Below are 56045 nucleotides of genomic sequence, written 5' to 3' on the forward strand. Positions count from 1 at the left end.
GCCGATCAGCGTCAGCACGATGATCACGTTGTCAGCGACACCACCGCGGTAGCGGGCCGAGAGGTAGCCCGCCGGGATGCCGATGAGCACCGCGATGATCATCGCGGAGATGCCCAGCTCGATGGTGGCGGGCAGGAAGGTGCCGATCTCCGACATCACCGGCTGGGTGGACACCAGCGAGGCGCCGAAGTCACCGGTGACCGCGCGGCCGAGGAACTTGAAGTACTGGATGACGACCGGCTGGTCGAGCCCCAGCACGTGGTTGAGGTTGGCGATCTTCTCCGGCGTTGCCTTGTCGCCGAGGAGGGCGGCCGCGGGCCCTCCGGGCAGCGACCTGAGCCAGGCGAAGACCAGGATGGACAGGATGAGCAGCGTCGGGATCGCTTGTAGCAGCCGACGCACGAGAAAACGGAGCACTTGCAGTCCTTAAGGGGGCAGCCCGCTGAGTACGGAACATGGGGTGGGCGCGGTAGCACCCACCCCATGCCTCGCATTGGTTCTCAGTTAACGGTGACGGTGTTGAACCGCTCGTCGGTCAGCGGGCTGGCGACCAGGCCCTTGACCTTCGGGCCGACCACGATGGCGGGCGGGCCGTAGGAGATCGGGATGGCGGGCAGATAGTCCATGATCTGCTTGTTGACTTCCTGGTACGCCTTCGCGTGCGCGTCACCGGCGGGCGAAGCGTCCGCGGCGGCCAGCGCCTGGAACAGCTGCGGGTTGTCGAACCCGAACTCCGGCTTCTTGCGGCCGAAGAAGGTGCCGACGAAGTTCCCGGCGTCGTTGTAGTCGCCGGTCCAGCCGAGCAGGTGCAGGTCGTGCTTGCCGAACTTCTGGACGTCGTCCTTGTAGCCGCCGTTCCACGGCTTGGCGACCGGCTCGATCTTGATGCCGATGGCCTTCAGGTCCTCGGAGATCGAGGTGAAGACGTCCGCCGGGTTCGGCATGTACGGCCGGGTGACCTCGGTCGGGTAGTAGAACTTCAGCGTCAGGTCGGTCGCGCCGGCTTCCTGCAGGAGCTGCCGGGCCTTCGCCTGGTCGAACGGGTACTTGGTGACGTCGTCGGTGTAGCCGGAGATCGTCTTGGGCACGAACTCGGTGGCCGTCTCGGCGCCCTCGGGCAGCTTGCTCTTGACGAACTGCTCGCGGTTGATGCCGTAGGCCAGCGCCTGGCGGACCTTGAGGTTCTTCAGCTTCTCCGCGGCCGGGCCGGACTGGTTGATGCCCAGGTAGAGGACGTTGAACGGCGGGCGCACCAGCACCTGCTCGCCCTCGTTGCGCAGCAGGCCGTAGTCCGCGGGCGCCGGGTAGTCGTAACCCTGGATGTCGCCGGCCTTGAGCGCCTGCTTGCGGGCGTTCTCGTCCGGGATGACCTTGAAGATCAGCTTGTCGAGCTTGGCCGTCTGGGTCGGGCTGGTCTCGTTCTTGGACAGGGTGATCTCACCCTTGCCCTGGTCCCAGCTGTCGAACTTGAACGGGCCGGTGCCGACCGGGTGCTTGTTCGCGTACTCGCTGTAGGTGAACGAGTCGCCGGACTGGGTGACCTCGTCCGCCTTGTACTGCTTGAGCGCGGTCGGGCTCTGCATCGAGAACGACGGCAGGGTGAAGGCCGCCGGGAACGCGCCCTTCGCCTTGTTCAGGTTCACGACCGCGGTGGCCGGGTCCTTGGCTTCGCAGCTCTTGTAGACCGGGTCGCCGTAGTCGGTGCTCTCGTTCTTGGCGAAGCCGCTGAACACGTCGGCGTAGTAGATCATCTGGCTCTGGGCGGCGGCGCCCTTCATGTTGTACCAGCGGTCGAAGTTGAAGCAGACCGCGGCCGCGTCGAAGGCGGTGCCGTCCGAGAACTTCACACCCTGCTTGAGGGAGAAGGTCCAGGTCTTGCCGTCGTTGCTGGGCTCCCACTTCTCGGCCAGCGAGGGCTCGAGGTCGGCGGTGCCCGGCTTGTTCTGGATCAGCGTGTCGAAGATCTGCCGCGTGATCCGGAAGGTCTCGCCCTCGTCGTTGAAGATGGGGTCGAACAACTTCGGGTTACCGGCCGCGCCGAAGATCATGGTGCCCCCGGAACCACCCCCTGCGCCCTCGTCACGCTTGGACTCCGCACAGGCGGACAGCGAAACCGCGAGCGCGCCGCTCAGCCCGATCAGGGCCACGCGGCGTGTTCGGGTCAGCCGCAATTGCTGCATCTGGCACCCCTTGGGAGATGTTTCGGGTTCAAAGTCACCGTCCGGTCGGTCAGGAACTCGGGCGGACGGTCGGTGTGCTCGCCGACACTAGCGGGAACTCGGCCCGCACTTAAGCACGGGAGGTTACGATCGCGCTACGTGGACACCGATTTGACCGCAATGTGTCCGTAAATCACGACAGAATGTGACCATTTGTCGTTGACGGCTGCGCCCGGTGCCTGATCCATGACTCAGATGGCGGTACCGACATTGATCCGGTCGTGTATCCGGCTACGGAGTGCTTGATCGATCCCGAGCGCTTCGCGCACGCTGCGTGACCACTCCGTCCCCTACGAAAGTCGGGTCCCGGCCGCCCCGGGGGTGCCGTCGACGGCGAACCAGCCGCGCTCGAACCGTTGCCACCGCGCCAATTCGGCCTCTGCGGCGACGCCGTCGCGCGCCACGGACCTGGCCAGCCGCTCGGCCTCCGTGCCGCCCGCGAGCCAGCAGAGGCCGGAAAGAAGGGGTCTTGCCGAAGTGCGGCCGCTGGAGACGCCCTCCAGCACCAGGACGTCCGGTACGTCCACCCGGACGAGCTCACCCGGCCGGGGCGTCCCGGTGGACCAGTCCATTCGCCGGTACGCCCCGGGAACGCCGTCAGCCAGCGGGCGCAGGACGCCGTCGACCAGCCGGGGCCACCACGAAACCGGGTCTTCCCAGGTCGCGAAGGCATCGGTGCTCACAAGGGCCGTGCGGCACCCGCGGGCGGTCAGCGCAGCGACGACCTCGGCGGCCAGGGTGGACTTCCCGGCGCCCGACGGGCCGTCGATGGCCAGCACGCGCACCCGGCCCAGCCGCGCGGGGGCGGCGAGCAGGGCCTCGATCAGCGCGTCACTTGCTGACGCGCTCGACCTCCGGGAGCCCTTTGACGTCGTCGGGAGCCGCCGTCTTCGCCTCCAGCTCGGCGATCCGGCTCGCCAGCTCCCGCCGGGTGTCTTCCAGCTCGCAGCGCAGCAGCGCGATCTCCTCGACCGACGTGCGCACCTCTTCCTCGAGGTGCCCGGTCTCGGTGGACAGGTGCAGCGACACGAGCGCCAGCACGACGCCGGCGAGGAGGAAGACGAAGTTCGACGGCGTTTCCACGCCGGTCAGGCTGGCCAGGAACTGCGCGGCCGCCGGGATCGCGGCGAGCACCACGACGCCGATGGCGACGATCAGCCACACGCCCGCGTACTTCTCCCGCAGCTTGCGCCGCCGCATCATCTCGATGACGACGAACAGCACCAAGCACGCGATGACGATGCTGAGGATGCGCCAACCCTGCATCTTCCCAAGCTCCTTACGCCGAGTCCGAGGAGTCGACCGCGGGGCGGCGGCGGACCAGCGCGAGCAGCAGCGCGAGCCCGGCGCGGCCCAGGTAGACGGCCGACTTGACGGGCGAGTGGCTGGGCGTGCCGCCCGCGCGCTCGCGCATGATGACCGGGATCTCCTTGATGGTCAGCTCGGCCCGGATGGCCATGACCAGCGATTCGACCGTGTCGCCGAGGTACTCGGCCGGGTAGTAGCCGGCGAACAGCCGGATCGCGCGCGGCCCCATCGCCTTGAAGCCCGACGTGACGTCGGTGAGCCGGGTCTTCGCCAGCCGGGAGAAGACGATCGACAGCGCGACCATGGCGTACTTGCGCGGCCCGCTGGCCTTGTAGGCGCCCTTGCCGGCGAACCGCGAGCCGATCACGATGTCGGCGTCGTCGAGGCCGCGCAGCAGCGCGTCGAGCTCGTCCGGGTCGTGCTGGCCGTCCGCGTCCACCTGCACGACGACGTCGTAACCGCGGGCGGCGGCGTAGCGGAAGCCGGTGCGCATCGCGCCGCCGACCCCGAGGTTCACCGCGAGCCGGGCCACCTCGGCGCCCGCCGCCCGGGCCAGCTTGGCGGTGTCGTCCACCGAGCCGTCGTCGACGACCAGCAGATCACCGCCCGGGAGAGCGCGCTTCACCTGTTCGATGACCGACGCGACGCTCGCCGACTCGTTGAGGGCGGGCATCACGATGAGCACACGGCGGCTGGTCACCGTGGTCGCCGGGGTCGTTGACACGCGATCACTTTAGCCTTTCACTGCCCGTCACCGGGCGCGGACCCTGGTGCCGCACCGGCCGCGACGACGTCCTGCTGCCCGGCGATCTCGTAAACGGAGGCACCGGCGTTGCGGTAGACCAGCTTGAACCCGGGCGTGGTGTCCAAGTGCTGCAGGCCGGCGTCGTTGGGCTGGTCGGGGACGGCGTTGCCCTGGCCGACGAAGGCGTAGCGGACCTTCAGCGCACGCAGGATCTGCCGGGCTTTCGGGTCGTCCTCCAGCCGGTTGGCGAACGCGCTGACGTACCCGACGTCGCTGGTGCGCGGGGCGCCGTAGTAGTTCCACTGGGTCGGGTGCACGCCCTGCAGCGCGTACATCCAGACCGACCCGTCGAGGCGGTCGTTCAGGACGCGCTCGCCGGGCACCGTGTGCTGCGCCAGCCAGGCGAACGCCGTCTCCTCGTCCGCGCTCACCGCGGGGAAGCCGCGGTAGGCGATGTTCACGTGGACGGAGTTGAGGTGCACGTACCCGCGGCTGAACCCGCCGATCACCGCCGCGAGCAGCACCACGCCGGCCAGCACGGGTGCGGCCGGGTGCAGCTTCGGCAGCCGGGGCCGGACCTTTGCCGCGAACCACGCCGTGGCGGTGTGGACGAACTCGCCGAAGCCGATCGCGCCGATCATCGGCAGCAGCGCGGCGAGCCGGTAGTTGTCGTTGTAGAACGGCCCGCTCAGCAGGTGGACCAGGCCGTTCTCCATGGACACCGTCGCCGCGTACAGGCCGCCGAGCACGACATACGCGCCGACCAGCCAGACCAGCCGCCGTCGCCGGGCCAGCAGGAAGACGCCGGCGATGGCGGGCACGCCGACCCACCACTGCGGGAAGTTCGCCATCGGCGAGAACGTGACCGCCTGCCCGACCGCGCCGGTCACGGTCGCCGCGTTCGGCCAGACCGCGGCCGTGACACCGCCGGCGTTGTAGAGCGAGGGCAGCACCTGCGGCAGGCCGAGCCCGATGGCGAGCAGCGCGGCCGCCACCAGGGACGGCCAGGCCCGCCGCCAGTCCAGGGCCTCGAACTTGAAGAGCACCGCGGCCAGGATCAGGACGCAGTAGACGGCGAGGACGAACACGACGCTCGTGTGCAGTGCCGCCAGGCCGGCGACGCCGACCCCGACGGCGAGCGGGCCGGTGGCCCCGCCCGGCTCGAGCAGCAGGCGGACCACCGCGAGCATGGCCGGGACCAGGGCGACGCCGGCCGCGTACGGCCAGACCGGGCCGTGCCAGAACAGGTCGTAGGGGAACGACGTGAAGCAGGCCGACGCCGCCGCGGCCGCGCCGGCGGTGACCGCGGGCAGCCGCCACGCCCGGCACAGCGCGGCCACGCCCAGCGGCACCGCGAAGGTGACGGCGATGGACGCGAAGTTCAGCAGCGGCATCACGGTCAGCCCGCCCTTGCCGAAGAGCAGGGCGAGCAGCGCGTGGTAGGTGTCCGGGTAGAAGTAGTGCGTCTCGTCCGGCAGGTTCGCGATGGTGCCGACGGTCGACGGGCGCGCGTCACCGCGCTCGGCGATCCAGCGGACGAGGTTCGCGTGGAACGCGGCGTCCCAGTCCTGGTTGACCGTGCCCGGCGTGGGGATGCCGCGCAGCACCGTGAGCGCGCCGACCGCCATCCCGGCGGCGACACCGAGAGCCGCGAAGGCGTGCGCCCGCCAGGACCACCGCGGGCGCTCGGCCGGCTCGGCGTCCGCGTGGCGGCGCCGGGTGAACCGGGCCACCGCCCAGGTGACCGCGAAGCCGACGGCGGACACCAGGAGCGTCCACAGTGTCACCGACAGCGCGGTCCACCGGATGCCCGTGGCACCCAGCAGCGGGATGGCGAGGGCCACGACGCCGAAGGTGAGGACCGGCCCCGCCGCGGCGAGCGTCCAGCCGCGCAGGCCGATCGCGGCGCCGAAAACAGCCCCCGGAAGCCAGAATGCGGCCAGAACGAGCAGAAAACCCATTCGCACACCCCATTTTCCGCCGTGACTGGTCCCGCAATCGCGGTGAACGCCGTTCTCCGACGGCGGCGGCCACGCTACCGTGCACGTCAGCTCGCTGGTCACCCGCATCCTGGGCGGACCGCGGCCACCCATAGACTCCGGGCGTTGGCGGCTTTGTTGATCGGAGAAAGCATGCTGTCCGAAGCTGTCCGGCTGGCTGCGGGAATCCTGGTGGTGTTGCTCCCGGGATTTTCGATCCTCCTGGTCACCGGCGTACGGGAACGGCTGTGGCTCGCGGGCCTGTCGGCGCCCTTGACGACCGGTTTCGTGCTGCTGGTGTCCCTGTTCACCGGGGTCACCGGCCTCCGCTTCGGGCTGCTGACCGCGACGGTCGCACTGGTCGTCGTCCTGGTCGTGCTCGGCGGGGTGCGGTGGCTGGTCCGCCGCCGTCGCGCGGCCACCGAGCCGGTCGAGCCCGCCGATGACCCGCGGCTGCGCACGCTGACCGGCCGCGCCGGGACGGTCGCCCAGGTGCTGGGTGCGCTCATCGCCGTCGGCGGGGTCGGCCTCGGCGTCCGCATGTGGCACAAGGGCCTCGGGTCGTGGCAGACGCCGACCCAGGAGCACGACACCGTCACGCACGCCGTGCTGACCGCCTTCACGCACTTCACCGGCAAGGCCGCGCCGTGGCAGATCCTGCCGATCGACGTCGTCCACGACACGAACGTGCAGTTCTACCCGCCGGGCTTCACCGACCTCGCCGCGCTGGTCACCGACATCTTCGGGGACACGATGCTGTCCCTGAACCTGGTGACGGTCGCGTTCACAGTGGTCGTGCTCCCGCTGTCGGTGGCCGCGCTCACCGCGGCGGTGCTGCGGCACGGCAGGCTGGGCCGCGGCTGGGTCGAGCTCGCCGCCGGCGTCGCCGCGCTGGTCTCCGTGCAGCTGTACCGCCCCGGCATCTCCTTCGCCCACGACGGCGGCGTCCTGCCGAACGCGGCCGCGATGACGATGATGCCCGGCCTGGTCGCGGTGATGCTGGTGATCGGCAGGCGAAACTGGGGCCGCGCGGTGCTGGTCGGCGTCGCCGCCGCCGGTGCGTTCAACCTGCACCCGAGCGCGCTGACCTCGGTCGCGCTGACGACGGTCGCGGCGATGATCGGCCTGCTGTTCACCAAGGCGGGCCGGCTCGCGTTCGTCCGCGCGCTGCTGCCGCTGGTGCTGGCGGGCGTCGTCGCGGTCGTCCTGATCGTCCCCGACGTGCTGGCCCTGCTGCGGCTCGGCAACGGCTCGGTGGTCGACGCGCCTGCCAACATCCGCGGCACCCAGCTGGGCGCGTCGTTCGAGCTGGTCGCCCGGCTGCCGTACGGCGGTTACTTCGACCCGAGCGGCACGATGGGCCAGCTGGTCCTCGGCCTGCTGGGCCTGGCCGGCGTGGTGGCGGTGGTGCTTTCACGCCGGGCGTGGACGCTGCTGACGGCCTGGCTGTTCTGGGCGGCGGTCATGGTGAGCTTCCACTACTCGCCCAACTCGGGCTTCGGCGCGATGATCGGCCGCTACTACTACCGCGTCGCCAACCGCCTCGACACCCACGTCTACCTGCTGATCCCGGTTTTGGCCGGCGTGCTGTTCGTGGCGATCGGCCTGTTCGTGGTCTCGGTGCGCAATCCGATTCCGGCGCGGTTCCGCCCGGCGGTGGCGTACGGGCTGATCGTGGTGCTGCTGGGTGGCCTGACGGTGACGGCGTTCCGCGGCTACATGAACACGGGGGCGCTGTCACTGAGCCAGCGCTACGCGGCCCCGCAGTTCGTCCGCTACGACGCCTCGGACGACGCGGCGGCGAAGTGGCTGCACGAGCACGCGGCCCCGGGCGAGACGATCCTCAACAACGCGAACGACGGCTCGACGTTGCTGTACGTGGACTACGACCTGCCGATCCTCAACATCGTCCCGGACGGGCACAGCCCGATCCAGGACAACATCACGCTGCTGGCGATGTTCAACTACTACCCGCAGGACGCGGAGGTCCAGAGCATCCTGCGGGCGAAGAACGTGCGCTGGGTGTACGTGGACACGTCGGCGCCGACGGTGGGTACGGACGGCCACCACTGGACGGGCAAGCTGACGTACAGCCTGGCGCCGGGGCTGAGCCGGCTGGCGGGGCTGCCGGGGCTGACGAAGGAGTTCAGCTCCGGAACGGTGAGTGTTTACCGGCTTGACCTGCCGCAGACCCCGCCGCGGGGCTGAAGCTCCCGGGGCCGGCGGCGGGGTTCGCGGAGCCCAGCTGAAGCTCCGCCGCCGCAGGTCAGGCAGCTTCCGGCCGGCTTTCACACCCGTGTCGCGGCCGCCGCGCGGCTGAGCTCCGGCCGCAGCTGGCCCCAGGCGGCCGCCGTGCGCAAGGCGCCTTTCCACAACAAGGCCGGGGTGTGGACAAGGCGGCTCAGGCAGCTTCTCGCCGGAGGTTTCAGTCGGGTGCGGCCGATAGGCTGAAGCGGGGATGGTCCCCCAGGGAGGGCGGGCCCTGCGGCGGCGTCCTGCGGCGGATCCTGCGGGAGAGCCGGAGCGACTTACGCAGCTGCCACACCGGCCCGAACGGCACGCGGGCGCCCAAACCGGCACCCCACCCAGACCTCCCCCGCCACCCCGATCCGAAGCCCGAACACGGCCGGTGGTGCCGGGTCAAGGCACGCTTTCCCGCCTTGACGCGGTACCACCGGCCGTAGTCACAATCGCGGCTTCGGGGTGGTGGGCACCGAGCAACGCGACCTCGGGTGGGTAAACCGTGGTCCGAGCTGATCAGGCCGAAGAAACCTCAGCCGGCGTCGGCCTCGACCGGCTCCGGCGCCCGCCGCAGCACGAAGGCCAGTACCACCGCCAGCCCCAGCGTCGGGGCCACCGCCAAGGCCACCACCGCGCGGAACACCGTGTCGCCCGGCAGGAACAGCAGCACCAGCGACGCCGTTCCGGTCACCACCGCCCACGTCGCCAGCACCAGCTTCGCCTGCGTCCGCGCGATCAGCACCGCTGTCAGCAGCTGCATCGGCACCAGCAGCACCGATGACCACACCAGCCCCGCCACCGACCAGCCGTCGATGTCGTACTTCGGGCCGCTCACGAACCGGACCGCCCACGGGCCCAGCCACAGCCCCACCAGCGCACCCAGCGCCGCGAGGACCAGCGAGGCCGCCGCTCCGAGGGCCAGCACCCGGCGCAACCGGTGGCGGCCCTCCGGTGTCACCGACAAGCGGACCACGAACGGGACCGCCAGTGACTGGACCGGGCCGATCAGCGTCAGCGGCAGGCGGGCGATGACCAGGGCCGCGAACAGCGAACCCACCCGGTCGCCGTCGCCGCCCGGGGCCAGGAGGCCGACCAGGGCCGGGTAGCCCGTGATGACCGCCGCCGTCAGGGCCGCTCCGACCAGGAGCATGCTCATCCTGCGGGTTGTCACGCCCCAGCCGTCGCCCTCGACGTGGAAGTCGAGCAGCTGCCGGGCCGGGCGGGCGAACAGCAGCCAGGCGAACGAGCCCGCCGCCACCGCGATCGCCAGCGAGACGACGTTGTAGGCCACCGAGACGAACAGGACACCCAGTAGCAGCGCCCGCACCGCCGGTTCGGCCACCACGAGCAGGGAAAACGCCTTCACCCGGTGCTGCCCGATGAGCAGCCCGCGCGTGCCGAACTGGCAGGCGAACGCGACGCCGCCGGCCAGCACGATCAGCGCCAGCGACCAGTCGCCGCGGAAGAGCTTTTCGTTGACCGGCGGGATCAGCAGCGCGAGCGAGAACGCGGCCGCGACGAGCACGCCGACCGCGACCGCCCGCAGCGCCGGGCGCCCCGCCTTGCCGCCGGCCAGCGCGGCGACCGCCGACTGGCGCGAGAGCTCCTGCTCCAGCGGGGACAGCGTGCTGCCGAGGCCCATCACCAGGCCCCAGAACGTGACGAAAACCGCGTACTCCTGCGGCGGCAGCAGCCGCTGGCAGGCGACCGTGAGCAGGTAGCCGAGGCCGATGGACACGATCAGCGAGCCGCCGAGGCTGCCCGCGGTCGTGCGTCCGCTGCGCGCGGCGGCCGGCGTGTCCACCTCGGTGCTCATCGGCGGCGGAGCTGCGCGCGCACGGCCATCGCCAGTCCACGCAGGACACCGGCGCCGAAGCCGCCGGCGAACACCGGCAGCAGCTTCGTCACCGCGCGCGCCTCGGGGCCGGTCGCGCCGCACTTCTTGACGACCTCGCCCGCCGCCACCGCGCCGAGGACACCGGCGGCCAGCGTCGTCTTCGGCTTCTTCGCCGCGAACACCAGGCCGACGACCCCGGCCGCGAGCGCGCCGAACAGAGCGTTGCGGGCCGGACCGGGCGAGGCGATGTAGGAGTCCACGTAGGTCGTACCGCGGAAGTACGCCTGCTGCGTGAACTTCTTGAACGAGTCGCGCCCGTTGTAGGTCGCCGACAGCTCCGGGGCCAGCCAGATCCGCTCGCGCTCGGCGATCCAGCGCAGCATGCGCGTGTCGTCGCTGGCGAAGCGGAGGTCGTCGAACAGCGACGCGAACGCCGTCACCGAGCCTTCGAGCAGGCCGCGGCGGGCGCAGAAGAACGTCGTGCCCTTCGGGTAGACGTCGAACTCCTCGATGCCGTACGACATCAGCCGCGGGTTCGCGCAGTACTTGCGCCAGGGCACCTTGACCAGGCCGGCCATGAAGCCGGCGTACGGGTTGTGCTCGGACGCGACGTTGATGTGGCCGTTCCAGACCGCGCGCTCGGGGTGCTCCACGAGCTGGTCGCGCAGGAACGTCAGGGTGTGCTCGTCGACGATGACGCGGCTGTCGAGCAGCGCGACCCACTCGCCGGAGGACTTCGCGATGCCGGCCCGCCGCGCCTCGAACCGGCCGGAGTTGGCCTGGCTCAGCACGGTGATGCCGTGGCGTTCACGCAGGTCGTCGAGCCGGGACGGCGTGGCGTCGGTGCTGCCGTCGTCGACCACGACGACCTCGATCGGCCAGCTCGCGGCCGACGCCGAAGCGAGCAGCGCGCCGACACTGCGTTCGATCCAGTCCTGCTCGTTGTAGACCGGGATCACGACGCTGAGCGAGGGGAGGAGCGGGTTCGCACTCACCGTGCCGAGGCTACCCGGCGGCCCGCGCGCCGGGTCGGCCAGTATCCTTACGCCACCGCACCCGATTCGGAAATGGGCTCCTCTGGTGATTTCCTTCATTCTCGGCACCACCGCGGAACTGATCAAGATCGCGCCCGTCTACCACGGGATCCGCGAGCGCGGGATGCGGCCGAAGATCTGGTTCACCGCCCAGCACGTCGACGAGGTCGCGGACGTCCTGGCGGACCTGAACATGCCGGAGCCCGACGTCTGGCTGGTGCCGGAGGACAAGGCCCACAACCTCGAGTCGCCCGCCCAGGTGCCCGGCTGGGCCGCGCAGGTGCTGCGGACGGCGTGGAGCCGCCGCCACGAGCTGCGCGCCGCGCTGACCGAGGACGGCCGTCCCCCGCTGGTGCTGGTGCACGGCGACACGTTCACCACGCCGTACGGCTCGCTGATCGGCAAGCGGATCCTCAAGTCCCGCGTCGGGCACGTCGAGGCGGGCGCCCGGTCGGGCAGCATCCTCTCGCCGCTGCCGGAGGAGCTGAACCGCAAGATCGCGGCGAAGATCGTCGACATCCACTTCGCGCCGAGCATCCGCGAGGTCAACAACCTGCGCAACGCCCGCGGCGTCGTCGTCGACACCGAGGCCAACACGGCGATCGACGCGATGCGGCTGGCCATCAACGGGCCGCTGGACGTGCCGAACCTGCCGGAGAAGTTCGGCCTGGCCACCCTGCACCGCTTCGAGCTGGTTTCGCGGCCGGACAAGTACCGCGAGGCCCTCGAGATCCTGCGTGAGCAGAGCCGCAAGATGCCGATCCTGTACATGGCCGGAGCGCCGGAGCGCGAGAAGATCCGCGCGCTGGGCATCGGCAACATCTTCGACGACCAGTTCATCGTCCAGCCGAAGATGCGCTACCTGAAGTTCCTGCCGCTGGTGGCGCGCGCCGAGTACGTCGTCACCGACTCGGGTGGTCTTTCCGCGGAGTGCTACTACCTCGGCCTGCCGTGCGCGGTGCACCGCGAGCGCACGGAGACGCCCCAGCACCTCGGCGAGACGGTCGTGCTCACCGAAATGCGCGGCGACAAGCTGCAGAACTTCCTCGACACGTACCAGAACCGCCGCGGCGAGTCCTGGATGGACAAGTACCACCCGTCCGAGATCGTCGTCGACACGCTGGCGCAGCTCGGCTACTGCTAGGTCCTTCGTCCGGGTGACCGCCGGTTTTCCCGGCGCTCACCCGGGCAAAGTGTCGCCATGATCCACATCGGACTGGCGGCCGCGCTGGTGGTGGTCCCGCCCATCGACCAGGGCGCTGTCCGCGACGCCGCGCTGTCGGCGGGCTTCCAGGAGGCGTACGTCGGCACGGCGGGCCCGATCGCACGCGCGATCCACGCGGCCTACGACATCCCGGCGTCGGTGACGGTGGCGCAGGCGATCCTGGAGTCGAACTGGGGCCGCAGCAAGCTGTCGACGGCCGAGCTCAACCACTTCGGCTTCAAGTGCGTGACGCCGACGAGCCCGGGCCCCATCGCGGTGCGGTGCGCGCAGTACCCGACGACGGAGTGCGTTCCGGCGCCGTGCCACCCGGTGGACGCGTATTTCCGCTCGTACGCCTCGATCGACGACTCGTTCCGCGACTACGGCCGGCTGCTGACGACGTCGCCGAACTACGCGGCGGCGCTGCCGGTGCGCTCGGACCCGGACGCGTTCATCCGGGCGGTGGCGCGCAAGTACGCCACCGACCCGGAGTACGCGAACAAGGTGATCCGGCTGATGGACCTCTACGACCTGCGCCGCTTCGACGTCCCCTAAAGCGTCCGGCGGCCCGACAGGGCGCGGCCCAGGGTCAGCTCGTCGGCGAACTCCAGGTCACCGCCCATCGGCAGGCCCGACGCCAGCCGCGTCACGCTCAGGCCCGGGAAGTCGCGCAGCATGCGGACCAGGTACGTCGCCGTCGCCTCGCCCTCCGTGTTGGGGTCCGTGGCGATGATGATCTCCTTGATGTCCGCCTCGCCGATGCGCTTGAGCAGCTCGCGCATCCGCAGCTGCTCCGGGCCGATGCCCGACAGCGGGTCGAGCGCGCCGCCCAGGACGTGGTAGCGGCCCTTGAACTCGCGCGTGCGCTCGACCGCCAGGACGTCCTTCGGCTCCTCGACCACGCAGATGACCGTGAGGTCGCGGCGCTCGTCGCGGCAGATGCGGCACTTCGGGTGCTCGGAGACGTTGCCGCAGATCTCGCAGAACTGCACGCCCTCCTTGACCTTGCCGAGCACGTCCTGCAGCCGCGCGATGTCGGCCGGGTCGGTGGCCAGCAGGTGGAACGCGATCCGCTGGGCGCTCTTCGGCCCGACCCCGGGCAGGCGCCCGAGCTCGTCGATCAGGTCTTGGACGACACCTTCGTACAAGTTCGTCAGCCGCCGAAGCCGAGGCTGCCGAGGTCCGGCATGCCGCCGCCACCGCCGAGGCCGCCGGCCAGCGGGCCGAGCTTCTGCTCGGTGAGCTTCTGCGCGCTCGCCGACGCGTCGCGGACCGCCGCGACGATCAGGTCGGACAGCGTCTCGACGTCGTCCGGGTCGACCACCTTCGGGTCGATCTGCAGGCTCTTCAGCTGGCTGTCACCGGAGACGGTCGCGGTGACCAGTCCGCCGCCGGCCGTGCCGGTGACCTCGGTGTTGGCCAGCTCTTCCTGGGCTTCGACGAGCTTCTGCTGCATCTGCTGCGCCTGCTGCATCAGCTGGGAAAGGTCGAAGCCGCCGCCGGGTTGGGCCATGATCGCACTCGGTCCTCTCTGCACGCCTGTGTCTCCACCAGGGTAGTCGCGCCACGCGAGGGGCCGGGCTGTGGCACCGTGGTCGCCGTGCGACGCGCGACTGCTCCCCTGCTGCTGGCCGGTGCCCTCCTGCTCACCGGCTGTTCCGACGACGCTCCGGCGGCTGTCCCGTCTCCTTCGCCCGTGGTCACCACGGCTGCGTCTTCGTCCTCTTCGCCGTCTTCGTCGGCTGCGCCGCCTTCGTCGTCGTCCCCTACTCCTACGCCTACGCCGGTCGCGGACGGGAAGGTGGTCGTGCTGGATCCCGGGCACAACGGCGGGAACGGCAGCCACCCGGCGGAGATCAACCGCCCGGTGCCTGCCGGGCGCGGGCAGACCAAGCCGTGCAACACGACCGGCACCGCGACCAACGCGGGGTACCCGGAGCACGCGTTCACCTTCGACGTCGCCCAGCGGGTCGGGAAAGCGTTGGCGGACAAGGGGATCCGCGTGGTGTACACGCGCCAGGACGACACCGGCGTCGGCCCGTGCGTCGACCGCCGCGCGGCGATCGGCAACGAGGCGGCCGCGGACGCGGTCGTCTCCATCCACGCCGACGGCTCGGAAGCGGCCGGGGCGAACGGGTTCCACGTCGCGTATTCGTCACCGCCGTTGAACGCGGCGCAGGGAGAGCCGTCGACGCGCCTGGCCCGGACGCTGCGCGACACGATGCGCACGGACGGCTTCAGCCCGGCGAACTACATCGGCACGAACGGCCTCTCGGCCCGGACGGACCTGGCGGGCCTCAACCTGTCGGCCCGCCCGGCGGCCCTGGTGGAGTGCGGCAACATGCGCAACGCCGCCGAAGCGGCCCGGATGACGAGCGCGGCGGGCCGCCAGCAGTTCGCCACGGCGATCGCGGCGGCGATCGAGGCCTACCTCGCCGCCTGACCGGCCGTGTCGACCCCCCGATCACGCGTGTCGGCCTTCTGATCACGCGTGTCGACCCTCCCCGCACGCCAATGGCCTGCTGCCGAGCGCCGCCTCGCGTGATTGGAGCGCCGCCTCGCGTGTCTGGAGAGTCGACACGCGTACCTGGAGAGTCAGCTCGCGTACCTGCACGGTCGGCCCGCGTACCTGCACGGTCGGCCCGCGTACCTGCACGGTCGGCCCGCGTACCTGGAAGGTCGGCTCGTGAGCCGACTGTCCGGATACGCGAACCGACCGTCTGGGTACGCAGGCCGACCCTCGGGGTACGCGGGCCTGGGGTCAGTCGAGGGGGCGGGCGCCGAGGTGCTCGGAGAGGAGCTTGCGGGCCAGCTCGTCCGGGTCCTTGTCCGGCGGGGGCGGGGGCGGCGGGGGTGCCGGGCTGGCGTCCTCGTTGTAGAGGTCCTCGTCGTCCTCGTCGCTCGGTTCCGGGGGCAGCGGGATGTCCGGCTCGGTCGTCGTGACCTTGGGCCGGGCCGGGGCCGGCGGGGTGGCCGGGCGGGTGGCCGGCTCGGCAGGCGGTGCCGCCGACCCGGACGGGCGGGTGAACGAGCGCTCCGGGGCCGGCGCCGCCTGCTGCGGGCGGGCCGCGGGGGCCGCCGGGGCGGTGCCGTGGACGCAGCGGACCTGCCAGTCGCCGCCCAGGACGTCGGTCAGGGCGCCGGCGATCTTGCGGGCGTTGTCCTGGTCGGAGAGGCGGCGGGCCAGCGGCTCGGACTTGTGGGTCAGCGTCACGGCGTTGCCCTCGACGCTCGCCACCGTCGCCTGCGTCAGCATCGCCTCGAGGCTGCGGCCGCCGGTGAACTTGCGCAACGCGGTCATCAGCTGCGGCCAGATGTTCCGGAGCCCGGCGGCGTCCAGCCCACCCGAGCCCGCGGCCGCCGGTTCCGGTGCCGCGGCGGCCGTGCCGACGTCCGCGGGCTGCGCCGGCGCGGGTGTGCCGCCGCCGGGCGTGCGCACCGCGCCCCACCCATCGCCTGCCTGGGCCGGGGCCGCGGAAGCAGCAGCGCCGGCGCCCGGCTGAGCCGGAGCTTCGGGCGCGGCGGAGGCAGCGGCCGCGCCCCCCGGAGCCAGGCCGCCATCACCCGGCTGAGCCGCGGCCGGCGTGCGCGGGGCCACGGGAGCAGGATCGGCGGCCGCCGGGCGGGCCGGCGGCTTGACCGGCTCCGGCACCGGTGCCGGCCCCGCCGAAGCCGGACGCTGCGACGGCCTCGAAAACTCACGCTCCGGCGCCGCTCGCACCGGCGGCTCCACGCCACCCTCGGCGGGCGCGCCTCCGCCGCCGGCCACGGTCGCGCGGCGCTCCAGGCGCTCGATCCGGGCCAGCAGCGCCTTCTCCGCGTCGGTCACCGACGGCAGCAGCATCCGCGCGCACAGCAGCTCGAGCACGAGCCGGGGCGACGTCGCACCCCGCATCTCCAGCAGTCCATTGTGGACGATATCGGCGTAGCGGGACAGCGTGGCCAGCCCGATCCGCTCGGCCTGCGCGACCATCCGCGACAGCTCTTCCTCCGGCGCGGACACCAGCCCGCCCGCGGACTCCGGCACCGCGCGCAGCAGCACCAGGTCGCGCAGCCGGTCCAGCAGGTCGGTCGCGAAGCGGCGCGGGTCGTGGCCGGCTTCGGTCAGCTTCTCGACCGTGCCGAACACCGTGGCCGCGTCCTCGGTCGAGAGCGCGTCCACCATGTCGTCGATCAGCGCGACGTCGGTGACGCCCAGCAGGGCGACCGCCCGCGAGTACGAAACGCCTTCCGGCCCGGCGCCGGCGAGCAGCTGGTCGAGCACCGACTGCGTGTCACGCGCCGAGCCGCCGCCCGCGCGGATGACCAGCGGGTACACCGCCGGCTCGACCTCGACGCCTTCGGCCGCGATGTTGCGCTCCAGCAGGTTGCGCATCGAGCTGGGCGGGATCAGCCGGAACGGGTAGTGGTGCGTGCGCGAGCGGATGGTGGTGAGCACCTTGTCCGGCTCGGTCGTGGCGAAGATGAAGATGACGTGTTCCGGCGGCTCTTCCACGATCTTCAGCAGGGCGTTGAAGCCCTGCGTGGTGACCATGTGCGCCTCGTCGATGATGAACACGCGGTAGCGTGACTCGGCCGGCGCGTAGAACGCCTTGTCCCGCAGCTCGCGGGCGTCGTCGACACCACCGTGGCTCGCCGCGTCCAGCTCGGTGACGTCGACGCTGCCGGGGCCTTCCGGCGCGAGCGCCTTGCACGAGTTGCACTCGCCGCACGGGTCCGGCGTCGGGCCCTTGGCGCAGTTCAGCGAGCGCGCCATGATGCGCGCGCTGGACGTCTTGCCGCAGCCGCGCGGACCCGAGAACAGGTAGGCGTGGTTGATCCGCCCGGCGGACAGCGCCGTGCGGAGGGGTTCGGTCACATGCTCCTGCCCGACGACCTCGGCGAAGGTTGCCGGACGGTATTTGCGGTACAGCGCGAGAGCCACCTCGCGAGGGTACCGGGCACCACCGACAACCTTCGCCGTGCGGTCAGGAGACCAGCGCCGTCGCTTCGGCGACCATCGCGTTCACCTTGGTGACGTGCGCCGCCGTGAACGCGTCACGCGCCCGCGCCTCGGGCAGCTCGACGTCCAGGTAGTGCTGCAGGCCCGAGTCCGGCCCGTCGAGCACGCCCTGCGCGACCGCGACGACCTCCGGCCCCTCGCCCAGGGTCCGGGTGGCGTAGACGTCCAGGTCGATCAGGTGCGCGACGTACCGGCCGTGGGCCAGGAACTCGCGGATGTCCGCGACGGTGCCGTCCAGCGCCTTCTGCGCCGCCGACTTCGTCGACGGGCCACCCGCCGCCAGGAGCTGGTTGACCTCGATGCGGTCGTCGGTGTCCCGGCCCGGGTAGTCACCGGTGCGCAGCAGCGCGGCGACACCGGCGTACGGGCCGGCGAGCGCGTCACGAGCCGCCTGGCGCAGGCCGGGGCGGGCGTTCGGGTCCGCCGCGATCGCCGAGACGGCGGCGCGGTCGTCGGACTCCTGCGCGACGGCGAGGCCGCTGCGCACGAACGTGACGACGTCGTCGTCCGAGCCGCTCAGCGCCGCACGGGCGGCGTTCTTGACGGCGGCGCCGCCGTTGCGCAGCAGGTAGACGGCCGCCTTGCGGCCGTTCGGCACGGTCAGCGCCGGGTCGGCCGCGTCGGCGAGCAGCTTGTCGTTGTCGGTCTTGGCCTGCGCGGCGCGCGCCGCGGCCTCCCGCGCCTGCTGCTGCGCGGCCGCCTCGGCGCTCGCGGCGGCCTGGCCGTTCCGCTGGTTCTCGGCCTGCTGGGCGGCGAGCCGGTCGGTGTTCGCCTTGCGCGCGTCGGCGGCGATCCGGCGGGCCGTTCCCGCGGCGACCTTCACCTCGAGGGTGCGGTGGGCGACCTTGGCCGCCTTGGCCTCGTCGAGCCGCTGCCGGACCGCGGTGGCTTCGCCGTCGTAGTTCGTGGCGACCTGCCACCACAGCGACAGGAAGTACCGGACGTCCTCCGGCGTGCCGTCGAGCGCTGCCTGCGCGGCGGCCTTGACCTCCGGGCCGCCGTCGGCCATGGCCTGGTTGACCGTGATCCGGTCGTCGACGTCCTTCGCCTGCTGCAGGCCGGTGTCGAGGAAGACCCGCACGTCGGCGGGGGTGCCGTCGAGCGCCTTCTGGGCCCGGGCGTTGACGGTCGGGCCGCCGGTGCTCATGGCCCGGCCGACGGCGATCCGGTCGTCCGCGATCCGGGCCTGCGGCAGGCCGTGCGCCAGGTACTCGCGGACGTCGTCCGGGGTGCCGCTGAGCGCCTGCTGGGCGGTGCGCTTGGTGACCGGGCCGCCGTTGGTCATGGCCTGGGTGACGAGGACCCGCTCGTCGTCGTTCTGCGCCTGCCGGCGGCCGGTGGCCAGGAAGGCCTGCAGGTCGGCGGGCGAGCCGAGCAACGCCGCTTCGGCGGCCCGCGCCACACCGGAACCGCCGGTCTCCAGGAAGGAAACGGCCTGCGCCCGATCGGGCAGCACGTCCGCGGCCGCCGGCGTCGCGAACGCCCCGGCCGCGAGTGCGGCGGCAACGATTACTGCGTTTGCCCGCAAGAGAACCCCCTCGATCGATGATCGTCCGGTTGCTTATCGCCGGGGTGGTCGGAATGTTTCCGATAACCTCGGATCCCGTGAGCCGCACGCGAAAGCCCGAGCCGGTGCCCGGGCGCTACCCGGTGCGGTTCGGCACGGCGGAGCTGATCCGCGACGCCGACCGCGGCAACGCCTGGCTGGTGTCGGTGGACGGCGTCGCCCAGTCGTACGTCGACCTCGACGACCCCGCCCACCTGGAGTTCGACTACGTCCGCCGGTTCGCGGACGTAGTCGACCGGCTGCCGCCCGGTCCCGTGGACGCGGTGCACGTCGGCGGCGCGGCCTGCACGCTGCCGCGGTACGTCGCCGCGTCCCGGCCGGGGTCGCGGCAGCTGGTGTTCGACGCCGACGGCGAGCTGGTCGAGCTGGTCCGCGCGCAGCTGGGGCTGCGGGTACCGGGCGTGCGCGTCCGGGTGACGGACGGCCGCGAAGGCTTGGCGACGCGCCGCGAGGATTCGGCGGACCTGGTGGTGGTGGACGCGTTCCAGCGGGCGACGCTGGCCGGCGGCCTGGCGACCCTGGAGGCGACGAGGGCGATCGCGGGCATCCTGCGCGGACCGGGCGTCTACCTGGCGAACATCACGGACGGCTCGGGCTTGCCGTTCGCCCGCCGCTTCCTGGCCACGCTGCTCGAGGTGTTCCCGGACGTCCTGCTCCTGGCGGACCCGGGAGTGCTGCGCGGCCGCCGCTTCGGCAACCTGGTGCTGGCGGCCTCGGCGAGCAACCTCCCGGCGGCGGAGATCGCCCAGCGAACGGCCTCGGCGGCGTTCCCGGCCCGCTGCGTGCACGGCGCAGAGCTGCGGAAGCTGGCCGGGAAGGCGGCCCCGATCACGGACGCGGACGCCCCACCGCCCCCGAAACCCCCGGACGACGTGCTGGGCCTGTTCTGACTTCGGCCCTGCCCCGTCCCGCTCCCGCCCTGCTCCGGAAGCCCGAAGCCGCGGCAGCCCTCCCAGACCGCACAGCCAAGGCGCGGCAGACCTCCCAGGCCGCAGGAAAGGCACCGTGGGGGTCCGGGGGCTCGGCCCCCGGGCAGAACGACGAAGTGAAGGCCCGGCGAAGGGGCGAAGCCCCGAAGCCGGAGCCGAAAAGAAGGGGACCCCGCGCACCCGCCAGAGCCTGCTTATCCTTGCTGCCTTCCGGCCCTGGGGAGGTTCACAGGGTGGACGCCGCGCGGGGTCCGTGGATCAGTGTAGCCGCCGAGAACTCTCGGTGGCCCAGCGGGCCCGGATCAAGCCCCCGCACCAGCCTGGGCCCGCGCCCGCTTGAACGTGTTGTGCAGCACCGCCAGCAGCGCGTCCCGGACCGACAGCTTCTGCCGGGCGTCGAACGTGATCAGCGGGACGTCGTCGCTCACCGCGAGCGCCCACCGGACGTCCTCCAGGTTGTGGCCGAGCGAGCCGTCGAACATGTTCACCGCCACCACGAACGGGAGGCCCGCGTTCTCGAAGTAGTCGACCGCCGGGTAGCAGTCGTCCATGCGGCGGGTGTCCACGATCACCAGTGCGCCCAGTGCGCCGTGGACCAGGTCCTGCCACATGAAGCCGAAGCGGTCCTGGCCCGGCGTGCCGAACAGGTACAGCTTGACCTCTTCGTCGATCGTGATGCAGCCGAAGTCCAGCGCGACCGTCGTCGTGGTCTTGGAAGGGACGTGGCCGGTGTTGTCCGCGGACACCGAGGTGATCGCCGCCTCGGTCGTGAGCGGCTTGATCTCCGAGATCGACGACACCGCCGTCGTCTTGCCGACGCCGAAGCCGCCCGCGATGACGATCTTGACCGGGGCCGGCGGCCGGGCGCCCGGTTCAGTGAATGGCTTCGAGTCCACGAATGACCCTTTCGATCATGCCGAGGTCGTGCGAGTTGTGGTTGCCCGGCCGCCGGACGACGACGTAGCCCAGTTCGGCGAGGTCGGCCACCAGCACCCTGGCCACACCGATGTGCAGGCCGAGCATGGCGGCCACCTCGGCGACCGACATCGTGTTCCGGCAGAGGGAAACGATTTCCTGGCGTTCGAACGTGAGCTTCGGGTGCGACGCCGCACCGAGGCGGGACGTCATGACCTGGGCCTCGATCTCGAGGCTCTGGTCGACCGGCTGGGCCCGCCCCGAGGTCATCAGGTACGGCCGCAGCAGCGAAGGCTCCTCGGTCATCGCTCCCCCTAGCTTCCGACGGTGTTCTTCAGCTCCTCGATGAGCCCGGGCGTGAGGACCTCGGTGGCGCGGTTGGCGAACATCGCCATCTCGTAGGCGATCGTGCCGAGGCTGGCCTGCTTGTTGGCCAGCACGCCCAGCGAGCAGCCGATGCTGATCGTGCAGACGAGCAGGTAGCCGTGCTCGAGCTCGATGATCACCTTGTCCGGCGAGCCGAGCGGGTGGCTTTCCGAGACGCCGTGTGCGAGGCCGAGCATGGCGGAGGAGATGGCGGCGAGGCGATCGGCGTTGGAGCGCTCGAGCTCCGACGACATCGCGATCAGCAGGCCGTCGGCCGAGACCGCGATGGCGGCGATCGCGCCCGCGGTGTGCTGCGCGAAGCGGCTCACCAGCCAGTTGAAGTTCTGGGCTTCGACACTGACACCAGGTGCGGGGATGCTCATTTCCTGCTCTCTTCTCCTCGTTCCATCACACGACCGGCGACCACGCCTTGGGGCGGGCTGTCTGCCGTAATGTCCTCCGCCTTCGCGAGACCGGCGGAGAACGCGTCGAACGCCGCTCGTTCGGCCGCCGGGTCCCGCTTGGTGCGGTTGACGACGGCGCGGGCGAGCGGCCGCCCCGCGGGCTGCTTGCGCAGGCCCGGGGCGAGCTGGGCACCGGGGACGCGGCGGACCAGGCCGTCGCGCGACTGCGCGGCGGCCGTGATCGGGGCCGTGGCCACCGGCGAAGCGTCCACGGGGACGCGGACCGGGAGAGGTGACACGGGTGCGGTCACGACGGTGGGCGACGCGGGCGCCGGGTCGGCCGTCAGCGCGCTGACCTCGGCCGCCTTCGCGAAGGTGCTGGCCGGCGGCGTGCTGACCTCGGCGGCCTTGGCGAAGGCGCTCGCGAAGCCGTCCATCGCGGCCTTGGTCGCTTCCGGGTCGTGCCGCGGCTTGCTGTCGTCGGACACCGGAGCGGACGTGCCCGGGCTGGGCAGCTGGGCGCCGCGGACCCGGCGGCGCAGCCCGCCCCGGCTCTCCGAAAACGCCTCAGTCGCCTCCGTCGCCGCGGCCACCACCGCAGGCTCGGGGGCTTCGGCGGGCCGGTCGTCGGGTTCGGCGTCCGGCCACACCGGTTCCAGTTCGCGGAACCAGCGGAAGCCGTTGCCGGGGCCGAGCAGCGCCGGGATCGCCGGCGCCGGCAGTTCGACGGGCCGGTCGCGGGCCGGTTCGGGCACCGGCGGCCGGAAGCTTTCGTCCGAGCTGAACGTGGGAGCCGGCGCGGCGTGCCGCCCCGGCGGCAGCGGCGACGACACCGCCTGCGCCGGGATCACCGGCGCCGGCTCGTTCTTCGGCCGCAGCTCGGTGCGGTGGCTGAACAGCGACGGCGGGATGGTCAGCCGCGCGGTCACACCGCCGGTGGTCGGCGTCGCGAGCAGCTCGACACCCAGCTCGTGGCGCCGCGCCAGCCGGCCGACCACGAACAGGCCGAGCACACTGGTCGGCGCGAGCTCCAGGCGTTCGCGCTCGACGAGCCGCTGGTTCTCCTCGGCGAGTTTCTCCGCGGTCATGCCGATGCCGTGGTCGACGATGCTCACCAGGCAGGCGCCGTCCGCGAGGAACATGGTGTCCACCTCGACCATCGAGCCCGGCGGGGAGAACGACGTCGCGTTCTCCAGCAGCTCGGCGAAGACGAGCACCAGGTCGGCGCCGAGGGCCGACGACAGCAGGATCTCCGCGACGACACCGAGCTTGACGCGCTGGTAGTCCTCGATCTCGGCGAGCGCCGAGCGCAGGGCCGTCGACAGCTCGATCGGGCCGGCGATCCGGGTTTCGTCGCGGGTGCCGGACACCACGAGCAGGTTGTCGGCGTTGCGGCGCAGGCGGGTGGAGAGGTGGTCGAGCCGGTACAGGCTGGCCAGCAGCCGGGTGTCCTGCTCGTTGCGCTCGACCTCGTCGATCAAGGCCAGCTGGCGGCCGACGAGGTTCTGCGTGCGCTTCGCGACGTTCGCGAACATCAGGCTGGTGTTGCGCCGGGTGAGCGCCTGGCGTTCGACCAGCTCGGCCGCGGTGGTCTGGACCCGGTTGAACGCGGCGGCCAGCTTGCCGAGCTCGTCTTCGGAGACGACGTCGATGGTGGCCAGGCGCGGGACCTGCTCCTCGGCCTCTTCGGTGTCGGTCACGCGGACGAGCTCGGTGCCGGCGAGGTCGGCGACCGACGTCGCCGCGGTGGTCAGCTGGCGCAGCGGGCCGGCGATCGAGCGGGACACCGCGACGGCGAGGAAGGCGACCAGCAGGAACAGCGCGCCGGCGCCGAGACCGACCGTCCAGGCCAGCTGGGTCGCGCTGTCGGCACGCCCGGTCGCGGAGTCGGAGATCTCGCTGATCGCCCGCTCCTGCACGAGCTTCCGCTGGCCCGCGTGGGCGTCCGCGGCGGAGAGCACGTCCGCCACGTACTGCGTGGTGCCGGCCGCGTCACGGGGCTTGTCGACCTCGGCGGCGAGTTCGTCTACGCGCCGCCCGGCGTCGCTCTGCTCGATCTGCACGACCTGGGCGGACCGCTGGGCGTCGTCACCGTCGTCGCCCTGCTTGACGAACCGGTCGACGAAGATCGGGGCCTGCTGGGTCGCGTCGTCCAGGATGGACCGGCCGGCCTCCGGCGACACCGCCGTCACGATGAGGGCCATCGCGCGCAGCGAGTTCTCCTCGTTCGCGCGCAGCAGCGCGTCCAGCGCGGTCAGCTCGCGGGCGCCCTCGGCGTCATCGGTCAGCTGCGGGACCAGGCGCAGGGAGTCGATCACCGCGTCGACCACGGCGTTGTAGGTGCGGGCGACGCTGTCGAGTGCGACACCGCGGCGGATGGCGTTCTGCCGCAGCTCGGCGAGCGAGCCGATCCGGGTCAGCGCCGCGGAAAGCTCGTCGGGCGCGTCGTCGCCCAGTGCGCCGCGGACCTCGGCGACCGTCGCGTCGACCACCTTCTGCTGCTGGAGCACCTGGTCGGGGCTCGCCGACGGCGTCGCCACGTACGCACCGGTCAGCAGCCGCTCGCGCTGCAGCTGCCACATCAGGCCGCCGAGCTGCTGCGCGTGCCGCGCCACGGCGGCCGACTGCGCCGCCGACCCGGCGCTGTTCGCCTGGGTCAGCACGAACGGCACCGACACCAGTACCACCGCGATCAGCGGGGGCAGGAGCAGCAGGTTCAGCTTGCCGCGAATACCGAGCCGGGCGAGAAAACCTCCGCCGCCGGCCCGTTTCGCGGTCGGCCTGCCGTGTCTCATCCCGCCACCTTCCCGTCTTCCGTTCTCACTCGACCGCGGCCACCCGGCTCACGTGGCCCCGGTGCTGCTCCCGGACCAGGTCCTCGATCCGGGCGCGCAGCTCGAGGAACTGCGGCTCGCGCTTCACCGCCAGGTCGCGTTCGGCGGGCAGCGCCACCTCGACGTCCGCGGCGATCCGGCCCGGGTCGGAGGCGAGCACCACCACCCGGCCGCCGAGGAACACCGCTTCCTCGACGTCGTGGGTCACCATCAGCACCGTGGTGCCGGTGTCGGCCCACACCTGGCGGATGAGCACCTGCATGTCCTCTTTGGTCTGGACGTCCAGCGCCCCGAAGGGTTCGTCCAGCAGCAGGACTTCCGGTTCGCAGGCCAGGGCGCGCGCGATCGCGACGCGTTGCTTCTGGCCGCCGGAGAGCTGCCTCGGCAGCGACTTGCGCACGGCGTCGAGCCCGGTTTCGGCGAGGTACCAGTCCACCCGCTCGGCGCGCTCGGCCGGGTCGAGCGAGAGCAGTTCGAGTCCGAACGCGACGTTCTTCTCCACGTTGCGCCACGGGTAGAGCGCGCCGGCCTGGAAGACCAGCCCGCGGTCCGGCCCCGGCCCGGTCACCGGCACGCCGTCGAGCACGATCTCGCCCTCGGTCGGCCGGCTGAGCCCGGCCACCAGCGACAGCAGCGTCGACTTGCCGGAGCCGCTCGCGCCGACGACGCAGACGAACTCGCCGCGCCGGACTTCGAGGTCGACGCCGTCGAGGGCGCGGGTGACCCGGCCGCGGACGGTGTAGTCCTTGGCGACGTTCCGCAGTTCCAGCGTCATGCCGCCCACTTCCCGACCCGCGTGCGCAGCAGGCGCAGCAGGACGTCGATGAGGAGCCCGGCGATCCCGATGACCACGAGCACCGCGAAGATCTTGTCGGTCTGCAGGAACCGCTGCGCGCGCACGATCCGGTACCCGAGGCCGGCCTGGGAGTTGATCAGCTCGGCGACGACCACGAAGTTCCACGCCGCCGCGGCGTTGACCCGGATCGCGTCGATCATGCCCGGCAGCGAGTGCGGCACGACGATCTTGCGCAGCACCTCGCCCCGGCGCGCGCCGAGGGTGTAGGAGACGTCGATGAGCGAGTCCGGGACGCCGCGGACGACGTCGGCGGTCATCAGCGTGTTGAAGAACACCGTGCCGATGAAGAGGATGGCGATCTTCGACGGCTCGCCGAGGCCGAGCCAGATGATCAGCAGCGGGATGAACGCGCTCGCCGGCAGGTAGCGCAGCAGCCCGATCAGCGGCTCGAAGAACGCCTGCCCGGCGGTGAAGGTGCCCATCAGGATCCCGAGCGGCACCGAGACGACCACGGCGAGCCCGAAGCCTTCGAGCACCCGCAGGGTGGTGGTCCCGAGGTCGTCGAACAGCTCACCGGTGCCCGCCATGTCGGCGCCGGCCTTGAGCACGGCGACCGGGGACGGCAGGAACGTCGAGTCGACGGACCCGCTGACGCTCAGCGCGATCCACGCCAGCAGCGGGATCGCGAACGACAGCACCGCCAGCGTCCAGCGCGCCGTCGCGGAAATGGGCGTGCGCAAGGAGAACAGCGGCGAAGCCGACGGCTTCAGGCCGGCCCGCCGGGGCAGCGGCGACCAGTCCGGCCGCCCGCCGCGCGCCGCCCGGCCCGCCTCCTGCCGTTCGGCGAGCCGCTGTTCCGCTTCCTGCGCCTCGGCGGCCTGCGCCTCGGCTGTGCTCGCCGGGGTGGTGCGCTGGGTCGGACCGGTCACTGGGGCGAGGCCTTCACGAACTGGTCTTCGAACAACCCGTCGAGCGACGGCCGCTGCTGGGCGAGCCCGGTGGCGACGATGAAGTCGATGATCTTGTTCGCCTGGAAGTCGAGGTGCTGCGCGGTGACGCCCGGCGTGAACGCGTCGATGTTCTGCTGCCGCGTGAAGATGGTGGTGCCGGCGTCGTAGGTCTTGTAGTCCGCTTCGGACACTCCGCCGCGCTTGGCCATGATCTTGACGGCCGCGTCCTTGTTGTTCTTGATCCAGGTCAGCGTCTCGAACCAGGTGTTGACCAGCGCCTGCACGTCCTTCGGGTGGTCCTTGACCAGCTTCTGCGACGTGACGAGGTGATCCGGGATCGCGCCGGGGAACTCCGCCGACGAAGAGATCGCGCGGCTGCCAGGGCGCTCGAGGGCGGTCGAGGTGAACGGCGCGAACGCGGCGACCGCGTCGACCTGGCCGCTCTTGAACGCGGCGGCCGCGGCGTCGGTCGGGAGGTTGACGAGCTGGATGTCCTTTTCGGTCAGCTTCGCCGACTGCAGCGCCAGCAGCAGCAGGTAGTGGTCGACCAGGCCCTGCTCGACCGCGACCTTCTTGCCCTTGAGGTCGGCGATGCTGGTGATCCCGTCCCGCGCGATGATCTTGTCGTTGCCGGTGGAGTTGTCGTTGACCAGCACGATCGACAGCTTGGCGCCGCCGGAGACCGACGACAGCGTGTCGTTGAGGGTCTGGCTGTTGGCGTCGATGGCGCCGCTGGAGAGCGCGTTGATGCTGTCGGTGTAGTTGTCGAAGTACTTCAGGTCGACGTTGACGCCGTTCTTCGCGAACAGGCCCTGTTCCTGCGCCACCTGCCAGGGGAACCAGCCCGGCCAGGCACTGAAGCCGATGGTGATCTTGCTCCCGCTGCCGGACGCGGAGCTGTCACTGCACCCCGAGAGCGCGGTGACCCCCGCGAGGGTCAGCAAGGTCAGGAGCACCGTCAGCAGACGGGGGCGGGGACGGGAAATCACAACGAACTCCAGGTTGCGGGGGAAGTGGAGTGGTGCTGTACCGAAAGGGGGAAGATCGGCGCTCGGGGCTACGGGTGGTGACGACAGGGAGGTCGATCTGTTCGAGCTGCGCTACCGCGCACGGTCATCGCTGCTCACTTCCGCCGCACCTGATCGGGTCATCGCGAGAGAACGCGGACAGGGGGCGCCTACCACCAGTGAAATCCCAGCACTCAAAGCACCGGATCAGCCACCCCTGTCCCTCTCCCGGCGGAGAGCCTAGCGAGTGACACAAGATCCCCACAACGTCCGCCTATGGCCTCCGAACGAGTGACCGCCGCCCGTGTCAGCCAGCGGGATCGACGCGTTCGACGGTGATTCGAGCGGGTTTTCTGTCGGCCGACCGGCCAATATTCCACCGTGCGTGTGCGCGCCGCGCGTGCAAGTGCACGCCCCGAAGTCCCCTGTCGTTACCACGATCGCGGGGCGTACCGAGATCATCACCCACAGCGAAATGACGGCTCCGAACGGGCGTCCGGAATGACCCGGCCACGCTCCGGGAATTCGAACACCTGTCCGCATCCGCTGATACCGTACGCGCCCGGAATTCGCCGATTGTTTTCTGGACTGTTAACACGCTCGCAACAATCCGACCGGGTCGGCCTGATTTCTGTCAAACGACAGATTTAGTCAGGTCGTAAACCGTCGTGCCTCCGACCGTGCTGGACGCGAAGTTCTGCTCGACCCAGGCCTGGATTTCCGCGGCGGTCCCGCGGCCGCCGCCGAACCCGCCGCGGCCACCGGCGACGTAGTAGCGGATGTCCCCGTCGGCGACGTACTGCCGGAACTGCTGCAGCGTCGGCGCCGGGTCGCTGCCGCTGAAGCCGCCGATCGCCAGCACCGGCCGTCCGCTCGCCAGTGCCAGGCCCGCCGACTGCATCGCGCCGCTCTGCGCGGCGGCCCACTTCGTCGTCGTCCCCTTCAGCAGGTCGATCACGGCGGGGTCGGTCCGCCCCTCGCCGAAGCCGCCGCCACGCGGGCCACGGCCACCCGCGGCGGCCGGCCCGGACGACGGCGTGCCGCCAGAGTGCGCGGTCGCGGCCGTGACGAACGTGAAGGACGCCGTCCCGAGCAGCGCGGCGCACAGGCCGAGCACGGCCACGACCGGGCCGAGCCGCCGGACGCGGTCGGCGCCGAAGAGCAGGCCCGCGACGGTGGCGGCGCCGGCCAGCAGGAGCGTGTAGCGGATCCACGGCTGCCAGTCCGGCGTCCGCGAAAGGAGGATGAAGGCCCAGACCGCCGTCACCGCGACCATGACGGCGAGCACCGCGCGCGCCGCGAAGTTCGCCCGGCCGCGCCAGAGCTCGCGTGCGGAGATCGCCAGCGTCGCGGCGACCCCGGGGGCCAGCGCGACCGTGTAGTACGGGTGGATGATGCCGCTCATGTAGCTGAACACCAGCGCCGAGACCACCAGCCAGCCACCCCACAGCAGCAGCGCGGCCCGCGTGCGGTCGGTGCGCGGCGCCCGGCGCGTGAACCACAGGCCGGCCACCAGCCCGATGACCGCGGCCGGCAGCAGCCACGACGCCTCACCGCCGAACTCGCCGCCGAACAACCGCGTCAGGCCGGCCTGGCCGCCGAAGCCACCGAAGCCGCCCCGGCCACCGGCGGGCAGCTCGATGCCGGCGGGCGGGGTGAACGTCCGCGCGCCGCCCCCGCCGCGGCCTTCGCCGAAGATCCGGCCGAGACCGTTGTAGCCGAAGGCCAGCTCCAGCACGGTGTTGTCGGTCGAGCCGCTGATGTAGGGCCGGTCCGCGACCGGCCACAGCGCGACGGCGAGGATCCACCACCCGGCGGAGACGACCACCGCCCCCGCCGCGGCGCACAGCTGGGCGACCCGGCGCCCGAGCGACGTCGGCGCGGCGACGGCGTAGGCGAGCACGAAGGCGGGCAGCACGAGGAAGGCCTGCAGCATCTTGTCGAGGAAGCCGAAGCCGATCGCGACCCCGGCGAGCACCAGCCACTTCGTGCTCGCGTGCTCCAGCGCGCGCACCACGCAGTAGCCACCGGCGACGAGCAGGAGGACGAGGAAGGCGTCGGGGTTGTCGTAGCGGAACATCAGCGCGGCGACCGGCGTCAGCGCGAGCCCGGCCCCGGCCAGCAACCCGGCGCCGGGCCCGGAAAGCCGCCGCACGGCGAGGTAGAGCAGCCCGACGGAGGCGACGCCGGCGAGCGCGTCGGGGACGAGCAGGCTCCAGCTGGAGAAGCCGAAGAGCCGTCCGGACAACCCCATGAGCCAGAGGGAAAAGGGCGGTTTGTCGACGGTGACGACGTTGCCGGGGTCGAGCGAGCCGAAGAACAGCGCCTTCCAGCTCCAGGTGCCTGCCTGCACGGCCATCGCGTAGAAGTCGTTGCCCCAGCCGGTCTTCGCCAGGTCCCACAGGTAGAGCAGACCGGTCCCGAGCAGCAGGGCGGCCACGGAAGGCTTGACCCACCGCGCTTCCCGGGCGGGAGCGGGCGGCTGGGGCTGGGCGTGCGCGGGCGCCGGCAGCGTGGTCGTCATGACGGCCACCGTGTCGGCGGCGCATGTGGTGAACTTGTGCCGAAGCTGTGTGTCAGCTGTGCATCGCTCACGGCCGGGTGATCACTGCGGCGGGGGCGCCTCGGCGAAGGTGATTTCGAACTCCGTCCGGCCCGGACGGCTCTGCACCCCGACCCGCCCACCGTGCGCGGCCACCACCGCCGCCACGATCGCCAGCCCCAGCCCCGTGCTCCCCGCCGCCCGCGAACGCGAATTGTCGCCACGGGCGAAGCGCTCGAAGATGTTCGGCAGCGTCTCCGGCGGGATACCCGGCCCGTCGTCGGCCACCCGGAGCCGGACTATTCCGTCCGATGTGGACAATGCGGTCGTCACCGTGGTGCCCGGCGGGGTGTGCGTGCGGGCGTTGGCGAGCACGTTGATCACCACCTGGTGCAGCTGGCCCGCGTCGCCGAGGACGCCGATCGGTTCGCCGGGGACGTCCATCAGCCACTTGTGGTCCGGGCCCGCCACGTGCGCGTCCGCGACCGCGTCGGCCACCAGCCGGCACAGGTCCACCCACTCGGGCACCACCGGCCGCCCGGAGTCCAGGCGGGCGAGCAGCAGCAGGTCCTCCACCAGCGTCGTCATCCGGCGCGACTCGGACTCGACGCGGCTCATCGCGAACGCCACGTCCGGCGGCACCTGCTCGCCGCCGCGGCGGGTCAGCTCGGCGTAGCCGCGGATCGCCGCCAGCGGGGTGCGCAGCTCGTGGCTCGCGTCCGCGACGAACTGGCGGACGCGGTTCTCGCTCGCGTGCCGCGCGGCCAGCGCGTTCGCGACGTGCTGCAGCATCCGGTTCAGCGCCGAGCCGACCTTGCCGACCTCGGTGTTCGGGTCGGTGTCGGCCTCCGGGACGCGCTCGGACAGCGCCACCTCGCCGCGGTCCAGCGGCAGCTCCGAGACGCGCGTCGCGGTCGCGGCCAGCCGGTCGAGCGGCTGCATCGTGCGCCGGATCGTCGCCGCGCCGACCGCGCCCGCCACCAGGATCCCGGCCAGCGCGACACCGCCGAGGATGAAGCCGAGCTGCCAGAGCGTCTCGTTGACGTCCTTCAGCGGCAGGCCGATGACCGTCTTCTCCCCGCGCGGCGACGTCGTCGAAACGACGCGGTACTCGCCGAGGCTGCCGCCGAGGTCGATGCTGTGGGCGCGGCCGTCGGCCGTGAGCCCGAGCAGCGCCTGCACCTGCTGCGCGGTGATCGGCTTGAGCGGCGGCTTCTTGCCCTGCCCGAAGCCCCCGGCGAAGTCGAGGACGCTGGCCCGGATCACCGAGCCGGTCACCGTGACCGCGAGCGTGCCGTCGCCCTGGCCGATCACCCGCAGCGGGTCGGGCGGCGGCGTGTCGCCGTACACCCACGGCGGGCGCTCGCCGGTGTGCTTGCCGCGTTCGCTCGCCGCGGCCAGGCGCTTGTCCTGCTGGCCGATGAGGAACTCGCTGAGCGCGAACTCCGTGACCACGCCGACGACCAGGCACACCAGGGCGAGCAGCGCGGCGAGCTGCACGATCAGCCGCCGCCGCAGCGACCACGGACGGCGGACGCGCTTCGGTTCAGCCGGCGGGTTTGAGGACATACCCGGCGCCCCGCATGGTGTGGATCATCGGCTCGCGGTCGGCGTCGATCTTCTTGCGCAGGTAGGAGATGTAGAGCTCGACGATGTTGGCCTGGCCGCCGAAGTCGTAGCTCCAGACGCGGTCCAGGATCTGGGCCTTCGACAGCACGCGCTTGGGGTTGCGCATGAGGTAGCGCAGCAGCTCGAACTCGGTCGCGGTCAGCGGCACCAGGTCGCCGCCGCGGTGCACCTCGCGGCTGTCCTCGTCGAGGGTGAGGTCACCGACGACCAGCGTCGACCCGCTCGCGCCGGTGACCCCGCCGGCCCGGCGCAGCAGCGCGCGCAGGCGCAGGGCGACCTCTTCGAGACTGAACGGCTTGGTGACGTAGTCGTCGCCGCCCGCGGTGAGCCCGGCGATGCGGTCCTCGACCGCGTCCTTCGCCGTCAGGAACAGCACCGGCAGGTTCGGCACCTCGGACCGCATCCGGCGCAGCACTTCGAGGCCACTGAAGTCGGGGAGCATGACGTCGAGGACGACGGCGTCGGGGCGGAAGTCGCGCGCGATCCGGACGGCCTCGGTGCCGTCGCCCGCGCTGCGCACCTCCCAGCCCTCCATCCGCAGGGCCATCGAGACGAGCTCGGCCAGCGTCGCCTCGTCGTCGACGACGAGGACCCGGACCGGGCTCCCGTCGGCGCGCCGCAGGTCGGCCTTGCCAGGGCCGGGTGACGTGGCGTTCATAGCGGTCATAGTGCCACCTTCCCGGCCCGGCGTCGGTGTTCGCTGTGCGGTCGCTGTGCATTTGCTGTGAAGGTTCGCGCGATCGAGGCACAGGAGCTCCTGACGTTCCGCACAGCTCAAACACAGCCGCGGCGGCGAACCTGGGCTGGACCAGTGTGGGCACCACCGGAGGACACGATGACGACCGAGCCGATGCCGAACACCCAGCCCGAGGGCGCCAACTGGGGCGACCCCGCCCCGGCCGCGCCGAAGAAGGGCTGGTCCGGCAAGAAGACGGCGATCGCGGCCGGCATCGCCGTGGTGATCGCCGCGGGCGGCGGCGCGGCGATCTGGGCGGGGACGAGCAGCGCCGACAATGCCGCGCAGGGCCCCGGCGGCTTCGGCGGCCTGGGCGGCCCGGGCGGCCCCGGCGGCGGCCAGTTCCGCGGCCAGGGGCCGGGCGGCTTCGGCGGCGGAATGGCGGCGTTGCGCGACGCCCTCCACGGCGACTTCGTGGTGTCGGACGGCAGCGGCGGCTACACGACCGAGCGCCTGCAGACGGGCGACGTGACCGAGCTGAGCGCGACGTCGGTGACGCTGACCAGCAAGGACGGCTACAAGCAGACGTACACGCTCGACGCATCGACCCAGAAGACGGGCGACGTGAAGACGGGCGACACGAACGTGACGGTGGTGGCCAAGGTAGCGGGCCAGACGGCAACGGCGACCTCGCTGGGCAAGGGCTTCGAACCGGGCCAGCGCCAGCCGGGCCAACGCCGCGGCGGGGACTACCCGGGCCGCCCGACGAGCTGACCACGGCGGCGGGCTCGCCTGGGCTGCTTTGGCACGCCCGCCCGCGCATGGCTGCTTGGGCACGGCCGCCCGCGGCCGGGTGAGCGGCCCCGGCGCAGCGAGCCGCAGGGCCGGGCAACCCCGTCCCGATGGGCGACCTGCCCGAGCCAGCCGTGGGCCGGGCGCGCCGCCTGCCCCGGCGGCGAACCAGCCGGAGCTCGAAACAGCCGCCGACCCGCGAGCGCCCGCCCCCCCAGTCAGGGAACGCCCCGGTGCCGCGCACCCCCCTCACGCCGCACCGGGGCGTTCCCGTCTTCACCCTCGTTAGGGCAAAGTTGCGGGTGTGCAGGACATCCGGGGGTCGCTGAGACGGCAGTCTCTGCTCGTCGCGCTCGTCTGCGTCGTCGGGGACGCCTCCCTCTTCCTCCTGCGCGGCCCCTTCCCCGAAGCCGGCTGGCGGGCCTGGGCCGTGCTGCTCTGCGGGGTCGCCGTCAACGCCGCCCTCGCCGGGGCGCCCCGGCACTCCGGGTGGGTCGCCCTCGCTCACGCCGTGCTCTTCGCCGGTGCGCCGCTGCTGCTCTGCACCTGCCAGGGGTACGTCGTCGGCAACAACGCCGGGATCCTCATCGCCGGCTACCGGGCCGGGGCGTGGCTGCGGCTGAAACCCGCCGTGCTCGCGCTCGGCGCCCTGCTCGCCGGCGTCACCGCCGGCTGCCTCGAAGGCGGCGGCCGGACCGCGAACGACTGGCGGCTCATCGCCATCAGCGTCGGCGTCTCCGCGCTGCTGCCCTGGCTCGTCGGCCGGTACACGACCGCCCGCCGCGCCTACATCGCCGATCTCGAACGCGCAGCCGACGAACGGCGTCAGCACGAAGAAGAAGCCGTCAAGCGGGCCGTCCTCGAGGAACGGACCACCATCGCGCGCGACCTGCACGACGTCATCTCCCACCACGTCAGCGCGATCGGCGTGCACGCAGGCGCCGCCCGGCTCGGCCTGCCCGACGGGTCCGACGCCGCGCGGAAGTCGCTCGGCGCGGTCGAGTCGGCGAGCCGCTCGGCGATGGCGGACCTGCGCCGGCTGCTCGACCTGCTGCACGCCGAACCGCACGCCGAACAGCCCGGTCTGGACAACCTCGACGAGCTGGTCGAGACCGTCCGCGCCGCCGGCCTGCCGACTCGGCTGACGCTGGGCGGCGAGCCCCGCGAACTGCCCGGCTCCCTCGACGTCGCGCTCTACCGGATCGCCCAGGAGGCCCTGACCAACGCCCTGCGCCACGGCCAGGGCCCGGTCGAGGTCGACCTGAACCACGGCCGCACCGAGATCGTGCTGACGGTGACGAACGCCCTGCGCGCCGGTCGCCGCGAAGAAAAGGAGCACGCGCACCGCGGCCTCGCCGGCATCCGCCAGCGCGCCACCCTGTTCGGCGGCCGGGTCTCCTACGGCGAGACCGGCGGCCTCTGGCAGCTGCGCACGACCTTCCCGGTGGAGAGCACATGATCCGCGTCCTGCTGGCCGACGACCACGCGATGTTCCGCTCCGGGATGCGCGCGCTGCTCGACACCCAGCCCGACTTCACCTGCGTCGGCGAGGCGTCCGACGGCCGCGAAGCCGTCGCCGAGACCGCCCGCCTGCGCCCGGACGTCGCGGTCCTCGACGTCCGGATGCCCCGCCTCGACGGCCTCGCCGCGACCGAGGCGATCCTGGCCGCGCCGGGCAACGACACCCGCGTCCTCGTGCTCACCACCTACGACGCCGACGAGTACGTCTACCGCGCGCTGCGCGCCGGGGCGAGCGGGTTCCTGCTGAAGAGCCTCGCGCCGGAGGAACTGGTCGCGGCGATGCGGGTGGCCGCGCGCGGGGACGCGCTGATCGACCCCTCGGTGACGCGGCGGCTGGTGGCGAAGTTCGCGGCGGTCCTCGAACCGGCGGCCGCCGAGCCGCCGGAGCTGGCCCGGCTGACCTCCCGCGAACGCGAAGTGCTGCTGTTGCTGGCCGGCGCCTGCAGCAACGCCGAGATCGCGCGGAAGCTGCACGTCGGCGAGGAGACGGTCAAGACGCACGTCTCGCGCGTGCTGAGCAAGCTCGGGCTGCCCGACCGCGTGCACGCCGTCGTCTACGCCTACCGCCACAAACTCGTGCCGGACGAGCGCCCGGCTTAAGCTGGGCCGATGAGGCGGTGGATCACCCTGGCGGTCGGAGTCGTGCTCGTGCTCGTCGGTGCCGTCTGGGTGCTGCAGGGCATCGGGGTCATCACCGGGAGCTTCATGACCGGGCAGAAGCTGTGGTTCCTGATCGGGCTGGCCGCGTTCCTGGTCGGCGTGGTCCTGATCGCGGCGAACCTCACCCGGCGCAAACCTACTTCGTGAAGATCTCGAAGATCGGGTAGCCCGGCGCGATCTCGCGCAGCTTCCCGTCCGAGGCCTTGGCGTCGACGCCGTCGAAGAACACGCCGACCTCGAACTTCCAGCGCTTGAGGTACGCGCGGAGGATGCCCGGCTTCTCGTCGTCGGCCAGCTCGCGGAAGGTGAACGCCTCGACGCGGCGGCCGACGCGCAGCGTGCCCTGCCCGGCTGCCCGCAGGTTGCGGACCCACTGCGTTTCGCCGCGCGGGGCGACGAGGTAGCGGACGCCGTCGACGGTCAGCAGGTTGACCGGCACCGAGCGCGGCTCGCCGCTCTTGCGGCCGACGACCGTGAGCACCCGGCTGCCCCAGACGCTCACGCCCAGCTTCGTCAGCTTCGCGACCAGCTCGTTGAAGGCGTTCGTCGAGTTCTTCGGCTTGATGTAGCGGGTCTCGGTCATGGTGTCCTCCACGCTTTGGGAGAGCAGTGCTCTCGGTTAAGAGCAGTGAACACGAGAGCACTGCACTTCGTCAAGAGCGGTGCTCTCTATTTTGTGCACTGCTCTCGTCGTGGCACACTGATCCGATGACCGCCCCCCGCACCGCACGCGAACGTGCCCGCGCCGAACTGGCCCAGGAGATCAAGGACGAAGCCCGCCGTCAGCTCGCCGAAGTCGGCGCGCACGGGCTCTCGCTGCGCGCGGTGGCCCGGGAGCTGGGCATGGTGTCGTCGGCGATCTACCGGTACTTCCCGAGCCGCGACCGGCTGCTGACCGACCTCATCGTCGACGCCTACAACGCCATCGGCGAGGCGGCCGAGAAGGCGGACCCGGGCACCGCCGACCCCCGCGAGCGCTGGCTGGCGATCTGGCAGGGCACCCGCGACTGGGCCCGCGCCCACCCCCACGAGTACGCGCTGATCTACGGCTCGCCGATCCCCGGCTACTCGGCACCGCAGGACACCGTCGTGCCGGCCTCGCGCGTCGCACTCGCCCTGGTCAAGGTCCTCACGCACACCGAGCTGCGGGACGTCGACGGCGAAGTCCCGCCCGAGCTGCGCGCCCAGGCCGAGACGCTCACGAAGGCCCTCGGGATCATCGCCGGCCCGGAAACCGTGGCCCGGCTACTGATGGCGTGGACCCAGCTGTTCGGCGCGATCAGCTTCGACCTGTTCGGCCAGTACGTCGGCAGCGTCGACCCGGCCGACAGTTTCTTCGCCCATTCGGCGAAGCGGATGGCGGAGTTCGTCGGCCTCTAGGCTGGGGCGAGAGTCCAACGGCGGAAGGGCGGCACGACGTGACGGGGTGGGCCGGGAAGGTCGGCAGGATCCGGGTGATCGGCACCGGGGTGATGGGCCGGGGGATCGTCCAGCTGGCCGCGACCGCGGGGGTGACCGTCGAGCTGGCCGACGTCCGGCGCGAGGCCGTCGACGAGGCGATCGGGTACGTCGGCGGGATGGTCGACAAGCTCGCCGCCAAGGGCAAGCTGACCGGAGACGCCCAGGCCGTGAAGGGCAGGCTGGTCGCGGTGGACGCGCCCGACGCCCCCGCCGACGGCGTCGACCTCGTGCTCGAAGCCGTCCGGGAGGACCTCGAGACGAAACGCGCCCTGTTCGGCAGCCTCGAGCGCGTCTGCCCACAGGACACGGTCTTCGCGACGAACACGAGTTCGCTGTCGGTCACCGAAATCGCCGCCGGGCTGGCCGACCCCGGCCGCCTGCTCGGCCTGCACTTCTTCAACCCGGTGCCGCTGATGCGGCTGGTCGAGGTGGTGCCCGGCGCGCGCACGCACGACTGGCTGCCCGCCGAGGCGATCGAGCTGGTCAGGAGCTGGGGCCACGAGCCGGTGCTCGCGAAGGACGCGCCCGGCTTCCTGGTCAACCACGCCGGCCGCGGCCTGAACACCGAGGCGCTGCAGATCCTCGCCGAGGCGCTGGCCGAGCCCGCCGACGTCGACCGCGTAGCCCGTGACGTGCTCGGCCTGAAGCTCGGCCCGTTCGAGCTGCTCGACCTCACCGGCCTCGACGTTTCGCACGCGGTACTGGAAAGCATCTGGAGCGGCTTCCACGGCGACCCGCGGCTGCGGCCGTCGTGGCTGACCCGGCCGCGGGTGGCGGCCGGCCTGTTCGGGCGCAAGAACGGCGAAGGCTTCTACACCTACCCCGACGGCAAGCAGCAGGTCGCCGCCGAGCCCGCCGCCCCGCCGAAGCCGTCGAGCCCGGTGTTCACCGCGGACGAGCACCTCGCCCGCGCGCTGTCGGCCGCGGGCGTGCAGGTGGTGTCCGACGCCTACCCGGACGCGATCCTGCTCGTGCCGCTCTACGGCGAATCCACAGTGGACGCCGCGAACCGCGCCGGGCTCCCCCTGGACCGTGTCGCCGGCGTCGATCCGCTGGGCGGCTACGAACGCCGGCTCACGCTGTCCGTCCACCCCGGACTCGACCCGGCGGCGGGCCGCGCCGCGTGGGGCGCGCTGGCCGCGACCGGCCTGCCGGTGACGGTGGTCCGCGACGGGCCCGCGCCGATCGCCCAGCGCCTGCTGGCGTCGATCGTCAACACGGCGTGCTTCATCGCGGGCCAGCACCTGGCGAGTCCGCAGGACATCGACACGGCGGTCCGCCTCGGGCTCGGCTATCCCCGCGGCCCGCTGGCTTGGGGCGACCTCGTCGGCGGCGACGTGGTGCTGCGCATCCTGCACGGCCTCGCCGCGGCCACCGGCGACCCCCGCTACCGGCCGAGCCCCTGGCTCACCGAGCGCGTCGCCCTCGGCCTGCCGCTGACGACGGCCGGGACGACACCGGCGGACCTGCGAACGTCCGTAACGTCCGAATAGGACTCAGGGGACGACCTGGACTTCGTCACCCGTTTCGAGGGTGGTGAAGAACTTCAGCGACGCCGCGCTCGAGAGGTGCACGCAGCCGGCCGAGTACCGGCTGAGGCTGCCTTCGTGGAACGCGATGCCGCCGGGGGCGAAGAACACCGAGTTCGGCATCGGCGCACCGTCGAACTCGGTGCTGTGGTGCAGCTTTTCCTTGTACTGCACGTGCCACTTGCCCACCGGGGTCGGCCCGTCCTTCTTGCCGGGCAGCATCTTCACCGGGCCGTAGACGATCTTGCCTTCGTCGAGCAGCCACGCCTGCTTGCCCGAAAGGGACACGCACGCCTTCGCCGTGGCCGTTCACGGAACCCCGGCCGCCACCACCGGCTTCGCCTTGGCCGGCGTCGGCTTCGACGTCGGCGTCGGCGTCGGCGTCGGCGTCGGCGTCGATGCCGGAGCCGAGGTCGGGGCCGACTCGGCCGTCGTCGGAGTCGTCGAAGAGGCGACCGATGGCGTGTCCGCCGCCAGCCGGACGTCCGCCGCCCCGCCCGCCGAACAGGCGGTCAGCACCACCCCTGCGGCCAAAGTGGACAGAGCAGCCAGAACGCGCCGCACGCGCATGTGATCCCCCAGGAGTCGGTGTTCCCGCTTTCTGCCACCCAAGACGTGCGGTGTGGCCCCGAGGTTGAGCGCGCGGGAGAATTCTTCGGCCGGGATCACCCGCGATAGTCGCGGGCCCCGACGGAGGTGTAGGTGATGTAGCCGCCCTCGAAGTCGCTGCGGTACCCACCGCCTACCGCGTACTCGTCCGATTTCGGGTAGCGCAGGTAGGAGTACTCCCACCCGAGCGCCGCCCAGCGCTTCCGGATCTCGCCCTTCACCACGTGCGCGCCGGTGGCCGTCGTGTAGTAGATCGAGCCGCCCTTGGTGAAGTGGTTGTAGCGGCCGCGGCCGTCCGGGGTGGCCAGTTCGTCGGTCGTCGGATAACCCAGCCCGCGCTCGTAGTCCAGCGCGGCCCACTTCTTCCGGATCTCGCCGTTGATCGCGCGCGCACCCGTCCCGGCCGTGTAGTAGATCGAGCCGACCGTGCCGCCCTTGGCGAAGTGGTTGTACCGCGCGACCCCGTCCGGCGTTCCCAGCTCGTCCGTCGTCGGATAACCCAGGCCACGCTCGTAATCGAGGGCCGCCCACTTCTTCCGGATCTCGCCGTAGATCGCGTGGCCGCCGGTCGCCACCGTGTAGTAGATCGAGCCGACGTTGCCGCCCTTGACGAAGTGGTTGTACCGCGCGACCCCGTCCGGCGTCGCCAGCTCGTCGGTCGTCGGATAACCCAGCCCGCGCTCGTAATCCAGCTCCGCCCACTTCTTCCGGATCTCCCCGGAGATGAAGTGCGTGCCCGTCGCGGCCGTGGAGTAGATCGAGCTCACCGTTCCGTTGGCGGCGAAGTGGTTGTACTGGGCCACGCCGTCGGGGGTGGTCGACGTGTCGGACGTCGGGGGCCCGACCACGGCGTGCCCGCCCATGGCGAGGTACTTGCCGAGCACCGGACCGGTGACGTACCAGGTGCCGGTCCCGGCGCTCCAGTACAGCCGGCCGTTCGCGTACACCCGGTAGTGGACCGGGCCGTCGGTGACCTCGTCCGACGACGGCGTGCCGAGCGTCGCCCGCAGGGTCGCGTCGGCACCGTAACGCCGGTCGATCGGGGTCGCGTAGTTCGCCGTCAGGGTCAGGTCGTCCGAGCCGACGGTGATGATCCACTCGGGATCCGCCGGGCCGTCCTGCCAGCCGGTGAACTGGGACACGCCGTCGATGGCCAGGCGGGACGCCTCGACGTCGAAGGTGGCCCCTTCGGTCACCATGGCCGTACTGGCCCCGCCGGCCACCGGGATGCTCAGCGCCGCGGGCTGGGTGCCGCGCAGCGTGATCCGGTGCTGCCGCGGCAATGCCGTGTATGTCTTCGCCGTGGTGACACCCGCGCTGTCGGTCACCGTCGCGGTGAACTCCACCCGGGAGTCGGGGTGCGCGGTGAACGGCTGCGAGAAGCTGCCCCCGGTCCCGCCGACGCCGGGGTGGGAGTGGCACGTCGCTTCGCTCGGGCAGTGCCGCACCGCCGTGGTCCAGGTGACCGGCAGCGTGCCGTCCTCGGCGTCGGTCGCGGTGGCGCTCACCGACACCGTCTGGTTGACCGCGAAGGTGGTGTTCCCGGGCGTGGTCAGGGTGAGCACCGGGGTCCGGTTGGCCGGTGCGACCGCGATGGCGGTCTGGCCGGTCAGCCCGAGCGGGTCCCGGACGCGCAGCTGCGCGGTGAACGACGCGGTGCCCGCCGGGTAGGTGTGCGACACCTTCGGACCGGCGTCGGCCGCGGTGGTCCCGTCCCCGAAGTCCCAGTCGTACGCGAGGGTGTCGCCGTCGTAGTCGACCGAAGCCGAGCCGTCGAACGAAACCGTGCGGGTGGCCGGGTTCGTCGACGTCGTCGCCTTGGCGACCGGCGCGGTGTTGCCCGCCGAGTAGGTCAGGCGGCGCAGGGTGCCGGACGCGATGTCGGCGTAGACGATGTCGCCGTTCGGCGCGGCCGCGAGCTTCACCGGGCCGCCGATGCCGGTGAACAGCGGCGGGTTCTCCGGCGGCTGGGTGAGCTTGCCCTGGCTGTCGTACCGCAGCGTCCACAGCTTGCCGGCCACGTAGTCGCCGAAGAAGTACGAGCCGCGGTAGGACGCCGGGTAGCTCGATCCACTGTAGACGATGCCGCCGGTGACGCTGTTGCCGTTCGTCGGCCCGGTGCCGTGGGTGTACTCGTGGATGGGTGGCTGGTTCGGCACGCCGGCACAGCCCGCGAGACCGCTGTAGCCCGGCGTCGCGTGCGTGCCCTCCCAGCACGGCCAGCCCAGGTTGGCGCCGCGCTGGACGACGTCGACCTCTTCCCAGTTGCTCCAGCCGACGTCGCCGGCCACCGGCAGGCCGAGGTTCGGGTCGATGCTGAAGCGGAACGGGTTGCGGAAGCCGCGGGCGAACACCTTGCTCGCGGTCGAGCCCGGGTTGGCGGCGTCGTAGTACGGGTTGCCCGGCACGCCCTGGCCGCCGGCCGTCAGGTGGAAGATCTTGCCGTAGGGCTGGTTGACGTCCTGGGCGCGCAGCGCGCCCGGGTCCATCATCCGGTAGTCGCTGTTGTCGCCGACGGAGAGCCAGAGCGTGCCGTCCGCGGCCGCGAGGACGGTGTCGATGCCGTGGACGTTGAAGCTGCCCGGCACCTCGAACAGCGGCTGCTCACCGGTCAGGCCGGCCGGGGCGCCCGCCGCGTCCACGGTCACGGTGAACCGCGAGAGCCGCATGACGAAGCCGCCGGCGGTGTCGATCGACCGCGTGAGGTAGATGGCCCGCGACGCCGGGTAGTCGGGCGCCACGGCGAGCCCGACGAGGCCGAGGTCCTCTTCGGAGCGGACCGGCAGCGTCGCGATCGTCCGGGCGGCGCCGGTGACCGGCAGCCAGCGGACGGCGCCGGTCTTGCCGGTGGCCAGGACGGAGTTGTCCGGCAGGTGGGCGAAGTCCGTGAGCTCGTACGCGCCCAGCCCGGTGTCGGTGTCCCGGAGGACGAATCCCGGCGGGAGCGCCGCCGCCGTCGCCACCCCCTGCGACACGACGGGGAGCAACGCTCCCACCAGGACCGCCACCAGCAACAGGCGAAGCACGCGCATGGCCACCCCTTCCCGGTTGATCTTTAATCGCAAGATCAACGGGTGGGGTTGCGGCCATTCGGACTACTTCACCCGGAGGGGTGATTTATGTCACGTAACCGACGGTGACGGATTACGGGACGACCTGCACGACGTCGCCGATGTGCAGCGTGTTGAAGAACTTCAGCGAGGCAGCCGCCGACAGGTGGATGCAGCCGTGCGAGTACACCGAGAGGCTGCCCGTGTGGAAGGCGTCGCCCGGGTAGAAGAAGACCGAGTTCGGCATCTCGGCGTTGTCGAACTCCTTCGACAGGTGCATCTTCTCCTTCGACAGCACGTGGAACGTGCCGGTCGGCGTCGCGTAGCCCTTGCGGCCCGGCAGCATCGGCACCGGGCCGTAGACGACCTTGCCGCCCTGCAGGATCCACGCCTTGTGCGCCGAGAGGTCGACGCAGGCGGCGGTGCCCGGGGCCGCGGCCGCCGCGGCGCAGGGGACGCCCGGGTCCGCCGCGGGCTGCGGCTTCGGCGTCGGCTTGGGCTTCGGCTTGGCCGAGGTGCTGGTCGGCGCCGCCTTGGTGGACGTCGGGGTGGGCGTCGCCGACGACTCCGTGGTGGTCGGCGTGGGGGTGGCGCTGGTGGTCGTGGTCGGCGTCGGCGTCCCGCCGCCGGTCCCCGCCGCGGCGACGGCCCCGCCACCCGCGTTCGTCCCGGCGGCCGAGCCCCCGCCGGAGCACGCGGCCAGCACGAACGCGGTGGCCAGCGCGGCCGCTCCCGCCAGAAGCCTCTTCACGATCCGGTACCCCCAGCTGTCTCGATCATCGCGTTTGGACATCGGTAAAGACGGCGTTCACCCGGTCGAGGTTCGTCGGCGAAGGTCACGATTTGGGCAGCCGGCCTCAACCCACGGGTGGACGCCGGAATCCACCCGGAACCGATCCGCGGGCCGACGAATCCGCGCCGCCGGTCGCCGAAGCTGGGGAGACCGTCCGAACCAGGGGAGATTCCGGAATGTCCAGTGTCCTGCTCTACGTCGCCATCGCCGCCCTCGTCCTGTACCGCGTCGTCTACCAGCAGGTTCGCGGCACCCTGCTCAGCCGGCGGCGGCTCACCGTCCTGCCACTGGTGCTCACGGTGGTCGGGGCGTACCTGACGCTGAAAGCGCTGCCCGGCGCCCCCGCGGGTGAGCTGGGCCTGCTCGCGGCCGACCTGCTGGTGCTGGCCGGGCTCGGCGTGCTGCGCAGCACCACGACCACGCTCACCGAGCGCGACGGCACGACGTTCCAGAAGGGCTCGGCCGTCACGATCGGGCTGTGGGTGCTGACGGTCGCCGTCCGGATCGGCCTGCTCGCGCTGGGGACCGCGCTCGGCGTCGCCGGGCCGCTGACCTCGGCGTCGGTCGCGCTCAGCCTCGGGGTGACGATCGCGGTGCAGAACGCCACGACCTACCGGCGCATCCAGCGCCGCGGCCTGCCGCTCGCCGCCGGCCGCCGCACGGCGGTCAGCCGCTGACCCGGCCGAGCACCCTGGCGTACATCCGGCCCGGGCTGGGCACCGACGACGGCACCAGGAACCCCGGCAGCGGCGGGAGGCCGCCGACGAACGCGCCGAGCCGCTCGTACAGCACCGCGGCCCCGGCCGGGCGGGCTTCCGGGTCCTTCGCCAGCACCTCGGCGAGCAGCGCGTTCAACGATTTCGGCACGCCGCGCACGGGCGGTGGCAGCTCCTTGACCTGCCGCTCGAACACCGCGTACGCGGTCGGCCCGTCGAACAGCCGCCGTCCGGTGAGCATCTCGTGCAGCACGCAGCCCAGCGCGTAGAGGTCGCTGCGCGGTTCGGCGCCGCCGCGCTGGATCTGCTCGGGCGCCATGTACGACGGCGTCCCGAGCAGCTGCCCGGCCCGGGTGAACTGGGCGGCGTCGGCTTCGCGGAGCACGGCCAGCCCGAAGTCCATCACCTTCACGCCGCCGTCGGGCCCGAGCATCAGGTTGGACGGCTTGAGGTCGCGGTGGCAGACGGCGAGCGCGTGGGCGGCGGTCAGCACCGCGCACGTCTGCGCCGCGATCGCCGCGGCCCACGGCACCGGCAGCGGTCCGTGCTCGGCGAGCAGGTCGGCCACGGTCACGCCGTCGACGAACTGCATGACCTGGAACAACCGGTCGTCGTGGGTGCCGTAGTCGTACAGCGTCGGGACGCCGGGGTGGTCGAGCGTCGCCAGGATGCGGGCTTCGCGCGCGAAGCGGGCCTCCAGCTCTTCGTCGTGGCCCGGCAGCCTGAGCAGCTTGATCGCCACGCGGCGGCCCAGCCTGCGGTCGAACCCGCCGTGCACCGCACCCATCCCGCCGCGGCCGAGGGGCAGCTCGTCGAGCTCGTAGCGGTCGGCGATCAGCATCCGTTCCCCTAGTGGCCCGGCCTGAGCCGTCCTTCGACAAGTCCAGCGAAGCCTAGCCGGACCAGCTCACGGCCCGTTTCCGCCGCCTGGCGCAGGACGGTGTCGAACTCGGCGAGCTCTCTGAAGACGCCGCCGTACTCGCGCTGGACGGCGATCGGCAGCCGCGGGACCCGCACCCGCCTGCTGTCGATGCGGGTGGACGCCGACGCGGTGGGCAGGTCGGCCGCGCGCAGGCAGCCGGCGAGGAAGTCCGCGTCCAGCCGGGCCGCGTCGACGCGGTACACGGTGAGCCCGGCCCCCACCGGCCGCGGTGGTCCACTGTGGACGTACGCGATGCCGGTCACCGACGCGACGACGTCACCCGCTTCGGCCAGCGGGTGCTCGGCGTCCGCGCGCACCGGGGCGTGCCTGACCTCGACCACGCCGGCCTTGACCAGCTCGCCGACGGTGGTGAAGGCCGGCTCGGCCGCCGCCGGTTCCAGCGGCGGCAGCTGCGGGGCCAGCTCGGCGAACCGGGCGCGCACGGCCTGGAAGGCCTGCCCGGGATCCTCGTCCCTGGCGCGGCGGCGGGCCGGCGTCAGGTCGACGTCGTCGTCGAGCAGGTCGATGATCCGGACGCCGGATTCCGGGTGCGCGCCGAACTCCTGCCACATGTCGTCCACTGTGGACAGCTCGTCGCCCGCTTCGCCGAGCAGGACGGTGGACGGGGCGCGTTCGCCGGGCGCCGGGCGCCGCAGGAGCCAGAGGTCGGGGCCGGCCGGCGTCAGCGTGACGACCGCGCGGACCGCGCCCGCGCGCAGCAGGTTGCCGCGGATGCGTTTGCCGCTGCGCCGTCCGGCCGCCGCGCCCGGCATCAGGATCGCCACCGTGCCACCGGGTTCGACGTGCGCGAGGCAGTGCTGCACCCAGGCGAGCTCGGGTTCGCCGCGCGGCGGCAGGCCGTACTCCCAGCGCGCGTCGCCGACGAGTTCGTCGTGCCCCCAGGCCCGTTCGTTGAACGGCGGGTCGCACAACACCGCTTCGGCGGTGCGGCCGGCGAAGGCGTCTTCGCGCAGCGCGTCGACCGCGTGGACCTCGGCCTCGATCCCGCGCAGCCGCAGCCGCAGGGCCGCGATCGACGCCGTCATCGGGTCACTGTCCTGCGCCAGCACGGTTTTCGCGCCGCTCGCGAGCGCGAGCGCGCCGAAGCCGCACGCGGGGTCGAGGATCGTCGCCACCGGGCCGGCCAGGCGGGCCATCAGCTCGGCGACCGGTTCCGGGGTGGCCGACAGCCGCCGCGAATGGGCCTCGAAGTAGCGGCGGCACAACAGTTCGAAGGCTTCGACCGGGCCCGCCCGGTGCGTCAGCTCGCCGAGCAGCGCGAGCAGCTCCGGGTCGTCGAGCCGGCTGTCGAAGGTGTCGGCGAGGCCGGCTTGGACGGCGAAGTAGCCGCCCGCGCCGCTGACGCGCTCGGCGAGGTCGAGGTCGTCGCCGAGGGCGCGCAGGCGCTGCCACGCGCGTTCGCCGGCGCTCAGCTCGAACTTCTTGCCGCGGGCGTGGAACCAGGCGGCCACGGCGGAGAGGCCGAACAGCGGGCTCGACGCCGTGCCGCCGACGGGCGGCGGGAAGTCCGGGTAGCGGCGGCGCCAGTTGCTGACCGCGGCCCGGCCGACCCCGGCGAGCCGCGCGATGTCGGCCGCGCTGACCGTGGCATCGTCGTCCATGGCGAGGACTCTATCGGAGGATGCTCCATTCAGCCGAGGCGCTTGTGAACTCAGTCAACCAATGCTTTTATGGGGACATGACACACGATCGGTACGTCCTGCGGTACGCCGCCGGGTCGGACGTCGGGAAGCGTCGCCAGATCAACGAAGACGCGGTCTACGCGAGTTCCCGGCTGCTGGCCGTCGCCGACGGCATCGGCGGCCAGCCGCACGGCGAGGTCGCCAGCGCGACGGCGGTCGACGTGCTGCGCGAGCTCGAGGTCGACCTCCGGCGGCTCGACCTGACGAACGTGGACCTGGCCGCGACGCTGGCCGGCGTGGTCAAGTCGATCGACGAGCGGCTGCACGAAGTCGCGTCGCAGGAGCCGACGACCGAAGGCATGGGAACCACGCTGACGGCGCTGTTGTTCGACGGCGTCGAGTTCGCGGCGGCCCACATCGGCGACTCCCGCGGCTACCTCCTGCGCGACGGCGGCCTCCGCCGGCTGACCCGCGACCACACGCTCGTCCAGGCCCTGGTCGAGGACGGCCGCGTCGCCGCCGAGGACGCCGAGAACCACCCGCGGCGCTCGCTCCTGATGAAGGCGCTGCAGACGGCGGGTTCGGGCGACCCGGACATCTGGACGTTCAAGGCCAAGCCGGGAGACCGCTACCTGCTCTGTTCGGACGGCCTGAGCGGCCCGGTCCCGGAGGCAACCCTGCGCGACGTGCTGGATGCGGGCCAGGAGCCGGCCGAGGTGATCCCCGAGCTGATCCGCCTGGCCAACGAGGGCGGCGGCCCGGACAACATCACGTGCGTGGTCGCCGACGTCACGGCCTGACCCACCTTCCAGGCGGCGCGGGGCCATCCGGTATCGTCTTCTGCGGAGGATTGGCCGAGCGGCCTAAGGCGCACGCTTGGAAAGCGTGTTGGGTTCACGCCCTCGCAGGTTCGAATCCTGTATCCTCCGCCGGTTGAACACGCCGGGTGTCCCGCTTTCGGGACACCCGGCGTTTTCCGTCCTACCGGCTGCCCATCCGCGCGGGGAACTCGCGGATGGTCGCGATGGTGGTGTCCGGGTCGTCCGCCGGCAACCCGCTGCGGAATGACCGATCCGGCGCGCCCGCCCCCTCCGCCACTCTGGTCCCGCTCACCCCTTGCGCGACCCACCGTCGGTATGCCTCGGACACAGTTGCGCGGCACTTTCGGCCCACTCGAACATGAAATGCGTTCGGTGCTGCGGAATTCCCTGCCTGTACGGGGAGTTACGAACAGGGCTGAGCGCAAGCGGTTACTCCGGTCGCGCTAGTCTCACCAGCACCTCGCCCGCCCCTGTCGAGAAAGGCCAGCAGTGGCACTGAAACCGCTCTGACCTGGGGTAGCGCTGGCCAGCGACTTCAAGGTGCGGTACTGGTGTCGGGACGACCCCCGCACAGACCGTGATCGGCCCGGCCCCGGACGTTCCCACGTCCGGGGCCTTGCTGATTCCGGACCCGCGATCACTCCGCAAAGTCTGATGATCACGCTGAGTCGCTGGATCTGTTTCAATGGAAGCCGTCCCCCGTACGACACCAGATTTCGAGGAGTAGAGGCCCGATGGCCGGAGTCGAAGAGATCCGCGCTGGCATCGCGCTCGCCAACGAGAAGGCGTCCGCGAGCATCGCCGCCCTGCAGCAGGCAGCGCAGTCTCTCGAAGAAGCCCAGCAGTCGCTCGCACAGGCGACCCAAGGGAGCAGCCAGCACGAAGTGAGCCAGGCGCACGGACTCCTGGCGGAGGCCCTGCAAGGCATCAACGGCTTGCAGAGCACCGTCCAGGCGAGCATTTCCTCCGCCGACTCCTACTCGGCGCGTCTGTAAGCCGGATGACGCTCGCCGAACTCCACCAGCTGCTCACCGCTGCCGTGACCGGGCTCGCTGACGCGCGCGCCCACTCCGAACGGGCCACAAGCCTGCTCGGAGAAGCCCGGCAAGCTCTCGTGGATGCCCAGGCCAAGGCCGATCCCTGGCTTCCGTTGCAGTACGCACAGGCCGGCGAGGGGCTGGACCAGCTCCTCGTCCGCCTGCACGCCGCCGAGGATCTGGTGAGCGGATACCGGTCGCGCCTGTAATCCTTTGAGGGGACACCTTTTTCTTGGGGACGCCGATGGCCAACAAGTCAGCCGAGCAACGCAACCGGGTCGAGACCGCGCTCGACCGGGTCCGCCACCAGATCGGGCTGGTGCTGGGCGCGGCGGCCGGAGCGCGCCAAGCCGCGGAAGCCGACCTCGCGAAGCTCCAGCTGGAGCAGGACATCGTGAAGATCGGCATGAACCACGCGAGTGCCGAGCAGCAGAACGAGTGGTCACGCCACCCGGCGGCACACGAAGTGTTCGGCGCGCTCGGGACCGTGCGAAGCGCTTTCTACACCGACTGGAGCCAGGGCCCCGCCACCCTGCGGGAACTGGTCGCGCAGAACGCACCCGGCCCGGCCGGGCTGCCGCCGGGCGACTGGCTCGGCACGGTCGGCCACAACGCCGGCCTGACCTCGCCCGGGCTGTGGCGCGTCGGCTCCGCGACCGCCGCCGGCGGTGACGCGACCCGCACGTTCGACGTCGCCGTCCCGCTGCTCGACGAGTCGCACCTGGCGATCACGTCGGCGCCGAAGACCCGGCCGGTGATCGACGGCATCGTGCAGAACCTGCTGGTCCGGGTGCTGTCCACGTTCGAGCCCGGCACGGTCCGCGTGCACCTGTGGGACATCGGGCAGCTGACCGCGATCCTGCCCGACCTGTACCCGCTCAGTCACACGAGCGCACTCTCGCTGTACGACCCGGGCCGGCTCGAAGACCTCCTCGACGAGCTGGCCGGCCACATCCGGCGCATCCACGCCAGCTGCATGTCCGCCGGGTACACCTCCCTGCGGGAGATGCGGAAGGCGACCGGGCAGCGCGGCGAGCCGTACCGGATCGTCGTGCTCTACGGCAACGGCGAGACCCTGGAGCCCGAGCGCGCCCGCGACCTCAAGCGCGTCGCGAGCGGGGCGCTGGCCGCCGGGATCTGCCTGATCATGGTCGACGTGCCGACCGCGGTGAGCGCGCCGGTCGAGACGCTGAGCCTGCTCGACGACCGGCACGCGATCAGCAGCATGACCGGCACCGACCTGGTCGTCGACCTCGATCCCGCGATGCCGTCCGCGCAGGTGATCCGCGCGGTCGACAAGATCGCCAAGGCGCTGATCGCCAAGCAGGGCGGGCCGCGGTCGTTCGACGACCTGCTGCCGACCGAGCTGGGCCAGGAGAACTCGGCCCGCGAGCTGCGGGCCCCGGTCGGGTTCTTCGAAGGCGAGCCGGTCGAGGTGGTGATCGGCGACGCCAGCCCGCACGCCCTGATCGGCGGACCGTCCGGTTCGGGCAAGACCAACTTCCTGTACGCGCTGCTCGGCAGCCTCGCGGCCCGGTACGACCCCGGCGAGCTGGCGCTGTACCTGCTGGACTTCAAGGAGGGCGTCTCGTTCGCCGGCCTGGCGCCCGGCCGCAAGGACGCGAGCTGGCTGCCGCACGCGCGGCTCGTCGGCGTCAACGTCAACACCGACCGCGAGTTCGGCCTGGCGCTGCTGCGGTTCCTGGCCGACGAGCTGCGGCGCCGGTCCGCGGCGGCCAAGGAGCACGAGGTCACGAACCTGGCCGACCTGCGCGAAGCCGACCCGGGCGGGCACTGGCCGCGGATCGTCGCGGTGATCGACGAGTTCCAGTACCTGTTCGCCGGCCGCGACCAGGTGACCGCGACGGCGACCCAGCTGCTGGAGGACATCGCGCGGCGCGGCCGGTCGCAGGGCATCCACCTGGTGCTGGCCAGCCAGGACGTCGCCGGCATCGAGGCGTTCTGGGGCAAGCCGGCCGTGTTCGAGCAGTGCACGCTGCGGATCGCGATGCCGAAGGCGCGGCGCGTGCTGGCCGAGACGAACAACGCGGCGGTGTCGGCGCCGAAGTGGCACGCGGTGATCAACCACGACTCCGGGGTCGCGCACGGCAACCAGCTGGCCCACATCCCGGACGCGAGCAGCAAGAACGTGTTCGTCCGGCTGCAGCGCCGGTTGTGGGACGAGTACGCGGGCCACTTCCCGCGGCCGCGCCTGTTCGACGGCGCGCACCAGCCGGTCCTGGAACAGTTCCCGGCCTACCTGGACCTCAAGCCGAACTCGAAGCCGCGGGCGTTGCTGGGCCAGTCGATCGACGTGACCGAGACGGCGTGCGGCGTCGACCTGCCGCGGGCACCGGGCCGCAACGTCGCGGTGCTCGGCTCGGCGACCGCCGAAGCACTGTCCATCATGGACTCGGCGGCGCGGTCGCTGTCCCGGCAGTACGAACCGGGCGAGGTCGAGTTCATCCTCAGCTGCCCGATCGAGGCGTGCGCCGACGCGGCGATGGAGCTGGCCGCGCGGTTGCGCGACGACAACCACGCGGCGTCGCTGGTGGAGGACCTGACCGGCGTCCTGGAGTCGATGACCGGCTCGATGTCGGGCGGCGCGAAGGTGCTGCTGCTGTACGGCGTCGACGCGGCGTTGCCGTCGCTGGAGGCGAAGGCGGTCGGCCAGCTCAAGAGCGGCCTCGACCACCTGCGCGTGGTGCTCAAGCAGGGGCCGGGCCACGGCATCCACACGATCGGCTGGTGGCGCAGCATCGCCCGGCTCAAGGACACCCTGGGGTTCGCCGGCACCGACGACATCGGCACGTGGGCCGCGCTCGACGTCCAGGGCAATGAGCTGTCGCCGTTCGCGGCGGGCCAGGTGGTGCACTGGTCACCGCGGCCGGGCCGGGCGTTGTTCTTCGACCGCACCACCCACGGCGCACCCGAAGTGATCATCCCGTTCCAGCGTCCGGAGAACGCGCAATGACCGACGACGCCACCGCGGCCATGCGGTACAAGGAGATCATCGCCCTGTCCCGGGGTTCGGCGGAGAACCTCCGGGAGTGGGAAATGGCCCGCGCGGAAGCGCTGGACGCGGAGATCGAGGCCGCCGAGGCGGCGATCGAGGTGGCGACCGAGCGCGAGGCACGGGCGGCCGAGCGGGCGACGCGCTGGTGGAAGATGGCGCTGCACAACATCCAGGGCCTGCCGTGGCTCGCCCCCGGCGACGACCCACGCCCGGTCCCGACCGCACGTGCGGCGTACCTGGAGCGGTACCTCGAGGAGGTCAAGCCGAGCTACCAGGAGCTGGTCCAGGCGGTACTGGGACTGGGGTGGCGCGCGAAGCGGGCGGCCGCCAAGCGGGGCGAGCAGCCGCCGCCGGTCTAGACGTCGAACACCGTGTCGTAGGGATCGTCGTCGTCCACCGGAGGGTGCGGCTCCGCGGCCGGCGGCGCACCCGGTTTGCCTCCGGCGGCTTCTCGGATGGCGGCCGTGATGGCCCGGCTCAACGTGTCGGCGTCGGACCGCAGTGCCTCGGGGGCCAGCCGCACCTCGTTGACGACTCCGTCCGGCCCGGCCAGGACGGTGACGGTCCGATCCGGCGAGACGACGGTCGTCTGGCCGCTCCCTGCCAGGAGGCGCCGGTTCTCGGCCTTGCGGTCTTCGATCTGCCTGAGCTGCCAGCGCATTTCCTCGATGAGCTGTGCGGTGTCGGTCATGCCAGTCTCCCCGGCTGGTACGGCGTGTAGACGAACTCGTAGTACTTCCAGACCCGGTGGTCGATCAGCGAGTAACCCCGGCTGTACGCGACGCGGAGCATGTCCTCCACGGACAACCCGAGTTCCATCTTCCGGATGCACACCTGGTTGCGGCCGTCGAGCTGCGCGGCCAGCCGCGCCATCTGCTTCTCGCGCGACTTGGTCGCACGCAGGGCACGGACGATCGTCACCGTCATGCCGGCCGTGACCAAGCCGCCACAGAACACGAAGCCGACGACGGATCCGATCGTGGAGGCGACGGAGTCTCCCGTCATCGGTCCACCGGCCCGCCGCGAAGGCTCCATGCCACCTTCGCTGTCGCCTCGGCGACAGCCGGCCAGGCGTCCTCGGACTCCGCGACCACCGAGAGGATCACCACGGACCGGCCGTCCGGCAACGGGATCTGGTACTCGGCCTTGATCTGCGTCCGGACGTCCCGCTCGGGCAGGCGGAACTCACCGCCGCTGATCGCGACGACGGCCGGGCCGATCGGCAGCCGCACCGGCTGGACCACCGCGTGCTTGTGGCGGGCGCGGTACTCCTCGGCCATCGCCGCCACCACGGCGTCCCGGTTGCCGGGTGCCGTCTGCGGCCACCGGGCCACGCCGAGCGTCAGGGTGGCGACGTCACCCTTCCGCGGGCCGACAGCGAACTTGCCGAATACCCGGACGCCGTTGGCCTGCATGGCCGGGACCAGTGCCATCAGGTAGCTGCCGAACTCTTCGACGCTGGCCGCGGAGCCCTCGGCGGCCATCCAGGCGTGCCTGCGGTCGAGCCGGTCGTCGCGGCCCACCGGCAAGCCGGCGAACCCGGGCGGCAGGTCGATTTCCAGAGGCATCAGTTCCACACCTCGTCTTCCGCACGCTGACGGCGCCGCTCCGGCGCGTTGTCGGCCTGCATCCCGGCGTCGGCGGCGTTCCAGAACGCCACCCCGGCCCAGGAGATGCCGGCCGCGGCCAGCTGGTCGGGGTTCTTCGGCAGCCAGTAGTTCATGAAGTCGTCCAGCGGGCTTTCGAACTCGTCGCCGCCGAAGAGCTCGCCGATCTCCTGCTCCCGGAGAAGGCCGTAGGTGGCCCCCTTGACCGCCCAGTCCGGCACACCCGGGACGGTGCCGAGCAGCGTCGTCGTGACGCCCGCGGCATCGAAGACCAGGGTCTCGGGCGCCACGTCGGCCCCCGCCGCGGCGGCCACGCCGTGCCCGGCGAGTGCGGCGAGCCCGAGCTCGCCGCCCACCGCGCCGACGACCGTCCCGGCCGGGTCGGGAAGGAAGTCGCCGGCGACGCCGAGGAAGTTGCCGAGGTCACCGACCACGTCCGAGACCTTGGCGAGCACCTCCGCGTGGTCCTGGACGAAGTTCCACGCCTCGTCGACGCTGTCGGCGAGGGTGTTCGACAGGTCGGCAAGTGCCCCGCCGACGGCGTCGCCGAGCTTGTCGAGGACGTCCGGCTCGTCGGGCGCCAGCTCCTTCGCCTGCCGCAGCTGTGCGGCGACCCGGGCCGCGGCGTCCGTGTGCTCCTGCCGGAGCTGTTTCGCGGCGTCTTGGACGTTCCGACAGCCGTCGATGGCGGCTTGGAGCTGCTCGCCGGCGTTGTCGAGGAGGCGCTGCGCGATCCGGAGGGACGGCGGGTCGGGGAACGTCCGGTTCGCCAGGGCGAGGTCCGGGTTCGCCCGCGCCTGCTCGGCCGCCCGGGCCGCGGCCTCCGCGCGGGCCTCCAGGTCGGCAGCACGTTTCTGCAGGTCGCCGAGGGTCTGCGCCCAGCTTTCGAGCGCATCGGCGGCCGCACCCATCGAGCGGGCAGCGCCTTCGAGGTACGGCGGCAGCGGCCCGACGCGGCGGGCGAAGGCCTCGCTCGCTTCGCCCTGCCAGATGCCCTGCTTGCGGACGATCTGCCGCAGCGAGTCGTCCGCCTCGGTCAGGTCCTCGCTCACCGCGCGGTACTTGACGGCCAGGTCGGTGACGCCGTCGAGATCGCCGGGCGCCGGGTCGAAGCCCAGGGCCGGGAAGTCGCGGGCGGTCATCGGCCGAGGCCGTTCAGGAGGTCGGTGATGCCGCCGGTCGCGCCGCCACCGATAGGACGGTCATCGGCGGCCGGGCCGGCCAGCCGATCGATGCCCGGCACTCCGCCGGTGTAGCCACCACCCACCGGCCCGTCGCCCAGGTCAGCGCCCGGACCACTCCGCCCGCCCGGCCCACCGATCCCCGGCACCCCACCCGGGTAACTCCGTCCAGCCGGCGGCAACTGCCCAGGCGGCCCGCCCGAGCCCAGCACCGCGGCTCCGAACTTCCCCAGCTCACCCCCGAACTCGGCCTCGATCCGCTCGTACTTTCCCTTCGCCGCCTCCAGCCGCTCGGTCACCCCCGCGGCCGCCTCCCCCAACCGGCCGATCCCGTAGCCCCACGCCTCCTCGAACTCCATCCCCGCCCGGCCCAGCTCCGCCGTCCCCAGCGAGCCGAACGCCCCACCCCCGCCGAGCTTCCGGTTGGCCTCCGCCATCCTGTCCGCCGCCGTACCGAGGTCGGCGATGAGCTTGCCCAGCTCGTCGACCTTCACCGCGTAGCCGTCCACGCCACCCTCCCCTTGTGGTCCCGTCCACCGTAAGACGGCCCCCGGCGGGTAGCGGTTTCCTTGTCACCCGAAGGTGTCAAACGCGAACAAGGCCACCCCCGGACCCGGGAGTGGCCTTGCCGCGCGGGAAAACTACTTGCCGAACACCTGCTCCAGCCAGTCGAGGAAGTCGTAGACGCCGTCCTCGATCGGGTTGCCCGCGCCCGGCCGGAAGCGGAGCACCTGCGGGTCGTGGTCGCTGGCCTGGTCGGCGAACTCCGCGTTGATGTGGACCACGTCGTAGTCCACCCCGCGCGGCGCCTTCGACGCCAGGATGTGGTCCAGCACCTGGGATTGGCCCTCGAACACGTAGCTGTACCGCTCCGCCTCGGGCACCGAAGCGATCAGGTCCTTCAGCGCACCACCGGCGGTGAGCGTCTGGACCGCCGGCGAGAACGGGTAGTCGTTCAGGTCACCGGCGACCACGATGTTCGCGCTGCGATCGGCCGCCAGCAACGAGTCGACGAACCCGCGCAGCACCGTCGCCTGCTTCGCGCGCTGCACCTCGGAACTGCGCGTCGGCGGCTGGAAGCGGCCGTGCGTCGGCTGGTCGCCGCCCTTGGAGTTGAAGTGGTTGGCGATCACGAACACCGTGCGGCCCTTGAACACGAACTCACCGGCCAGCGGCTTGCGGCTGGCCGTCCACGCTTCGTTCGTGGGGTCGACGCGGCCCGGCGACGCCGTCAGGTGCACCTTGCCGCGCTCGCGCACCACGCCGACCGCGGCCGTCGACGTCCCACCCGGACGGTCCACAAAGGACACGCGGGCCGGGTTGAACAGGAACGCCACGCGGATGTTGCCACCCGGCTGCCCGCCGTCCTGGTCGTTCACCGGGTCGATCTCGCGCCACTGGTAGCGCGGGCCGCCCTTGGCCACGATCGCGTCGGTGAACTTCTGCAGCGTCTGGTCGGCGGTGACGGTGCCGTCGTCGGTCGCGCCCGTGTTGTCCTGGATCTCCTCCAGGTTCACGATGTCCGGCGTCGCCAGGTGCGTCACGATCGCCTCGCCGAGCCGGTCGTACTTCGCCTGCGGGTCGCTGGGCGCCAGGTTCTCGACGTTGTACGTCGCGACGGCGAGCTCGCCGGTCCGCTGCTTGCGCGTGGTCTCGCCCTGCAGCCCGTTGTCCTTTTCGGTCCCGAGCACGCTGGCGAACAGCGTGTAGCCACCGAAGTTGCTGTACTCGACCGGGCCGGACGTGGTGCCGGTCAGCACGTCACCGACGTTGAGCTTCGGGAACGGCCGCTGGTCGAACGGGATCAGCGACGAGACCTTCATGACGCCGCTGTTGAGCTGGTCGTAACCGAGGTAGACGCTGCCGCCGCGGACCGACCGGTGCTGGTCCGGCTTGGACGTCACGTACAGCTCGTTGAACGAGTTCGACGGGCCGACCACGCGGGCGTCGCTGATCGAGACGATCTCGCTCTCGTGCGCTTCCCAGAAGTCGAGCGCGTACTGCGTCGGCTCCAGGGTCAGCGGCTCGATGTTCCCGCCGGGCGACGGCGCGTACGTCGTCGGCACGGTGTCCGGGTTCAGCACGGTCGGCGCCGGGAGGGCGTTGCCGTGCGAGTCGACCGTCCACTGTGCACTGCTCAGCTCGGTGAGCGACTGGTAGTTCGACGTCGCGGGCGCGTCCGGGTAGAACTCGCGGACGGTACCGGTCGCGGTCACCGCGTCACCGACCGCGACGGCCGGGCTCGTCGAGCCGGTGAAGACGAACAGGCCCTCGCTGGTGCGCGGGTCGTTGTCCGGGTTCGGGTCGGTGAGCCAGAACCCGCGAGACGAACCGAAAGTCCGGGTCGCGGTGACGACGCCGGTGACGCCGGAGACTTTCTTGTCCTTGAAGGGCGAAATGCGGGTGGTGCCCTGGATGTCGTGGATCTTCGCCGGGGTCGGCGCCGGGCCGGTGTCCCCGCCGGTCGACTCGCCCGCGGTGTTGGTCGGCGTCGGCGCGCCGG

53 protein-coding genes, 1 tRNA gene and 1 other RNA gene (2 of these 55 cut by a window edge) are annotated in these 56045 nt (G+C 71.8%); 19 read left to right on the top strand and 36 right to left on the bottom strand.

The genetic code is table 11. From position 1 onward, the window contains the following. The 6 genes from ABZX11_RS05405 to ABZX11_RS05430 form a co-directional block, all read right to left on the bottom strand. Nucleotides 1–417: the 5' portion of an ABC transporter permease gene (locus tag ABZX11_RS05405; RefSeq protein ID WP_176174241.1), read on the bottom strand. 585 nt of this gene lie to the left of the window's left edge; only the first 417 of its 1002 coding nucleotides appear in the window; the start codon lies at nt 415–417; its stop codon lies off the left edge, out of view. An 83-nt stretch (nt 418–500) separates the two neighbouring features. Beyond that, on the bottom strand, nt 501–2048 hold the full coding sequence (locus ABZX11_RS05410) for an ABC transporter substrate-binding protein (RefSeq protein ID WP_176178085.1): 1548 nt from the start codon (nt 2046–2048) through the stop codon (nt 501–503). 461 nt (nt 2049–2509) lie between these two features. Further along, nucleotides 2510–3013 carry a uridine kinase gene (locus ABZX11_RS05415; RefSeq protein WP_354910462.1) on the bottom strand — a complete coding sequence of 168 codons (504 nt, stop codon included), beginning with the start codon at nt 3011–3013 and terminating at the stop codon, nt 2510–2512. Nucleotides 3014–3050: 37 nt separating this feature from the next. Further along, nucleotides 3051–3485, bottom strand: coding sequence for a DUF2304 domain-containing protein (locus ABZX11_RS05420; RefSeq protein ID WP_176174240.1), 435 nt, complete (start codon nt 3483–3485; stop codon nt 3051–3053). A gap of 13 nt (nt 3486–3498) precedes the next feature. After that, on the bottom strand, nt 3499–4212 hold the full coding sequence (locus ABZX11_RS05425; RefSeq protein ID WP_303247032.1) for a glycosyltransferase family 2 protein: 714 nt from the start codon (nt 4210–4212) through the stop codon (nt 3499–3501). A 56-nt stretch (nt 4213–4268) separates the two neighbouring features. Continuing rightward, nucleotides 4269–6233 (bottom strand): DUF6541 family protein, encoded by a 1965-nt coding sequence (locus ABZX11_RS05430; protein WP_354910135.1) that lies wholly within the window; start codon nt 6231–6233, stop codon nt 4269–4271. A gap of 171 nt (nt 6234–6404) precedes the next feature. Here ABZX11_RS05430 and ABZX11_RS05435 point away from each other — a divergent pair, with 171 nt between their 5' ends. After that, nucleotides 6405–8459: a DUF6541 family protein gene (locus ABZX11_RS05435; RefSeq protein WP_354910137.1), complete on the top strand. Its 2055-nt coding sequence runs from the start codon at nt 6405–6407 to the stop codon at nt 8457–8459. 565 nt (nt 8460–9024) lie between these two features. Here ABZX11_RS05435 and ABZX11_RS05440 read toward each other — a convergent pair. Both ABZX11_RS05440 and ABZX11_RS05445 read right to left on the bottom strand, forming a co-directional pair. After that, on the bottom strand, nt 9025–10308 hold the full coding sequence (locus ABZX11_RS05440; RefSeq protein WP_354910139.1) for a hypothetical protein: 1284 nt from the start codon (nt 10306–10308) through the stop codon (nt 9025–9027). Beyond that, the gene (locus ABZX11_RS05445) at nt 10305–11324 is read right to left on the bottom strand and encodes a glycosyltransferase family A protein (protein WP_354910142.1); all 1020 of its coding nucleotides are present in this window, start codon (nt 11322–11324) and stop codon (nt 10305–10307) included. Before ABZX11_RS05445 ends, ABZX11_RS05440 begins: the two co-directional genes overlap by 4 nt. A gap of 85 nt (nt 11325–11409) precedes the next feature. Between ABZX11_RS05445 and ABZX11_RS05450 the strand changes: the two genes are divergently transcribed. Both ABZX11_RS05450 and ABZX11_RS05455 read left to right on the top strand, forming a co-directional pair. After that, complete coding sequence (locus tag ABZX11_RS05450) at nt 11410–12507, top strand: UDP-N-acetylglucosamine 2-epimerase (RefSeq protein WP_354910145.1); 1098 nt, start codon at nt 11410–11412, stop codon at nt 12505–12507. Nucleotides 12508–12564: 57 nt separating this feature from the next. Further along, nucleotides 12565–13122 carry a glucosaminidase domain-containing protein gene (locus ABZX11_RS05455; protein WP_176174234.1) on the top strand — a complete coding sequence of 186 codons (558 nt, stop codon included), beginning with the start codon at nt 12565–12567 and terminating at the stop codon, nt 13120–13122. Here the strand turns inward: ABZX11_RS05455 and recR are convergent. Continuing rightward, nucleotides 13119–13715, bottom strand: a complete 597-nt coding sequence (gene recR / locus ABZX11_RS05460) for a recombination mediator RecR (RefSeq protein WP_176174233.1) — start codon at nt 13713–13715, stop codon at nt 13119–13121. The two genes, ABZX11_RS05455 and recR, sit on opposite strands and share 4 nt — an antisense overlap. A gap of 5 nt (nt 13716–13720) precedes the next feature. Next, entirely contained in the window at nt 13721–14080 is a 360-nt protein-coding gene (locus ABZX11_RS05465; RefSeq protein ID WP_013230627.1) for a YbaB/EbfC family nucleoid-associated protein, read from the bottom strand. Between the two features lie 78 nt (nt 14081–14158). On the opposite strand from ABZX11_RS05465, the gene ABZX11_RS05470 reads away from it, so the two are divergent. Then, nucleotides 14159–15010, top strand: a complete 852-nt coding sequence (locus ABZX11_RS05470) for an N-acetylmuramoyl-L-alanine amidase (protein ID WP_354910148.1) — start codon at nt 14159–14161, stop codon at nt 15008–15010. A gap of 318 nt (nt 15011–15328) precedes the next feature. Here ABZX11_RS05470 and ABZX11_RS05475 read toward each other — a convergent pair whose 3' ends face one another. Together ABZX11_RS05475 and ABZX11_RS05480 are read right to left on the bottom strand one after the other, a co-directional pair. Then, a complete protein-coding gene (locus tag ABZX11_RS05475) occupies nt 15329–17491 on the bottom strand; it encodes a DNA polymerase III subunit gamma and tau (protein ID WP_354910151.1) in 2163 nt (720 codons plus the stop codon). Between the two features lie 43 nt (nt 17492–17534). Then, nucleotides 17535–19097, bottom strand: coding sequence for an ALF repeat-containing protein (locus tag ABZX11_RS05480; protein WP_354910153.1), 1563 nt, complete (start codon nt 19095–19097; stop codon nt 17535–17537). 53 nt (nt 19098–19150) lie between these two features. Between ABZX11_RS05480 and ABZX11_RS05485 the strand changes: the two genes are divergently transcribed. Then, the gene (locus tag ABZX11_RS05485) at nt 19151–20026 is read left to right on the top strand and encodes a fused MFS/spermidine synthase (protein WP_354910156.1); all 876 of its coding nucleotides are present in this window, start codon (nt 19151–19153) and stop codon (nt 20024–20026) included. A gap of 200 nt (nt 20027–20226) precedes the next feature. On the opposite strand, the gene ffs is transcribed toward ABZX11_RS05485, so the two are convergent. The 11 genes from ffs to ABZX11_RS05540 form a co-directional block, all read right to left on the bottom strand. Beyond that, nucleotides 20227–20321: signal recognition particle sRNA small type (gene ffs / locus ABZX11_RS05490), an RNA gene on the bottom strand. Between the two features lie 46 nt (nt 20322–20367). Beyond that, complete coding sequence (locus ABZX11_RS05495; RefSeq protein WP_176174229.1) at nt 20368–20961, bottom strand: ATP/GTP-binding protein; 594 nt, start codon at nt 20959–20961, stop codon at nt 20368–20370. After that, nucleotides 20939–21286, bottom strand: a complete 348-nt coding sequence (locus ABZX11_RS05500) for a DUF742 domain-containing protein (RefSeq protein ID WP_091319104.1) — start codon at nt 21284–21286, stop codon at nt 20939–20941. The genes ABZX11_RS05495 and ABZX11_RS05500 overlap by 23 nt, the downstream gene beginning before the upstream one ends. 8 nt (nt 21287–21294) lie before the next feature. Further along, nucleotides 21295–21729: a roadblock/LC7 domain-containing protein gene (locus ABZX11_RS05505; protein ID WP_043776017.1), complete on the bottom strand. Its 435-nt coding sequence runs from the start codon at nt 21727–21729 to the stop codon at nt 21295–21297. Further along, on the bottom strand, nt 21726–24545 hold the full coding sequence (locus ABZX11_RS05510; RefSeq protein WP_354910159.1) for a nitrate- and nitrite sensing domain-containing protein: 2820 nt from the start codon (nt 24543–24545) through the stop codon (nt 21726–21728). Before ABZX11_RS05510 ends, ABZX11_RS05505 begins: the two co-directional genes overlap by 4 nt. Nucleotides 24546–24570: 25 nt before the next feature. Further along, complete coding sequence (locus ABZX11_RS05515; RefSeq protein WP_176174227.1) at nt 24571–25359, bottom strand: ABC transporter ATP-binding protein; 789 nt, start codon at nt 25357–25359, stop codon at nt 24571–24573. Beyond that, nucleotides 25356–26309: an ABC transporter permease gene (locus ABZX11_RS05520; protein ID WP_176174226.1), complete on the bottom strand. Its 954-nt coding sequence runs from the start codon at nt 26307–26309 to the stop codon at nt 25356–25358. Before ABZX11_RS05520 ends, ABZX11_RS05515 begins: the two co-directional genes overlap by 4 nt. Then, nucleotides 26306–27319 carry an ABC transporter substrate-binding protein gene (locus ABZX11_RS05525; RefSeq protein ID WP_176174225.1) on the bottom strand — a complete coding sequence of 338 codons (1014 nt, stop codon included), beginning with the start codon at nt 27317–27319 and terminating at the stop codon, nt 26306–26308. Before ABZX11_RS05525 ends, ABZX11_RS05520 begins: the two co-directional genes overlap by 4 nt. Before the next feature lie 652 nt (nt 27320–27971). Beyond that, entirely contained in the window at nt 27972–29777 is a 1806-nt protein-coding gene (locus ABZX11_RS05530; protein WP_354910465.1) for a glycosyltransferase family 39 protein, read from the bottom strand. A gap of 165 nt (nt 29778–29942) precedes the next feature. After that, a complete protein-coding gene (locus ABZX11_RS05535; RefSeq protein ID WP_176174224.1) occupies nt 29943–31448 on the bottom strand; it encodes a HAMP domain-containing sensor histidine kinase in 1506 nt (501 codons plus the stop codon). Beyond that, nucleotides 31426–32175, bottom strand: coding sequence for a response regulator transcription factor (locus ABZX11_RS05540; RefSeq protein WP_303246986.1), 750 nt, complete (start codon nt 32173–32175; stop codon nt 31426–31428). The genes ABZX11_RS05535 and ABZX11_RS05540 overlap by 23 nt, the downstream gene beginning before the upstream one ends. Before the next feature lie 168 nt (nt 32176–32343). Between ABZX11_RS05540 and ABZX11_RS05545 the strand changes: the two genes are divergently transcribed. The 4 genes from ABZX11_RS05545 (at nt 32344) to ABZX11_RS05560 (ending at nt 35304) form a co-directional block, all read left to right on the top strand. After that, nucleotides 32344–32958 (top strand): hypothetical protein, encoded by a 615-nt coding sequence (locus ABZX11_RS05545; RefSeq protein WP_354910164.1) that lies wholly within the window; start codon nt 32344–32346, stop codon nt 32956–32958. A gap of 322 nt (nt 32959–33280) precedes the next feature. Further along, nucleotides 33281–34435 (top strand): histidine kinase, encoded by a 1155-nt coding sequence (locus tag ABZX11_RS05550; RefSeq protein WP_354910166.1) that lies wholly within the window; start codon nt 33281–33283, stop codon nt 34433–34435. Next, nucleotides 34432–35097 carry a response regulator transcription factor gene (locus ABZX11_RS05555; RefSeq protein ID WP_103343515.1) on the top strand — a complete coding sequence of 222 codons (666 nt, stop codon included), beginning with the start codon at nt 34432–34434 and terminating at the stop codon, nt 35095–35097. Before ABZX11_RS05550 ends, ABZX11_RS05555 begins: the two co-directional genes overlap by 4 nt. Nucleotides 35098–35106: 9 nt before the next feature. Beyond that, entirely contained in the window at nt 35107–35304 is a 198-nt protein-coding gene (locus ABZX11_RS05560; protein WP_176174221.1) for a hypothetical protein, read from the top strand. On the opposite strand, the gene ABZX11_RS05565 is transcribed toward ABZX11_RS05560, so the two are convergent. Further along, the gene (locus ABZX11_RS05565) at nt 35294–35740 is read right to left on the bottom strand and encodes a nitroreductase family deazaflavin-dependent oxidoreductase (RefSeq protein WP_176174220.1); all 447 of its coding nucleotides are present in this window, start codon (nt 35738–35740) and stop codon (nt 35294–35296) included. The genes ABZX11_RS05560 and ABZX11_RS05565 overlap by 11 nt on opposite strands. A 125-nt stretch (nt 35741–35865) precedes the next feature. On the opposite strand from ABZX11_RS05565, the gene ABZX11_RS05570 reads away from it, so the two are divergent. Beyond that, nucleotides 35866–36537: a TetR/AcrR family transcriptional regulator gene (locus ABZX11_RS05570; RefSeq protein ID WP_176174219.1), complete on the top strand. Its 672-nt coding sequence runs from the start codon at nt 35866–35868 to the stop codon at nt 36535–36537. Nucleotides 36538–36575: 38 nt separating this feature from the next. Further along, a complete protein-coding gene (locus ABZX11_RS05575; RefSeq protein ID WP_176174218.1) occupies nt 36576–38111 on the top strand; it encodes a 3-hydroxyacyl-CoA dehydrogenase in 1536 nt (511 codons plus the stop codon). Between the two features lie 3 nt (nt 38112–38114). Here ABZX11_RS05575 and ABZX11_RS05580 read toward each other — a convergent pair whose 3' ends face one another. Beyond that, on the bottom strand, nt 38115–38435 hold the full coding sequence (locus tag ABZX11_RS05580) for a L,D-transpeptidase (protein ID WP_354910172.1): 321 nt from the start codon (nt 38433–38435) through the stop codon (nt 38115–38117). A 13-nt stretch (nt 38436–38448) separates the two neighbouring features. Here ABZX11_RS05580 and ABZX11_RS05585 point away from each other — a divergent pair, with 13 nt between their 5' ends. Then, nucleotides 38449–38721 carry a hypothetical protein gene (locus ABZX11_RS05585; RefSeq protein WP_354910175.1) on the top strand — a complete coding sequence of 91 codons (273 nt, stop codon included), beginning with the start codon at nt 38449–38451 and terminating at the stop codon, nt 38719–38721. A gap of 91 nt (nt 38722–38812) precedes the next feature. Here the strand turns inward: ABZX11_RS05585 and ABZX11_RS05590 are convergent, their stop codons facing one another. Together ABZX11_RS05590 and ABZX11_RS05595 are read right to left on the bottom strand one after the other, a co-directional pair. Continuing rightward, nucleotides 38813–41794 carry a PQQ-dependent sugar dehydrogenase gene (locus ABZX11_RS05590; RefSeq protein ID WP_354910467.1) on the bottom strand — a complete coding sequence of 994 codons (2982 nt, stop codon included), beginning with the start codon at nt 41792–41794 and terminating at the stop codon, nt 38813–38815. A 106-nt stretch (nt 41795–41900) separates the two neighbouring features. Then, on the bottom strand, nt 41901–42557 hold the full coding sequence (locus ABZX11_RS05595; RefSeq protein ID WP_354910178.1) for a L,D-transpeptidase: 657 nt from the start codon (nt 42555–42557) through the stop codon (nt 41901–41903). Between the two features lie 218 nt (nt 42558–42775). Between ABZX11_RS05595 and ABZX11_RS05600 the strand changes: the two genes are divergently transcribed. Then, nucleotides 42776–43276 carry a hypothetical protein gene (locus tag ABZX11_RS05600; protein ID WP_354910180.1) on the top strand — a complete coding sequence of 167 codons (501 nt, stop codon included), beginning with the start codon at nt 42776–42778 and terminating at the stop codon, nt 43274–43276. On the opposite strand, the gene ABZX11_RS05605 is transcribed toward ABZX11_RS05600, so the two are convergent. Then, complete coding sequence (locus ABZX11_RS05605; protein ID WP_176174213.1) at nt 43266–44156, bottom strand: serine/threonine-protein kinase; 891 nt, start codon at nt 44154–44156, stop codon at nt 43266–43268. The genes ABZX11_RS05600 and ABZX11_RS05605 overlap by 11 nt on opposite strands. Before the next feature lie 8 nt (nt 44157–44164). Continuing rightward, nucleotides 44165–45859, bottom strand: a complete 1695-nt coding sequence (locus ABZX11_RS05610; RefSeq protein WP_176174212.1) for an N-6 DNA methylase — start codon at nt 45857–45859, stop codon at nt 44165–44167. Between the two features lie 77 nt (nt 45860–45936). Here ABZX11_RS05610 and ABZX11_RS05615 point away from each other — a divergent pair, with 77 nt between their 5' ends. Then, nucleotides 45937–46680 carry a protein phosphatase 2C domain-containing protein gene (locus ABZX11_RS05615; protein ID WP_176174211.1) on the top strand — a complete coding sequence of 248 codons (744 nt, stop codon included), beginning with the start codon at nt 45937–45939 and terminating at the stop codon, nt 46678–46680. A gap of 44 nt (nt 46681–46724) precedes the next feature. Further along, nucleotides 46725–46809 (top strand) — tRNA-Ser (locus ABZX11_RS05620). A gap of 52 nt (nt 46810–46861) precedes the next feature. On the opposite strand, the gene ABZX11_RS05625 is transcribed toward ABZX11_RS05620, so the two are convergent. After that, on the bottom strand, nt 46862–46993 hold the full coding sequence (locus ABZX11_RS05625) for a hypothetical protein (protein WP_354910184.1): 132 nt from the start codon (nt 46991–46993) through the stop codon (nt 46862–46864). 442 nt (nt 46994–47435) lie between these two features. Between ABZX11_RS05625 and ABZX11_RS05630 the strand changes: the two genes are divergently transcribed. From ABZX11_RS05630 to ABZX11_RS05645, 4 genes are read left to right on the top strand one after another with little or no spacing between them, the layout of a single operon-like run. Continuing rightward, nucleotides 47436–47696, top strand: a complete 261-nt coding sequence (locus tag ABZX11_RS05630; RefSeq protein WP_003056176.1) for a hypothetical protein — start codon at nt 47436–47438, stop codon at nt 47694–47696. Nucleotides 47697–47701: 5 nt separating this feature from the next. After that, the gene (locus ABZX11_RS05635; protein ID WP_086849216.1) at nt 47702–47947 is read left to right on the top strand and encodes a hypothetical protein; all 246 of its coding nucleotides are present in this window, start codon (nt 47702–47704) and stop codon (nt 47945–47947) included. A gap of 35 nt (nt 47948–47982) precedes the next feature. Beyond that, nucleotides 47983–50712: an FtsK/SpoIIIE domain-containing protein gene (locus tag ABZX11_RS05640; RefSeq protein WP_354910186.1), complete on the top strand. Its 2730-nt coding sequence runs from the start codon at nt 47983–47985 to the stop codon at nt 50710–50712. Then, nucleotides 50709–51113, top strand: a complete 405-nt coding sequence (locus ABZX11_RS05645; RefSeq protein WP_354910189.1) for a hypothetical protein — start codon at nt 50709–50711, stop codon at nt 51111–51113. Before ABZX11_RS05640 ends, ABZX11_RS05645 begins: the two co-directional genes overlap by 4 nt. On the opposite strand, the gene ABZX11_RS05650 is transcribed toward ABZX11_RS05645, so the two are convergent. The 6 genes from ABZX11_RS05650 to ABZX11_RS05675 form a co-directional block, all read right to left on the bottom strand. Next, nucleotides 51110–51445, bottom strand: a complete 336-nt coding sequence (locus ABZX11_RS05650) for a YbaB/EbfC family nucleoid-associated protein (protein ID WP_354910191.1) — start codon at nt 51443–51445, stop codon at nt 51110–51112. The two genes, ABZX11_RS05645 and ABZX11_RS05650, sit on opposite strands and share 4 nt — an antisense overlap. Next, nucleotides 51442–51759, bottom strand: coding sequence for a hypothetical protein (locus ABZX11_RS05655; protein WP_354910193.1), 318 nt, complete (start codon nt 51757–51759; stop codon nt 51442–51444). Before ABZX11_RS05655 ends, ABZX11_RS05650 begins: the two co-directional genes overlap by 4 nt. Next, the gene (locus ABZX11_RS05660) at nt 51756–52322 is read right to left on the bottom strand and encodes a hypothetical protein (RefSeq protein WP_354910195.1); all 567 of its coding nucleotides are present in this window, start codon (nt 52320–52322) and stop codon (nt 51756–51758) included. The genes ABZX11_RS05655 and ABZX11_RS05660 overlap by 4 nt, the downstream gene beginning before the upstream one ends. Next, nucleotides 52322–53503, bottom strand: a complete 1182-nt coding sequence (locus ABZX11_RS05665) for a putative T7SS-secreted protein (protein ID WP_354910198.1) — start codon at nt 53501–53503, stop codon at nt 52322–52324. The genes ABZX11_RS05660 and ABZX11_RS05665 overlap by 1 nt, the downstream gene beginning before the upstream one ends. After that, nucleotides 53500–54051 carry a hypothetical protein gene (locus tag ABZX11_RS05670; RefSeq protein ID WP_354910200.1) on the bottom strand — a complete coding sequence of 184 codons (552 nt, stop codon included), beginning with the start codon at nt 54049–54051 and terminating at the stop codon, nt 53500–53502. Before ABZX11_RS05670 ends, ABZX11_RS05665 begins: the two co-directional genes overlap by 4 nt. 132 nt (nt 54052–54183) lie before the next feature. Then, on the bottom strand, nt 54184–56045 hold the 3' portion of the coding sequence (locus ABZX11_RS05675; RefSeq protein WP_354910203.1) for an endonuclease/exonuclease/phosphatase family protein. The gene runs 604 nt beyond the window's last position; the window shows 1862 of its 2466 coding nt (coding positions 605–2466); its start codon lies beyond the right edge, outside the window — the gene reads right to left on this strand; the stop codon is at nt 54184–54186.

The organism is Amycolatopsis sp. NPDC004169 (assembly GCF_040610315.1).
Lineage (GTDB): Bacteria > Actinomycetota > Actinomycetes > Mycobacteriales > Pseudonocardiaceae > Amycolatopsis.

Excerpts from the sequence above, each read along its gene's own strand:
- ABZX11_RS05410 (WP_176178085.1), bottom strand. The coding sequence starts at position 2,048 with ATGATCTTCGGCGCGGCCGGTAACCCGAAGTTGTTCGACCCCATCTTC.
- ABZX11_RS05420 (WP_176174240.1), bottom strand. The coding sequence starts at position 3,485 with ATGCAGGGTTGGCGCATCCTCAGCATCGTCATCGCGTGCTTGGTGCTG.
- ABZX11_RS05430 (WP_354910135.1), bottom strand. The coding sequence starts at position 6,233 with ATGGGTTTTCTGCTCGTTCTGGCCGCATTCTGGCTTCCGGGGGCTGTT.
- ABZX11_RS05435 (WP_354910137.1), top strand. The coding sequence starts at position 6,405 with ATGCTGTCCGAAGCTGTCCGGCTGGCTGCGGGAATCCTGGTGGTGTTG.
- ABZX11_RS05440 (WP_354910139.1), bottom strand. The coding sequence starts at position 10,308 with ATGAGCACCGAGGTGGACACGCCGGCCGCCGCGCGCAGCGGACGCACG.
- ABZX11_RS05455 (WP_176174234.1), top strand. The coding sequence starts at position 12,565 with ATGATCCACATCGGACTGGCGGCCGCGCTGGTGGTGGTCCCGCCCATC.
- ABZX11_RS05465 (WP_013230627.1), bottom strand. The coding sequence starts at position 14,080 with ATGGCCCAACCCGGCGGCGGCTTCGACCTTTCCCAGCTGATGCAGCAG.
- ABZX11_RS05485 (WP_354910156.1), top strand. The coding sequence starts at position 19,151 with ATGTTTCCGATAACCTCGGATCCCGTGAGCCGCACGCGAAAGCCCGAG.
- ABZX11_RS05500 (WP_091319104.1), bottom strand. The coding sequence starts at position 21,286 with ATGACCGAGGAGCCTTCGCTGCTGCGGCCGTACCTGATGACCTCGGGG.
- ABZX11_RS05505 (WP_043776017.1), bottom strand. The coding sequence starts at position 21,729 with ATGAGCATCCCCGCACCTGGTGTCAGTGTCGAAGCCCAGAACTTCAAC.
- ABZX11_RS05510 (WP_354910159.1), bottom strand. The coding sequence starts at position 24,545 with ATGAGACACGGCAGGCCGACCGCGAAACGGGCCGGCGGCGGAGGTTTT.
- ABZX11_RS05515 (WP_176174227.1), bottom strand. The coding sequence starts at position 25,359 with ATGACGCTGGAACTGCGGAACGTCGCCAAGGACTACACCGTCCGCGGC.
- ABZX11_RS05535 (WP_176174224.1), bottom strand. The coding sequence starts at position 31,448 with ATGTCCTCAAACCCGCCGGCTGAACCGAAGCGCGTCCGCCGTCCGTGG.
- ABZX11_RS05540 (WP_303246986.1), bottom strand. The coding sequence starts at position 32,175 with ATGACCGCTATGAACGCCACGTCACCCGGCCCTGGCAAGGCCGACCTG.
- ABZX11_RS05545 (WP_354910164.1), top strand. The coding sequence starts at position 32,344 with ATGACGACCGAGCCGATGCCGAACACCCAGCCCGAGGGCGCCAACTGG.
- ABZX11_RS05555 (WP_103343515.1), top strand. The coding sequence starts at position 34,432 with ATGATCCGCGTCCTGCTGGCCGACGACCACGCGATGTTCCGCTCCGGG.
- ABZX11_RS05560 (WP_176174221.1), top strand. The coding sequence starts at position 35,107 with ATGAGGCGGTGGATCACCCTGGCGGTCGGAGTCGTGCTCGTGCTCGTC.
- ABZX11_RS05565 (WP_176174220.1), bottom strand. The coding sequence starts at position 35,740 with ATGACCGAGACCCGCTACATCAAGCCGAAGAACTCGACGAACGCCTTC.
- ABZX11_RS05570 (WP_176174219.1), top strand. The coding sequence starts at position 35,866 with ATGACCGCCCCCCGCACCGCACGCGAACGTGCCCGCGCCGAACTGGCC.
- ABZX11_RS05600 (WP_354910180.1), top strand. The coding sequence starts at position 42,776 with ATGTCCAGTGTCCTGCTCTACGTCGCCATCGCCGCCCTCGTCCTGTAC.
- ABZX11_RS05605 (WP_176174213.1), bottom strand. The coding sequence starts at position 44,156 with ATGCTGATCGCCGACCGCTACGAGCTCGACGAGCTGCCCCTCGGCCGC.
- ABZX11_RS05610 (WP_176174212.1), bottom strand. The coding sequence starts at position 45,859 with ATGGACGACGATGCCACGGTCAGCGCGGCCGACATCGCGCGGCTCGCC.
- ABZX11_RS05615 (WP_176174211.1), top strand. The coding sequence starts at position 45,937 with ATGACACACGATCGGTACGTCCTGCGGTACGCCGCCGGGTCGGACGTC.
- ABZX11_RS05630 (WP_003056176.1), top strand. The coding sequence starts at position 47,436 with ATGGCCGGAGTCGAAGAGATCCGCGCTGGCATCGCGCTCGCCAACGAG.
- ABZX11_RS05635 (WP_086849216.1), top strand. The coding sequence starts at position 47,702 with ATGACGCTCGCCGAACTCCACCAGCTGCTCACCGCTGCCGTGACCGGG.
- ABZX11_RS05640 (WP_354910186.1), top strand. The coding sequence starts at position 47,983 with ATGGCCAACAAGTCAGCCGAGCAACGCAACCGGGTCGAGACCGCGCTC.
- ABZX11_RS05645 (WP_354910189.1), top strand. The coding sequence starts at position 50,709 with ATGACCGACGACGCCACCGCGGCCATGCGGTACAAGGAGATCATCGCC.
- ABZX11_RS05650 (WP_354910191.1), bottom strand. The coding sequence starts at position 51,445 with ATGACCGACACCGCACAGCTCATCGAGGAAATGCGCTGGCAGCTCAGG.
- ABZX11_RS05655 (WP_354910193.1), bottom strand. The coding sequence starts at position 51,759 with ATGACGGGAGACTCCGTCGCCTCCACGATCGGATCCGTCGTCGGCTTC.
- ABZX11_RS05660 (WP_354910195.1), bottom strand. The coding sequence starts at position 52,322 with ATGCCTCTGGAAATCGACCTGCCGCCCGGGTTCGCCGGCTTGCCGGTG.
- ABZX11_RS05665 (WP_354910198.1), bottom strand. The coding sequence starts at position 53,503 with ATGACCGCCCGCGACTTCCCGGCCCTGGGCTTCGACCCGGCGCCCGGC.